Below are 57671 nucleotides of genomic sequence, written 5' to 3' on the forward strand. Positions count from 1 at the left end.
TCATGTTTAATTCTTTTCAATTAAGAAAAGCCCTATCACATTTACGAAACTTTGTTCAGTTTTCAAAGGACTACCTTGTCAAAAGACAACTTAGAAATCATATCATGTCATCGGCGATCTGTCAACAACATTTTTTATTTCTCACCAGCGGATAACCGCCGTGGCTGCCTCAACAACGTTTATAATAGTACCAAGGAAACCGCGGTGCGTCAACATTTTTCGTAACTTTTTTGGAAATGCGAACGGTGATTTTTCCGACATAACGAACGTTTGGGTTTTCACCATATTCTCTCAGACAAGCGGTGCGTGTCATTCGGTAATTTCTGGGTTTTCGGTTGAAGGAGACTTTGGAAAATCATTCAAAAAACATACAAACCATGAAAAAAAACGCCACTTCTTAAAAGAAGTGGCGCAATTTTTTTGAAATTATGGACGTAAAGTTGGGAACAACAGCACGTCGCGGATCGATGGGGCATCCGTCAACAACATGACCAAACGATCGATCCCGATCCCCAGGCCCCCTGTTGGTGGCATCCCGTATTCCAAAGCTTCGACATAATCGTTGTCGATGCCTTGGGCTTCATCATTACCGGCAGTTTTTTCAGCGGCTTGAGCTTCGAAGCGTTCCTTTTGATCGATAGGATCATTCAATTCCGTAAAGGCGTTGGCATATTCATTACCATGCATGAATAATTCAAAGCGATCCACAAAGCGAGGGTCTTTTTCAGACTTCTTAGCTAATGGGGAGATCTCAATTGGATGACCATATAAGAAGGTGGGTTGAACTAAGGTCTTTTCAACGAATTCTTCAAAGAAAGCGTTGATGATGTGACCAGTGGTCCAATAAGATTCATACTTCACATGGTGCTCATCGGCAACTTTGCGCGCTTCTTCAGTGGTCATTGGTTGCCAGAAGTCGACACCAGTCTTTTCTTTAATGGCGTCGACCATGTGTACCCGGGCAAATGGTTGATCTAAATCGAGGTCTTGGCCTTGATAAGTGATTTTGCCAGTGCCGAGGACTTTTTGGGCAGCATAGCGGAAAATGCCTTCAGTTTCATCCATCACATCAGACAGATCCCAATAAGCGGCGTAAGTTTCAAGCATGGTGAATTCAGGGTTATGCTTGGTATCGATCCCTTCATTCCGGAATACACGGCCGATTTCATAGACACGTTCCATGCCCCCAACGATCAAACGCTTGAGGTGTAATTCCAAGGCGATGCGTAAGTATAAGTCGATGTTTAACGCATTGTGATGGGTGATAAATGGACGAGCAGAGGCACCACCAGCTTGGTTGTGCAACACTGGCGTCTCAACTTCTAAGAACTGGTTGTTATCCAAGTATTCACGCACAGCGCTGACGATTTTCGAACGCTTAACAAAGCGATCAAAAGATTCAGGGTTGGCGATCAAGTCCAAGTAACGTTGACGATAGATCTGTTCGACGTTGGTCAAGCCATGATATTTATCAGGAAGTGGGCGCAATGCCTTGGCCAAATGGGTCACATGGTCAACGCGGATGGTCAATTCCCCAGCGTTAGTTTTCATCATGTCACCAGAAATGCCTAAGATATCGCCGAGGTCAGCTTTTTTGAAAATTTGATAGTTCTCTTCGCCGACCACGTCTTTGCGCACGTAAAGTTGGATCTTGCCTGAGCGGTCGCGAATATCAGCAAAGCCGACTTTCCCTTTACCACGCTTAGACATCATCCGCCCTGCAATTTTCACATGGGTTTCATCTGCTAAAACCGCGTCATGGTCCATTGCATCGAATTGATCATGCAATTCTTGCGCCAAATGGGTGCGTTCGAAGCGATGGCCGAATGGATCGATCCCAGCTTCACGCAAGGCGTCCATTTTTTCGCGACGGGCCTTCATTTGGTCATTTAATTCAGGTTGCTGTTCATTTGCCACCAATATGTCCTCCATTCATTAGTCCAATTTGAGTGTGCCTTAATTTCTGAAAAAATGCAACGGCAATTCTTTCAAAAAAACGCCGACACTGCATGCAGTGCCAGCGAAAAGGCATTATTCTGCCGCACGGGCATGTGCTTTGGCAATGCGCGCTTCAGTTTCTTCCACGAAGCGATCAAAGATATCATCGACTTCTTGTTCTGTATCCACGGAGTTGACTGCATTTTTAGTCCGGGCAGAACGTGGGATGCCTTTGAGGTAATATGCCGCCAGTTGCCGGAATTCTGGCACGGCGACTTTTTCACCTTTGAGTTCAACTAAGCGATGCAGCTGTAGTTTCGCCGTTTCCACTTTCTCACGAGGAGTCGGTTCGTCGATCAACTCACCAGTCCGCAAATAGGCTTCCACTTGGGTCAACAGCCATGGGTTGCCAAGGACACCGCGGCCGATCATCACAGCGTCTGCGCCAACATCTGTTAACATGCGCTTAGCGTCTTGTGGGGTGCGAACGTCGCCGTTACCCATGAAAGGAATGGTCAATTCATTGGCGACTTGTTTTAAAATGTCCCAATCTGCAGTGCCAGAGTAGCCTTGTTTACGCGTGCGACCGTGCATCGCTAAAGCTGAAGCGCCAGCCCGTTGTGCGGCTAAAGCATTTTCAATGGCGAAGACATGATCTTCATCCCAACCAGTCCGCATTTTCACTGTGACTGGCTTGTCGACAGCGTCAACAACTGCGGCGACCATTTCATAAACTTTGTTCGGGTCAAGCAACCAGTGGGCACCAGCATCAGTCTTAGTGACTTTCGGGACTGGGCAGCCCATGTTGATGTCGATAATGTCAGCAGCGGTGTTTTCCGCGACAAACTTCGCAGCGTTGACTAACGTTTCTTTGGTCCCACCAAAAATTTGAATCGAAACCGGATGTTCGCGAGGATCGACAAACATCATCTTTAAGGTCTTCTTATTGCCATACATAATGCCACGGTCAGAAATCATTTCACAAACCACCAGGCCGGCGCCAAATTCTTTGGCCGTCACCCGGAAACTTGCATTGGTGATCCCAGCCATCGGTGCCACCACAATGCGGTTAGGAATGGTAACATTGCCGATTTGCCAAGGGGTGTCTAATTGTGCCATTAATCTTCCTCCTGATCACGTAAGGTGATAAGTTCTTCTTCAGTATAGTGATATTTGTTCCCGCAGAATTTACATACTGCTTCGGCGCCATGGTCTTGATCGATCATTTGTTGGACGTCTTTGCGGGCTAATGTCGCGATCACATGGGCAAAATGCTCCTTAGAGCAAGTGCAAGCAAATTTCAACGGTTGTGACTTCAAGATCTTGATGCCAGTGTCACCCATGCCAAGCACACGTTTTGCGATTTGTGTTGCGGTCATACCAGATTTCAACATTTCAGACACTAACGGCAAGGTCTTGATGTTGGTTTCAAGCTTCGCTAAGGCATCATCTGTGGCACCAGGTAAAGCTTGCACCATGAACCCACCAGCATGGGCGATCGAGTTATCCGCATTCACAAATACTGACAAGCCGATCGCTGCTGGGATCTGTTCAGATTGTGACAAGTAATAAGCGAAGTCTTCCCCTAATTCACCAGAAACCAACGGCACTTGACCAGAAAATGGTTCCGCCCCATCAATGGACTTGGTGACTACCAGTAAGCCTTTTTTACCAACCGCTTTGGCAACGTCGATTTTCCCCACCAAATTCAGCGGTAAATTGACATGTGGGACTTGAATATAACCACGAACCGTACCGTCTGCGGTGCCATCAGCAATGATCGCACCGACTGGGCCATCACCTTTGATCCGAACCGTCAGCAAGTCGTCAGCGTTTTTTAACCCTGCGGCTGCAAGTAAACTGGTTGCCACTAAGGTCCGCCCTAGCGCAGCACTAGCGGCACTCCAAGTGTCATGGCGAGTTTGGGCTTCTTGAACGGTTGCCGTAGCGTCCACTGCAAACACCCGGAACAACCCATCGGCACTGATGCCGGTAATGATTTCATCTGCCATTTTATCTATTTGTCTCCCTTTATCCGTCGCTTTAATTAACGCAAATCATTCTAACAGAAACCACGCTCTTGCGCAAAAGTAAGTAACTGATCAGTATGAGGGACGCTAACGAATTTTTGAGTCACGAATTTAATCTGCCAGCACATCAGTCACTCATGCGACAAAAGAAACCGCCACAAGTCTCTTTGACTTGTGGCGGTTTCTCATTCAACTAAGCCTGATCGTTGTGATCGTCGTCAGTTGGTTGATCAGCAGGCTGGTCTGGATCATCAGACTTTGCCGCTGGTTGATCATCAGAAGGTGTCGCATCTGCTTGAGGTTCAGCATCAGTTTCAGCATCTGCTGTTTTAGCTTCTGCAGCTGAGGCTTCAGACTGATCCGCTGGTGCTTGTACATCAGTGGGTTCAGCTTCAGCATTGGCCGCATCGTCAGCTTGTTTTTCGGCATCTTTTTGTTCTAAGGCCTTCTTAGATTCTTCGAAGGTCGCTGCTTTTTCAGATGGGAATTCATCCGCTGGCTTTTCAGGCATCTTGCCAGTATTGAAAATGGACAAGATTTCCTTTTCGTTCAAGGTTTCGTGTTCCAACAAGGCCAAAGCAATGGCTTTGTGTTGTTCACGATGAGATTCGATGATGTCATGCGCACGTTTATGCGCTTCGTCGATGATCGCACGGACTTCATCGTCGATGGCGGCAGCAGTTGCTTGTGAATACATCACTTGACCGTATTCATTTTGTGCGCCGGCACCTTCTAAGGAAACTGTCCCTAACTTATCAGACATCCCATATTGGGTGACCATGGAACGGGCCATTTGAGTTGCTTGTTCAAAGTCGTTAGACGCGCCAGTGGCGATCACATGGAAAATGATCTCTTCAGCAGTCCGCCCACCCATTAACCCAGTGAGTTGTTCCATCATGTCTTTTTTCGTCAACATGAATTGATCTTCTTTAGGTAAGGTGATGGCATAACCGCCGGCACGACCACGAGGAATAATGGTCACTTTACGAACCACACGAGAATCAGATAAGACTAACCCGATCACCGCATGCCCAGCTTCGTGGTAAGCCACGATTTCGCGTTCTTTCTTAGAAATGACGCGATCTTTCTTCGCCGGACCTGCGATCACGCGGTCTTCAGCTTCATCAATATCAGTGGCATCGATTTGTTTCTTAGAGCGACGAGCAGCCACAAGGGCAGCTTCGTTGAGTAAGTTTTCCAAATCAGCCCCGACAAACCCTGGCGTGGTTTTGGCGAGTTCTTTTAAGTCCACATCGTCAGCCAATGGCTTGTTTTTGGCATGAACTTTCAAAATCGCTTCACGGCCTTTGACATCAGGACGACCGACTAAGATCTTCCGGTCAAAACGACCAGGACGCAGCAAAGCTGGATCTAAGACATCTGAACGGTTAGTGGCAGCCATCACAATGACGCCTTCGTTACCAGTAAACCCATCCATTTCAACCAGCAATTGGTTCAAGGTTTGTTCACGTTCATCATGACCGCCACCCATGCCGTTGCCACGTTGGCGACCAACGGCATCGATTTCATCAATAAAGATGATGGCTGGGGCGTTCTTTTTGGCTTGATCAAAAAGATCACGCACACGACTTGCCCCGACCCCAACGAACATTTCCACGAAGTCAGACCCAGAAATGGAGAAGAACGGCACGCCTGCTTCACCGGCTACGGCTTTAGCCAGCAAAGTTTTACCAGTACCAGGAGGTCCCTCAAGGAGCACACCGGCTGGGATACGAGCGCCTAAACCAGAGAATTTGCGGGGATCTTTTAAGAACTCCACGACTTCGACCAGTTCTTGTTTTTCTTCTTCGGCCCCAGCAACATCTGAGAAGCGGACCTTGTTGGCCTTCTTATCAGCTTGTTTGGCTTTGGACTTCCCGAAGTTCATCACGCGACCGTTGCCACCGCCTTGGCCGGCTTGGTTCATCATCATATAGAAGAATACCATGATGACCACCATTGGCACGATCGTTAAGATCAATGACAACCAGGTGCCAGATTGAGATTCTGTCAAGGTGTTAGACTTGACATTATTCTTCTCGGCAGCTTTAGTGATCGAGTTGATCGTGGCATCGTTAGCTGGAATGTATGCGGAGAACTTCTTAGTCTTTGCAGGCGCTTGGCTTAAAAAGCTAGTGCTTGAGGCAGAGTCGCCAGTGACTTTTTGTTCTTTGCGATATTCACCGCTGACTTTGTAAACCCCACCAGATGGTTGGATCTCAAAGGACTTGATGTCATTTTTCTTTAATTGGCTAATAAATTGACTGGTTTGCAATTCTTGGGTAGTGGAGCCACCACTATCGCGTAAGTAGTATGCAAAGCCCATCACCAGCAACACGAACAAGACAACATACATTGCCGTGCCGCCGAATAGCCCGTTTCTTGGTTTTTTATTCATACATAACCTCCAGCAACAATAGGTAAAAAGCGTGCTTAGTAGCTATAATACTACATCACACTGATTAATGGGCATAAACTTCAGGTTTCAATACGCCGATGTAAGGTAAATTGCGATAACGTTCCGCAAAATCTAACCCATAACCGACCACAAATTCATTAGGAACCGTAGTGCCAACGTAATCTGCGTGCACAGGCGCCACGCGACGTTCAGGCTTATCCATCAAGGTGCAGATCCGCACAGAGTTGGCATTGCGCGTTTTAAAGATCTGGGTGAGGTAATGTAAAGTGCGACCAGTATCGACAATGTCTTCAACGATCAACACGTCGCGATTAGCCACGCTTGTATCGAGATCTTTTAAGATCTTCACTTCACCGCTAGACTCTGTTTCATTGCCGTAGCTGGAAACATCCATAAAATCGATTTCCAAATAGTCATCGACTTCGCGCACCAAATCCGTCATAAACATGATCGCACCTTTTAAAATGCAGATCACTAACGGATTTTTGCCTGCATAATCATGTTTGATCTGCTTGGCCAAGCGCTTGGTAATTTCATGAATGTCTTCTTGGGAGTACAAGACCTTTAAGATATCATTTTCCATTATTATCCTCACTATCATTTGCCGGGTTTTTCAGTGCCAATACAGCCTGAATTATATCAGTTTGCCGCGTTTGAAACAATTCAAGGCGCGTCGGAATCTCCACCCAAACTAACTGATAGTCTTGATCAGCCACTAACAAATCGTTGCGCATAAATTGCGGGACTTTTTGGGCGATCAACCAAGGTTGCAGCTTTTTATGGTGACCGTTGGGCAACGCGACATAATCGCCGGCAACTTTTTGTCGAATGGTCAACGGCTTGGCAGGTACATAGGCCCAAGTGTCACAAACAGGTTGTTGATGAAACAACCCGATCATGCGACCATCCGCAAGTTCATGCCAAGTATCATCGACTTGTAGCGGCAATTCTGGTTGCCGCAGCACTTGTGGCGCATCAACATACAATTTCCCATATGCGGCATCTAAGTGATGGCGACTCACGTCAAAATGTTTATTCCCTTTGGCCTGACCCAAAGCTTGTAAGACTTGGGTGATCACTTGGGCAGGAATTTGAATATTGAAAGCTTGTAAGTATTGTTCCAGCACTAACCGCTGAACGCCAGATGTTTGGGTCAAAAGCGGTGTCCAATCCGTCATGACTGCAGGTGTTGGTACCAACGCTTGTAGCGCAGGCTCAGCAAGTTGGATCAACGCTTCAAGGCTTTCACTAAAGCGCTGCGTATGTTGCAAAACGCCGGCATTCAAGGCTTTGAGCACTGGTGTCACCTGATGTCTCACGCGATTGCGGGCAATGGTGTCGTCAGCATTGGTTTCATCATCGGTGAAAGGCACATGATGTTTGTCGGCGTAAGCGCGTAGATCTGCTTTGCTAAAGCGCAACAACGGCCGCAACACTTGCAAGTCTCCTAGTGGTCGCCTTGGCTGCATGCCACTCATCGCCATCACGTTACCAGAGCGTGCCAGCTGCATTAAAATGCCTTCCAGTTGATCATCACCGTGATGGGCTAAAACTAGAAAGTCGCTGTGATGAACATGGGCAGTTTCTGCGAGAAATTGATAACGCGCTGTCCGCGCTGTAGCTTCATTGACCGCTTGCGTCGATGAACGTTGCCATTCACCGACAACTGCAGGAATACCGAGTTGTTTGGCGTAGGCCACCACCATTTGCACATCATCCCCGCTAGTTTCGCGCATATGATGATCAAAAGTCGCGGCGATCAGCGGATGAGTGGTTTGTGATAGCAAGGTGAGTAATACCATGGAATCAACGCCACCTGACACCGCCACAACTAGCGGTGCTTTTGGGTCAAGGGCGAAATTCCTCAGTAAGTCATTCCCAGATAGCATAGGTACTCCTTTCTAAACGCCGTCATGTGAATGTGAATTCACTTTACCACTGCTAGAATTTGCTCGCGTGGGACTTTAGTCTGAATTATGACGTCGTGTCGTGAAAATTTGACCAATTTTTACCAAATAGGCAGGTCAAGTGATACAGGGCTTTCAAAATTGAAAAGAAAAAAGTCGCAACGCCTAAACATACAAACACCGCCACACCACGATTCAAAGTGCAAATCATGATGTGACGGCGCTTGTATGATAGGCTAAAACCGCTTTGGGTCACAGCCTTTGGTTTTAACTTCGGCGACCGCCACGGCCACCACGTTTGCCTTCGGTGTTGCGCTTCAAGCTGCTTAAACGATCTTCGCTTTCTTTCAAAAAGCCGGACATCATCGCATCAAACCCAGTTAATGCAGGTTTTTGTTGTTGCGCATGCTTATTTTGGGGGCGCGGAGAATGGGAAGCACCATGATTTTGAGGACGTGGCGCTTGATGATCGCGATCGTGATTGGCTGGACCATGCGCATGGCCGCCTTGATGATGACCATGATCAACGTGTTCTTTGCCATCAGCACGACGAATGGATAAACCCACTTTACCATCTTTGATCTGAGTCACCACGGCAGTCACTTCATCGCCAATGCTTAACACATCGTGAATATCTTTAACATACCCATCAGAGATCTCACTGATGTGGACTAAACCAGACTTACCTGCTCCCAGATCAACAAAGGCGCCAAAATTCGTGATCCCTGTGACCTTGCCAGAAACCTTTGCGCCGACTTCAACTGCCATATAAAAAATTGTCCTCCGTGTCTAATGTGATTCTTAGTATACCATGCCGCAGGTGGTGTGCAAGCAGGTCAGTTGCCGTTTAAGTTGAGTTTGCCGGCAGTGCCTGGCAATTCAAAAATCACTTCACCAGACTTAGACACCATATACTTTTGGCGGACAAGTTTAGCTAAATAATCGTCATTGTGCAACTGATCGACTTGTACTTTTAAAGCTTGCTTTTTATCCTCAACGGATTTCAGTTGGGCTTTTGCATGATCGACTTGTGCTTGGCTTTGTTGGATCTGTGTGTGGACGTGATACAACTGCCAACCGCCGAACGCTAAGATCACCACGAAAATGCCGAGCAAAATACGCAGGCGGATTTTGTGGAGATGCGATAATTTCGGTTTATCAGCACGCGGCGTCACCAAAGGACGCTGCGGCATACGCTTGATCTTAGATTGTTCCATCATGCGGCCACCTTTCGTCAATACCTTCAGTATACCAAAGTATCCGCTTGCGGCATATTACAGCCAGGTAAAATCAGTACTGTTCTTTGTAAGTTTCGGAAACGACGCTGAACATTTCCCCAGCATCTTGTTTCTTGGTGGATTCCACCAAGGCTTCAACTTTCACAGTTAAGGTTTTATTCCCGAAGGCGATCACCAACACATCCCCAACGGATACGTCAGTTGAAGACTTGGCAATCTTATCGTTAACGGTGATGCGGCCTTTATCCGCAATTTCTTTGGCGACTGTGCGCCGCTTAATGATCCGAGACACTTTCAAAAATTTATCTAAACGCATGTTATTTCCTTTCAATTGTTGCCAGTGAATTCAACGTCATTGTATTGATTGTAAAATTATTGACGCGATGTTAATGCTTATGCGTCATTTTAAGAAATCTGCGGCCTAATGGCAAGGCTAAGACTTCTCGCGCGGTGAATAAACGCGTCCATGATGCCCCAGCAACAAACACGATCACCCCGACGACGACTGCCGCCAAAGCAACGAGTATTGCTTGTCCGCGACTGCCAAATGGTAATACTTGCATCACGCCCCACACGATCGCCACCATCGCAGCCGTGATCACAGCGAGTTTCACATAGAAATGATCGCGGTTGGCAACTTGGCGAATGGTGCTTGGTACTTGCATCGCTAATAACGCGGTAATAACACCTAAAGCCAGCAAGGTCGCAATACTAGCCCCAAGGGTCCCAAAGCGTGTCACTAACCATTGATTGATCACGAGTTTCACCACAAAGCCGATCATTAAGGTTCGCGTGGTGCCACGATAACGATTCAAGCTTTGCAAAATCGCGTTATACGCATTGATCATCGCCACTAACACAATGGCGATCACATAAGTTTGCAGGGCTAATTGCCCGTCACGATCGCCGAACAACAACCAGTTGACTGCCGGCATCACCACCACCAAACCAGCAGTGGCAGCAGTGGATAACGCCAAGTTAAAGCGGATCAGTTGGGCTGCAGTTTGATCAAAGCGATGATGTTGCCCGCGCGCAAACGCCGTGGTCAAGCTCGGCAAAAGTGTCGCAGAAAGTGCCGTCGCCACAACTAAACCCAGTTGCACCAACGGTTGGCCGCGATCATAGATCCCTTTCAAGCTTTTGGCTAAGGCAAACGGGACGCCACTTGCTTGCAACCCGCGAGTCACCGTGAAGGAATCGACCAGCTGCAACATGATCAACATCGCCGCAAACAAGGCGATGCTGCCGCCTTCAACGACGAAGCGTTTCAACAAGTGCCAATAGCTGACAAACCCTGGCCAGGCAAAATGCTTTTTAGCAAAAACGCGATGAAACGCCGGCCACAAGGTCGCTGTCGCCGCAAGGCCGCCGAAGAAGGCCCCGCTCATCGCAATGGCACCCATTTTGTAAGGGTCCCAATGGGCTTTGGTCGCAACGGTTGCCGCGACTAAAATCACCGCCACCCGGATCACTTGCTCAACCACTTGACTGACTGCGGTTTTGGACATGTCAAAAGTCCCTTGGAAATAGCCGCGGCCAGTTGCTAAAATCGGCATCGTCAAAAACATGAACGCAACCGTTTGAATCAAACTCGCCAGCTGCGGATCTGCCATGGCGCGAGCAATCAACCCAGAGCAGCTGTACAACCCAATAAACATTGCGGCACTTAACCACATCAACAACACTTGCGCGCGATGCGTCACTTCTGCTTGGGCTTGCGGCTCACGGGCTTCAGCGACAAGTTTGGAGATAAACACTGGAAATCCTGACAACGCAAAGGTCATCCCGATGCCATACAGCGGGTAAACTTGTTGATAAACGTAAAAGCCGGTATCACCGACTAAATTTTGAAATGGGACGCGGTAGATCGCACTTAAAATTTTGGCGATCATCGCCGCTAAGCTCAAGGTCCACGCCCCTTGCAACAGGCGCTTCATTTGGGGATTTTGCATATCAAACCTCAATTGGCGTTGTGTTTGGTGCCACGATCGCTTGCATCGCCTGACAAAAGGCGATCAATTCATTTAACCAGTCAGCTGGCTTCATGCCTGTGGTGATCGTCAATGACACTTTCATTTTCGCTGAGTCTGCCGCCACCCGTGCTTTTAGTGTGGTGGCTTTCAACGCTTTGAAAATTTCGACGCCAGCGAGTTTCTCAGATGCTTGTGGCGACATCGTCAATACCAAGGTTTTGCCATTTTGAGTGATTTTCTCGACTAGTGCGGCATCAGCGAAGCGTTTCATATGGGTGATCGCCAACAAATTCTCGACAGGCTTTGGATAATCACCGAAGCGGTCGATCAAGTCATCTTGAATTTCATTGAGTTGATCATCATTGTTGGCTTCACGCAAACGTTTATATAATTCGATCTTTTGGCGAGAGTCGCTGACATAATCACTTGGCAAATAAGCTTCCAGATCCAAATCAACTTCTGTATCCAAACGCTTAGGCTTAGCGTTGCCTTGTTTGGCAGCGACTGCTTCATTGAGCATTTGGGTATACAAATCGTAACCGACGGAATCGATGAAGCCGTGTTGTTGCGAGCCGAGCAAGTTCCCAGCGCCGCGGATCGACAAATCGCGCATCGCAATTTTAAAGCCGGCACCAAGTTCGGTGAAATCGCGGATCGCTTGCAGCCGCTTTTCGGCGACTTCCGTCAACACTTTGTCTGGTTGGTACATGAAATAGGCATAAGCGACCCGGCTAGAACGACCGATGCGACCGCGGAGTTGATACAGCTGTGACAAGCCGTAGCGATCGGCATGCTCAATGATCAACGTATTGACGTTTGGCATGTCCACCCCAGTTTCAATGATGGTGGTAGTGACCAGCACATCATAAGCGCCGTGCAAAAAGTCGTAAATGACATTTTCCAGTTGCGTTTCCGTCATTTGGCCATGGGCATAAGCCACTGTGGCATTCGGGACAAGTTGTTCGATTTGGGCGACAGTTTGTTCAATGTCTTCCACCCGGTTATGCAAGTAAAAGACTTGTCCGCCGCGTTCGAGTTCCCGTTCGATCGCCGAGCGAATGGTGCCACCGTTTTGCTCCATGACAAAAGTTTGGATCGGGTAACGGTTCGTCGGTGGCGTTTCGATCACAGATAAGTCACGGACACCTAACATCGACATATTCAAGGTCCGTGGGATCGGAGTCGCCGTTAACGTCAGCACATCGACATTGGCTTTCAAGGCTTTGAGCTTTTCTTTGTGTTTAACGCCAAAGCGCTGTTCTTCATCGACGATCAACAACCCTAAGTCTTTGTAATGGACATCTTTTGACAACAAGCGATGCGTGCCCACCACAATATCGACTTCGCCTGAAGCTAAGCCTTTAAGGGTTTCTTTGCTTTGTGCCGGGGTGCGGAAGCGTGACAACATTGCTACGTTGATCGGGAAATCAGCAAAACGATCACTCATCGTGTCAAAATGTTGTTGCGCTAAAATCGTGGTCGGCACTAACAAGGCAACTTGTTTGCCATTTTCAACGGCTTTAAACGCCGCACGCAAGGCGACTTCGGTTTTCCCAAAGCCGACGTCGCCGACTAATAAGCGATCCATCGGCCGCGGTTTTTCCATATCTTGTTTGATTTCTTTGACGGAGCGCAATTGATCTGCAGTTTCAGGATAAGTGAATTCGCCTTCAAACTGCTTTTGTAAATCGTCATCTGGGGCAAACGCAAAACCTGGTTCGGCTTCACGCTCAGCATATAACTTGATCAAGTCGTCAGCGATATCTTCGATTTTAGCGGCGACGCGACGCTTAGTTTTTTGCCATTCGGCGCCACCAAGTTTGTTGATTTTCGGCTTTTTGCCGTCGGCGGCGACATATTTTTGCACCATGTTCAACTGGCTGACTGGAATAAACAGCTGATCGCCTTTTTGATAAACGATGGTGATGTAATCTTTATGAACGCCGTCGACCACTAACGTTTGCATCCCAGTGTATTGCCCGATTCCGTGATTGACATGGACCACATAATCACCTGGTACCAACTCGGTGTACGACCTTAGCCGTTCAGCGTTAGCTAAGGTTTGATGCCGCGCTTTGCGATGCGTTTTGGTGTTGAATAATTCATGGGCTGTGACGACGACTAACTTCAGATCTGGGAGTTCAAAGCCGTTTTGTAAGTTGCCGGAAACGAGCTGTTGCGTTTTTTCCAGCAAATCAGCTTTGGGACTGATCACCGTGTCGACTTCAAAATCTCGTAAATTGCCTGCTAATTTCTCCAAGCGACCTTGCTCAGGCACAAGATAAACCACGGTCATGCCTTGCTTGCGCCAACGGTCAGCTTCAGTTTTCAACAGCGGCATTTGACTGAAGAATTGTTGAATGTTGCGCGACACCACATTGGTGAGTGACGTCAGGCGCAAGTTCCCCATACCTTTTTGAAACAAGCTTAAATATAAATGCGGATGAAGATCTCCGCGGTCGAATTCTTGAATGGTAACGTTTGGTTGATCTGGCAGTAAGCGACCTTCTGATTGCAACCCACCATACCAAGCCGTGGTTTCTTCAACCAAATTCACGTCAGCATCTAACAGGCGGGTGTAATCATCAAATACCACTAAAGCATCAGCTTGCGCATAATCACACAAATACGCCGCATCAGGATACAAATACGGCATGTATAATGCGAGTTGATCGACAGATTCGCCTTGGGCTAATTGCTCAGCAGTGGCGATGATGCCATTGGTCAACGCTTGTTTGTTGACTTTTGACTTCGCAGATTTCTTGGCGGCTTTGGCTTGATCTAATAGGCGCTCGCCAGCAGCTTTTAACACGTCACGGCTAGCGATCAAATCGGTTGCTGGGGGAATATCGATTTCGTTAAGTTGCCGAATACTGCGTTGGGTTCGCATGTCAAAACGCCGGATCGAGTCGACATCAGTGTCGAACAATTCGATCCGGATCGGATCATCGGCATTAAGCGGATACACATCGATGATGCCACCGCGAATGGCAAATTGACCAGGAACGCCGACCAAGCTATCGCGGGTGTAGCCAGCATCGATCAATTGTTGGGTCAATTGTGGCAGATCCACTTGTGAATCCATGTCCAAATGAATGCCAGCTTGTTGCCACACAGTTTGCGGCGGCAACAGACGCTTTAATCCCGCTAAACTGGTGACGATAATGCCGGCTTCGCCTTTTTGTAACCAATTTAAGGTGTTGATGCGGGTGTTTTTCGTATCAGGAGACGATACCGCGACTTCAGCGGCGAGGACGTCTTCTACTGGAAAAGCCCACACCCGGTCTTCGCCGATCAAATCACTGAGATCAGCCACCAGTTCTTCAGCGTGATAGCGATTGTCTTCGATCACAACTAATTGCCGATCAAGCTGCCGCAAAGTCGTTGCCAACATCAAGGTTTTGGCACTACCGTTTAAGCCAGTGACCAAATGCCGCCCGGCTGTTAGTTGTGGCCACAGCTTTTGCAAAGCGGGCTCTTGGTTAAATAAATCGATCAGGTCCATGGATTCACCTCCGTTAACGTTTGTTTCTATATATATAGATTAATTTGTATGTGCATGACGATTTCGACCAAAAGCTTGACGGAAACTTCAACAATCAGTTGTACTGATTCATCAATTGATCAAAACTCTTGCCATGGATCCAATCGACTAATGCATCTTCCAATTTGTCGATGCCGTTAGCCACGGCAATGGCATCATCACCTTTAAACGGGGTGAGCACCCAGTCGACGACGCGTTGTTTAGCAGGATGTTGGATCCCGATTTTCGCGCGTTGAAAATCTGCGGTGCCAAGCACGGCGATGATCGACTTAATGCCGTTGTGCCCACCTGCGGAACCGCGGGGACGCAGGCGCAGCCGACCCATGGTCATATCCATATCATCTTGGATAATGAAAATTTCTGATTGTTCGAAGCGATAAAAAGCTTTGAGCTGGCCGACTGCGCGACCGGAGTCATTCATAAAAGTCACCGGTTTAACTAACATGACTTTTTCACCATCAACCATACCGGTGCCAGTCAAGGCATCAAATTCATGTTTGGTGACTGGGATATCCAACCGTTTGGATAATTCGTCAATAGCCATAAAGCCGATATTGTGTTTGGTTTTCGCATATTTGCTGCCTGGGTTACCCAGGCCAACGATCATTTTCAAAATGTTCCTCCATATTTAAACGCAAAAATGGCCGGAAAGATTTTTTTCCGACGTGCGCCTTGATTATAGCACAAAGGCCGATTTCACGGCTTGTACTACAGTTTTTAAGTTTTTGTTAGCACAGACCATGAAAAGGCATTCATTGTTTGTGAAAATAAGCACGTGAAATCCCTTACTTTCCCGCGTCGACAAAGCTAGCCATCTTCACAAAAAGGCGTAACGGCGGCGGCTGGCGGTTTTGTAAGAATCATATGAGAAATGAAAAAAGCCGCTGAAAAGTCGTGCACACAAGAATAATTGTGCTATACTAACAGATGAATTGCATGATTGCAAATAAGAAAGGATGGTATCACCGTGGCAAACACTCAAACAGATCACCAAAAAGTAATTCTTGTTGGTGATGGTGCCGTTGGTTCCAGTTACGCCTACGCAATGGTATTGCAAGGCATCGCCCAAGAAATCGGGATCGTTGACATTTTTAAGGACAAGACGAAAGGTGACGCGATCGATTTAAGCAACGCGCTCCCATTCACAACTCCTAAGACGATCTACTCCGCTGAATATTCTGACGCTAAGGATGCTGACCTTGTTGTCATCACCGCTGGCGCCCCACAAAAGCCTGGCGAAACTCGTCTCGACTTGGTTAACAAGAACTTGAAGATCTTGAAGTCCATCGTTGACCCAATCGTTGAATCTGGCTTTAACGGGATCTTCTTGGTCGCTGCTAACCCAGTTGACATTTTGACCTACGCTACTTGGAAGCTTTCTGGTTTCCCTAAGAACCGCGTTGTGGGTTCCGGTACTTCCTTGGATACTGCTCGTTTCCGTCAATCCATTGCTGAAATGGTTGGCGTTGACGCCCGTTCCGTCCATGCTTACATCATGGGTGAACATGGTGATACTGAATTCCCTGTTTGGTCTCACGCTAACATCGGCGGCATCAAGATCTCTGAATGGGTTAAGGCTCACCCAGAAATCGATGAATCCAAGCTTGTCGACATGTTCGAAAACGTTCGTGACGCCGCTTACGAAATCATCAAGCTCAAGGGCGCTACTTTCTACGGTATCGCCACTGCCTTGGCTCGTATTTCCAAAGCGATCCTCTCTGACGAAAACGCCGTATTGCCACTTTCCGTTTACATGGAAGGCCAATATGGTCAAAACGACATCTACATCGGTTCCCCTGCCGTGATCAACCGCAACGGTATCCAAAACATTTTGGAAATTCCTTTGACTGACCACGAACAAGAATCCATGGATGCCTCCGCTAAGCAATTGAAGAAGATCATCACTGATGCCTTCGCTGCTAACGACATCGAAACTCGTCAGTAATCTCTGACTGGTTAAACGCCTACTCCAAAGAGTAGGCGTTTTTGTTTTGCCTTCGTTCCTGCCTTTGGCACGAAAATCTGAAAGCTCCGGCGTGTTGGTTACACTGCGGTGGAAGGGACAAGTTGTCGTGCGGCCGGCTTCAGAAATCGGCAAAGTGCGCCGATGTTCTTACGCCTAAAAATTGAACCAGAGAAAACCACTCTGTTTCAATTTTTGCCGGTGAAATCTGCGCGAGCCGCCACAAACCGGCGTCTCACTTGATTTCACTTTCACGACAATTGTCCCTTCCACCTTCGTTTCACCAACACGCCTCCGCTTCCAGATTCTCTCGGTTGCAAGACACTCACCAACAAAATCACCTATGCTTCGAGGTCAATTAACCATGAATTTTACTTTTTCAAGTAATCGATTGTTGTGACAGGATACCACAATTTGAAATTGGGACGGAGGTTGACCAGCACACCTTAGTGAGAAGCCTGTTAGCGATTTTTGCTTACAGGCTTCCGCAGGGGGAAATCCGGCTGGTGGTGAGCGTAGCGAAACATCCAGGCTAGTTCCGCCGAGGACCCTCACTACGGTGTGGCGAGCCAGCCGGAGTCCTAATTTCAAATCGCAAATTCACCACAAAAAGCCGCGCACAATCATTGGTGTCGCCTAATGGATGTGGTATGATTACATTAGAAAGTTTTAATATTCCCAAAACGGCTTCATGGAGGTTACTATCATGTTAATCAAGTCCCTGGTACTCAAGAAGGAATTCCTGACCACCGTGAAAGAGACTGTCACCTTGGAAGAAGCGTTGAAGGTGCTGGAAGATTCCGGCTTCCGATGCGTCCCGATCCTCGATGAAAGCGGGCAGATCTTCCGCGGCAACATCTATAAGATGCATATTTATCGGCATAAGTCCCAAGGTGGCGACATGAGTTTACCTGTCACCTACTTGTTGAAGAATGCGACCAAGACGATTCCAGTCAACGCGCCTTTCTTCAAAGTCTTTTTCAACATCAAAGACTTGCCTTACATTTCAGTGCTGGATGAAAATGCGAACTTCTACGGCATTTTGACCCACTCAGCACTGCTTTCCATGTTGAGTGAATCTTGGCACATCGACGTCGGCTCTTATGTGTTGACGGTGATGTCTTCAGGTGGTCCTCAAGGTCGCGGCGACTTAGCCGCGATGAGCAAGATCTTGGCGAAGTATACTGACTTGGCCAGTGCCATCACCTTAGATGCCAAAGGCGGCGAATTCATTCGCCGCACGTTGTTCACTTTGCCTGCTGGCACCGATGAAAACACCTTGAACACTGTAGTCGCTAAGCTTGAAAAGAAAGGCTACCGCGTGGTTGAAATCGATGACTTGCAATCTGGTTTACCATTGCGAGTCGACGAAGAAGCTTAATCAATGAATCGCTAACTGCTGAGGTAGTTGGCGATTTTTTTGTCCTACAAATAAATTTCGACGTCTTCAAAGCTTGATGCACCATGCTTAAAGGCATGATTTCAGCTTATTTATAAAAAACATTCATAGGTTTTAGTCTTGTCACAGGTGAACACACGTGTTACACTGCTAGTGAATTCTATGAGGAGTGAGTGACTTAGCGCAGGTCACCCGTACCACTTCGCGACGGGTGGAAGTGCCCGCTAAACTCTCGGAGACCATCCCGTAGCATCTGGGCTTAACTGTCGAGCGCTGCTAGATCTCCAGTTCCAAAGTGCCGGTACTGAAGGGTCCCGTACGTGGACTCAAACCAGTTACAGCCGGGAGTAGTGCCCTCACGGTGACGTGAGACGCAAGGCGACGTCTGTTTGCCAAAGGCAGTGCAAAGCCGATTAGCGACGAACGTGGATGAGGTCTAAGAAGCCAAGGCCCGCAGCAACGTCCTTGAAATGCTTGATACTGTAGACACGTAATTGAATGGCATAAAAGCCGCAGATCCACGAAGCAGAATCTTGTTTCGTGGATTTGTTGTGCCTTTTACCTGAAATCGCGAAAAGCGCCGACAACTGCGAATCATTTCGCAAGCTGTCGACGTTTTTTACAATGGTTCAATTTCGTGAGTCGGATACTGATCCCAATATTTGAGAAATTGCCGTTGCTCGTTGCCGTCGCGATTCAATAGATACAATCGGAAGTGTACGGGGATGTTTTTAGGTTGCCACTGTTCCAAATACGTGTACTGATATTGCATCCCCAGCCGTTCCATCACGGCGCCGCTTTTAGGATTGTTGACATCATGCGTTGCCGTCAAAAACGGATAGTCTGCGATTGGCAACTGTTGGACCAACGCTTGTGCAGCTTCAGTCATGTAGCCATTTCCCCATACATCGCGCCGCATGCCGTAACCAAAGTCATGGCTGGCACTGGCTTCTGCGTGAACGTAGCCGATCGCTTGATCAGTCGACCTCAAGCAAATCGCCAACGCTTCACCATCTGGTTCATCGAGATATTGATCATGAAGCATTTGTAGTGCCTCAGCTTCATTTTTCGGCATGAACCACGGTAAAAAGCGATTGACTTGAGGATCTTGTTGGATTGCCATAAATTCTGGCAAGTCAGCTTCCGTAAACGGCCGCAAAAGCAGGCGCTCAGTCGTGATCGTGGTCATCATCTGACTCCTTATCGACTGGCGAATCCGTTGTTTGCACCTCATCTTCAGCGTCTGATGTTTGCGGCGCGAAGTCTGAATCGCTTGGTTCATCGTCTTCCTTGGCGCGAATAAAGAAGCGCACGAAGGCATTGTCGCTAGTCGTTAACATCGTGTCGCTTGGCAACACCGTCAACACGAAGAAGAACAAACTAAACGCCAATGACACCAACGACGACACCCACCCAATGCCACTCGGCAAACTGGCCACAGCTGTGGTGTTCATGTCGCGCAACGCTTCAAATTGATGAATGGTTTGCGTTGATTGGCCGATGTTGATCATCATGCCGATCAAATATTGCACGCCTAGTAGCACTGCAGCGCCGCGTCCGCGCAACCCAACATCACGATAGCGTCGCACCCGCAAGGCCAATCCTGGTAGGAACAACCCTAACGCGACAAGCACCATCACGACGATTGGTGCGATCAAAGGCGTCCAATTTACCGACTCAGGATCAGGCATAAATGCCGAAATGATGGCGAACAAGAGCCACCCAAATAAGAGCAACCACACGAAAAATAAAAGCAACTGCATCCACCAATACCCTGCCCGTGTTGTTTTCCCTAAGAATTCCACGTACCCACGAAAATAATCTTTAAACGCGCGGCCGAAGCTCACGTGTCCTGCTTTTTCATTGATCATGATATCGCCTCCTCTTTTGTTATTATCGCACGCCACTGGTTAAAAAGATATTTATGTGCTCGGCGATTTTTTGACAAAGTAGGCCACTGTTGGGTATGCTAAACCAATTGAAAGTGAGGTGAACGTGATGTCGACATATGTCAGCTTCATCACTTGCGCCACTGTAAATGGAAAAGGACGTTTTTCCGCAAACTAAAATTTTAGGAGAGTTATTGTGAAAAACGTCCAAAAACAAGTGCCATCTATTTTAATCTTGATCGCGTTGGTGGGATTCCCGCAAATCAGTGAATCGATTTTTACCCCAGTCCTTCCAGCTATCAGCCGCACACTGTCAGTCACGGCGCAAACGAGTCAGTTGACCATGGGGAGTTATTTTGTCGGCTTTGCCATCGGCGTCTTAGTTTGGGGGCGACTATCTGATGGCATCGGTCGTCGACCTGCGATGTTGTGGGGAATCGCTGTTTATCTATTCGGCAACTTCGCATTATGGTTGGCACCGAACTTCAAGGTGTTAATGTTCGCCCGCGTGTTACAAGCATTCGGTGCTGCTTCAGGTTCGGTGATCACGCAAACTATCATGCGTGAATCGTTTTCCGGTGTTGAAGGTGAACGCGTCTTTGCTAAAATCAGTGCCGCCATGGCGTTAGCGCCGGCACTTGGTCCATTGATTGGTGGTGCTTTAGCAACATATTTTGGCAATTATCGCTTTGTGTTTGTCGGGTTGATGGTGATGGCAGGGTCGTTGTGGTTTTATGTATTATGGCGATTGCCAGAAACACGCATCACCATGCCTGAAGTCTCCCCTTGGCCGCAAGTCGCAGTGCAGATGTTACGCAGTCCCCAAGTTTGGGGTTACGGGTTGTTGATCAGCGGCATCAACGGCATTTTGTTCAGTTACTACGCTGAAGCACCGTTTATTTTCGAACAGCATTTTGGCATGAGCACGGTGCAATATGGGTGGCTAGGGTTGTTGATCGCAGGATCGAGTATCCTCGGGGCCTTGATCACCAATTACACAGCGGGAAAGCTTGCGCCGAACAAGTTGATTTCTTACGGCTTGTTGATTGCAGTGCTTGGCGCCTGTGGTATGTGGCTTGCCGCTGAAAATCTCATCGCGTCGTTGCTCATGATTTTTATCATGTTTGGCGGCATCTACACCGCATTGCCATTAGTGCTTAATCGCGCCTTGATCGGCTTTGAGGCGGTGATTGGAACTGCTAGCGGCTTGCTGAGCTTCGGGTATTACTTGTTGATCAGCGCCTTAACACTGTTAATGAGTGCGATGCATGACGGTTCAGTACTCGCATTACCAAAGTATGTGTTACTCGTTGGCGTGTTGATGTTGATTGCCGATCGACTGCTAGTCAATCACGAATCACGCAGATAAATACAAAAGAACTGCTAAGCCTAGCCGCCTAGCAGTTCTTTTCATTATAAAATAATTATTTTCAGCTGACTCATGGCACAAAGTCCTTTCGCGCAATGATCGGTTTCTGGCGTTCGTTAGCACGATATTCAAAGGCCGCTTCCCACATTTTGCGACGAGCTGGATCAGGATCTTCAAGCATTAATTTTATCAGATCTAGGCTACTGATCTTCATGGCATCTTCCAGTACTTGTTCCGGATCGATCGAGGTTTCATCTGTCGGCATGCGACCGCGCCCTTCAAATTGATGATATCGCGTCCGATGACTTTCGCCAAAGCTCACTTTTTGACGGCGGCGTGAATCATCTGCCCTAGCGTCACGACGAAAAACAACCCAAATCCAATCAGAAAACTCGACTTAGCTTCTGCGAATGGCGCGTGTAAGATGAAGAAATCGAACAGAAAGTACCCCACCGGTAAAACCGCAGCAATCAACGCAGATAGTAAAATCATCACGATACCTTGTGTCAGTCGTTTCATCGTCTTCTCCTAATGTTTGCGATGCCGCAACCGCCAGTAAAAATACAACAACACCGCTGTCAGTGCAGTGATCAACAAGGCACTCATCAACCCTTGCAACCACGAATATTTCACCCCGTACCACACCAAGTTCACCACAAACACGATCCCTAAGCCTACAGTACAAGCAATCATCATTTGCCGTTTTTCACTCACGGTTTGTCCACTCCTCACGCAAGACGCCGTACTTCATTGAATCATAGTACTGTCCTTGCCAATAACGCACTTGACGAATACGGCCTTCTAATTGCATCCCCACTGACTCACCTAAGTGCATCATCCGCGGGTTACCAGACCAAGTGGTGAAGCCGATGTGTGGGAGATCATACGTCGCAAACAAATGTGTGACCCACTGAGTTAATGCTTGTCTGCCAACATGTTGCACCCATATGTCCGCTTTGTAAATCACGATCCCCACTTCCAGCCAGCGTTGCAACTTACCATCATCGAAATACGCTGACACAGATCCCACAAGTTCGTCATCTAAGTAGATCACCTGACGTAGCGGTTCATTCAACCATCGCGAGTCAGCGGTACGCATAAATTCAGTTTCAGTCGGCAGCACATCTTGAAAATATGGCCCATTGAATTTAGTCCATTCAGCGTGAGGATCACTGTAAGCTAATGTCCAGAAGCGATGAGCTTCAGCGCGGTTCAAAGGCCGGATCGTCACCGTCATTTTGCAAGCCTCCTTGCATCTTTACGCCCATTATAGCAACTGCGTTTGTCATTCACTACCAAGGCACGACGATGAGCTATAATAGTTTTTATATTCATATTGGAGGTTGCTGATGAAAACTCATCAAACTAGTGGCATCGTCTTAGGGAGCTTAGCGGCGTTAGGTTGCGAAGTGTTGTATGGACTCAGCTATATTTTCACCAAACAAGCGACGAATGTTGCAAGTCCCATCGCGTTGTTAGGGTGGCGGTTTTTCGTCGCGTTTGTGGTGATGAGTGTGTTGATTTTACTGCATGTGATCAAAGTCGATTTCAAAGGTAAAAAGTGGCGTCCGTTGTTGCTAGTCGCAATTTTTGATCCAGTGTTGTATTTTATCGGCGAAACTTTTGGTATTAGCAACACAACCGCTTCTGAAAGCGGCGTGTTTCTCGCTTGCATTCCAGTGGCCGCGTTGATCGCATCAGCTTTGATCTTGCACAAATACCCCACTCGCCAACAAGTACTAGGGATCGCCGTGACGTTGATCGGAGTCATCGTCACTGTGCTTGCCGCTGGTGCCAGTGCGAGTTTGTCATTGATCGGCTATTTATTCTTGGTGCTAGCTGTTGTCACTTACGCGTTGTATAGCGTTTATGTGGAAAAGGCAACGGCTTACACCGGCATTGAAATGACTTATATCATGTTAGCTGCTGGGGCTTTGGTTTTCGTACTGATGGCGTTAGGCGAAGCACTTCACCAAGGCACATTGCCAGCGTTGGTCAGCTTACCTGCCCACAATGTGAACTTTACCGTTGCGGTGTTGTATCAAGGCGTCGGTAGTTCCGTGTTAGCCTTGTTTTTATCAAACTTTGCCATTGCCAACATTGGCGTCAACAAAACTGCATCTTTCATCGGCGTGTCGACTGTGGTGTCGATCATTGCCGGGGTCTTGTGGTTAGGCGAAGCGTTCAGCGGGCTGCAATTGCTTGGCGCTTTGATCATTATCATCGGCGTGTACACTGCCAACGGTAACTTCCGTTTGAAAAAAGCAGTCTGACTCATTGTCAGGCTGCTTTTTTCAAACGTCAAGGTTGTCAGCTCTTTTACCGCATCCCGAACAACACGACTGCCAAACTCACCCAAATGCCTGCCATCACAATAAACGCCGCCAGCGTCCCCACTTTAAGTCTTGAACGTTGCGCCGGATCATCTAATGCAACTTGCAACGCATGAGTGCGCCGCAACGCCAGATAGGCGAGTAAGCCGATCCCGTTTTGCGTGCCTGCTGCTAAGAACCCGACTATTTGCGGCGCAGCAATGTTGCGTGCCTTCGCATCAAGGCGAATCAAGCGTTGCAGTTGCCAAAACACGAGCACGACTGCAATCACAAAAGCGACCAACAATAAACCGATCATCCACATTCTCATATCAGTCACCTCATATCAACCGTAGCAGCAAATAAAACGCCCCGCACACACAAACTACCATCGCCCCAAACAACAAGATCATAAGCCACGGCACCTGCACCACAAACATTAATGCAACTGCCAATACCACATTTAACGCCAACAAGAAGCCTAACCACTTGCCAATACGCACGACATTCGTCGCCGCCATCCAAGTTTTTACCATTTGCTGATCACCTCGCAGCAATTCGTCTAAGGAAAGGTGATAGATCTCGGCTAAGCGCATCATGCGTTCAATATCAGGATAACTGCGCGACGTCTCCCAATTAGAAATCGTCTGCCGACTCACGCCTAACAGTTCGGCGATTTGTTCTTGCGATAACTGATGTTGCTGTCTGGCGTCACGCAACTGTTCACCAATGATCATCATGCATCCCTCCTCAACTTGGAGATTACGAAATTCCTGCGAAAATGACTAGCAAATATTTTTGACAACGGCAATTTAAAAGACTTTTGCCTTATTTTCCTGCAATTATCGCGATCCTTCAACGCGTTTATCGATTTTCGCAATGAATCTCGCAATCGGCTTAGGTCAATTAACATTTCAGCAACATCTTGGCAACATTTCACCAATGCCGATCCGTTAAAATCATCAAGAAAAAACATTTGGAGGCACCGCAATTGCATTCACCGCTCACATCTTGGTACGCCAAGCTCAAACACGTCGTTAGCATCATGTTAGTGCTCATCTTTCCGGCCTTTGCCCAATGGCCGATCGAGTGACAATTTTGCAACAAATTAAGTTATACTGAATTCAAAATCTACCTCGGAGGTCCACATGCTTAACACGATCATCACTCGCCTACATTTGCCATTCAACGTCGATCATCGGCGCGATCGTGTCGCCTTGTACGCAGCCCTTAGCATTCCCATCGGCTTGATCATGGCGATGACCAAGCTCGTGATGGGATTGATGTTTTTCTCCAGTTGGTTATTGATCTTCGGGACTTACTACGTCGTGTTATTGGTGTTTAAGATCATCACGCTTTGGCGCTATCAGCACATCCGCGTACAAGATACGCCGGTAGATGCCAAGATTCATGCCGAACAAGCCTTCTTAACGCTAGGTGGCATCGGCTATTGTTTGATCGGCATCACTTTTGGGAGTTTTTGTTATGTGATGTATGCCCATGGCTATGATCAACAATTCAACCTCAATGCTGCGTTGATCGTCGCCATGATCGGCTTTACCAAACTGGTCAGCGCCATTGTTGGCTTGGTGCGTTCAAGGCATTTACTCAGCCCGTTGATCACCTTGCTGAAAGCTTATAGCGTCGCGGATGGGATGACAGCGATCGTTTTGACGCAATATGCGTTGTTGACCTATCAAAAAAGCCCACAAGCAAGTTCTGCCACTGGGTTGTTTGGCATCGCGATCAGCGTCGTTGTGGTGTTAGTGGGACTTTGGATCACGATATTTGCAGCCCATCGGAACTTGGCCTTACAAGAAAACGAGGAACAATAATGCAAAAAATCTTAGTCGTTGAAGATGATGAACAATTCAATGCCATTCTCACCCGCACCCTTGCGCAAGCTGGCTATCAAGTCCAAGGCGCAACCAGTGCCAATGACGCATACAACCTGATGTATGAGCACTCGTTTGATTTGATCTTGTCAGATATTATGATGCCTGACATCGACGGCTATACGTTTGCAGAAACGGTACGCCGCACTGATCCTGCAATTCCGATTCTCTTCATTACCGCGCGTGATGACATTGCCTCAAAAGAAAAAGGCTTCAATGTCGGGATCGACGATTATATGATCAAACCCGTCCAACTCGACGAAGTCAAATTACGCGTTCGCGCATTGTTGCGACGCGCAAACATTGGCAAAACCAATCAGTTAACTGCCGGCAATGTGACGCTTGATGCCGACAGTCGCGTGGCTACCTTAAATGGTGAAGAAGTCGCGCTAACAGTGCGCGAATTCGACTTATTGACTAAATTTCTCACTTATCCCAACCACGCCTTTTCTCGCGCTGAGTTGATCAACGAATTCTGGGATCTGGACAGTGACACGAGTTTGCGTTCCGTTGATGTTTATATCACCAAACTCCGCGATAAATTTTCGCAAGCGGATGGCTTTGCGATTAAAACCGTGCATGGGCTCGGGTATAAAGGGGTTTTGATCAATGGCTAAGGATAAAACGACTTTTATTGTCAAAACTAACCGCTTCTCATGGCTAGCGATGATCGGTTTGTTTCTCGGCTTCGGCTTGCTCGCCGCGGTTCCTGGGATCGCCTATAGCAAAGATTGGCAAAGTATCCTCTCGCCTTATGCCGGTTGGTATTTGCTTTACTGCTTGATCATCGCCGTGCTTTTAGCCAGCTTGACGTCTTGGGAAAAATATCGGACTTTTGATAAACCTTTGCGTGCGTTAAGTGCCGCTGCTGAAAAAGTCGCTGGTGGCGATTATTCAGTCTACTTACAGCCTGTGCATCGTCCGGAAAAATATGATTATCTCGATGCGATGTTTGCCAACTTCAATACCATGGTGGCAGAACTCAACTCCATTGAAACCTTACGCGGCGATTTCGTTGCGAATGTTTCGCACGAATTCAAACGCCCGCTGGCCATCATTAAAAGTTATACAGAAGTCTTACAACAAGGTGATCTCGATATGCAAACTCGTGCAGAATATCTGCAAACGATTGATACTGCGGCCACTGACTTAGCCGAGCTAGTTTCCAATATTTTGCGACTGAACAAATTGGAAACGCAAGTCAGCGAGCCTAAACACGTGGCTTTTGATTTGGTCGAACAATTGACGCAAGTGATTTTCGCCCATGACCCGATGCTTGAAGCGCATCAATTAGACCTTGATGTCAACATGCCCGACCAGTTAGCCATGATCGGTGATCCAGAACTGCTTAAAGTCGTCTGGAATAACTTGTTAGCCAACGCGATCAAATTCACCCCTGATCAAGGGCAAATCACTTTAAGTGTCGTCGAACACACCAAGCACGTCACCGTCAGTATCAAAGATTCTGGTGTCGGCATGGATGCGCAAACCAAAGCACACATGTTTCAAAAATTCTTTCAAGGCGACGCCTCACACAAAGCAATGGGCAATGGTTTAGGTCTGGCGATGGTCGCACAGATCTTAAAGCTCGTCCACGGTAACATCGATGTGACCAGCGCCATTGGGGAAGGTAGCACCTTTACCATTCTCCTGCCACGATAAAACTGATACTGGCTATTGCCAGTATTTTTTTGCCTTAAATTTCGTTTTAACATCTCAGCAACATCTCGTGAACAATTCACCAACATGCGCTAGATATACTGATCTTGTTAATTCGAACAAAGGAGAATTTAAACATGACTGAATCCAACTTCATCGCCTATGAATATCTAGAACAACGCATCCCCAAAGCCATGCAAAATGCTTATCTTGATGGTTACGCCAACTTCGGCTGGACGGTCACTGACACCACACCAGATATCGGGAAAAACACGGTCACCTTAAAACTCAAGCGTGATCGCAACTTGCCAGAAAAAGCTGCCTTAAATCGCCTGCAAAAACAATTTGAACAAGAAATGGCGTCTGCCGCTTCAATGGAAAGCAGTAAAACGTCGATCCCAACCATGATTGCTTTAGGAGTTGGGCTGCTAGGCACCGTCTTCATGGCAGGTTCCGTTTTTGCTTACATCGGTGGATTATTACTTTTATCGATCATCCTCGCAGTCCCAGGATTTATCGGCTGGGGCCTTGCCTATCTCAGTTTCAACTGGGCACAGACGCGACGCATTGCCAAACTTGGACCCGTGTTGCAACAGTCGTACGACACCGCAGCGGATTATTGCAAACAAGCTTTCGAGCTGATGCATTAAGGCGGCCGGTGATGAATTTACTTAAAGGCATCATGCTTCTCATCACCACTTGCGGGATCAGTGTATACGGTTATCAGCGTCTGCATCCCCGCCACACCATTAAAATGCCAACTCGTCACACAAATTAAAGGAGAATTTCACATGTTATCAATCATTACTGCAGTTATCGTCGGTTTAGTCATGGGCGCGATTGTTTATGGCGCTGATCGTTTGATCCACACCAAAAGCTTCGTCGTTTTAGGCTGCGACTTGGTATTCGGCGCATTAGGTGCCTACTCAGGCACTTATCTTGTCAACTATGGGCCACATTTACTCGGTGTTGATATCTTGCCAACCTTAGCTGGTGGGATCGTCCTCAGCTTTGTCGTCACTTATGCATTGCGTCGATTCGTTTTCAAAAAGGCGGTGGCTTAATATGTGGCTTGAAGAACAAGCTTTAGCGCCTAACATTTTCGTGGGCCGACACAATTTCTATGATGCCGAACCAAATGCGGACTTTGCGCATCAAAATGTACTTTACAATCGGCCAGGGCATAATCGTTTGATCATTGGCAGTTTTTGTAGTTTTGCGCAGAATGTCCGCTTCATCATGAGCGCTGCCAATCACCCAATGAATACTTTCTCAACGTTTATTTTTCCAGAACTGGATCGTGATTTCATCGAAGAACTCGGGATGACTAAAGCTGACATGCCGATTAAAGCCGATACAGTGATCGGAAATGATGTTTGGATCGGACGCCATGCAGTGATTATGCCAGGGGTCCACATCGGCGACGGGGCCGTGATCGGCGCTTATGCATTAGTCACCAAAGACGTCCCCGCTTATGCAATCGTCGGTGGCAATCCTGCAAAAATGATCCGTTCGCGCTTTGATCAAGCGACTATCGATTGGTTGGAAGCCTTTCAATGGTGGCAGTACCCAGACACCATGTTAGACCAGTTAGTGCCACTACTGACGAAGGTGGATACGCAAGCAGCTCGAAAGCAACTGGAGCAACTTGCCAAACAACAAGCGCTGGCCTCATAACCACACAAGGATATCCGTTCAAATTCAACATTCAACGATGACGGCCGAGACAAATTTCCCGGGAAATTTTCCCCGCAATAAACGCTTGCTAGTTGAATTCGTGCTTTTTCGTTGTGTTCTGAGCATAGCGCGCGTACGCTAAAAGTCGAGGTGAGGAATATGTTAAAAATGGGTGATGCCATTCGGCTACAACGCGAACACATCGGGCTTTCACAATCAGGACTAGCCGCGCAGCTTGCGTTAACGCGCCAAGCCGTGTCGAATTGGGAACGGGACTTAAGTTATCCAGATGCTGATATGTTAGTCCAACTATCTACCGTTTTAAATTGTGATGTCCGAGTGCTTTTGGGGATCAAACAACGCGTGGAGTGGCAAGGGTGGTTGCGAACACGCCTGCAAGACGTCCAAGAAATCATGGTCTTGCCTAAAGGCACCCCACAGCCAGACGTGGTAGCCGTGGCCAAACAATATATCAAAGAACTCTATGGCCTATTGCGCCATGAACCGAACCCAACGCCACAGCTGCTCGACATTACTGACGTTTTAGCCCAGGTTTATCGCAAACTTGATACAGCAAAGAATCCAGTGGCGTTGCTCAATCGCATGGTGAATTACATTCGCGTCAAAGCCAAAGCTGGCTATTATATCTTCCCCAAACCCCAAGAAAGTCTTTTGGGTGAACTTGCTTGGTTTGGTGCTAAAGCTGGGTGGAACGGCGCTTATATGTCTGATTTTTCCGATAAGCGCCAGTTTTACGGGTTGTTAGAGCGGATGCCGCGACGAGATTAAAGTAAAGGGAGCCTTGACGAATTTGTAGTCAAGGCTCCCTTTATATTATGTTTTAGCTGAGCTCGCAACGGTGTGAAGGTTAATTCCGGTTGCTAGAAATATTTACGCACAATTTTTGCGATATTTCTGCGTGGAATAAGCAAGGTTGATTCCTAATATCCCTAACAAAAACGGTGAGAACGCCCAAAAATTTTCTCCCCAATTAAACCGCCAGCCTACCAGTCCGCAAATCACAATGCCAACCCCCAAGCCAATTTGTGCCACCAGTAATTCAGTTTGCGCCATTGTCCCCAGTTTAGCTTCTGCATAACGTTTCCGCATTAATTCGGCAGTCTTTCCTTGGGCTAAAAAAACACCAAGTAACAACAGTTTGGTCCCACTGCCGAGGTGAAAACCAGATAATTGCAAAAAGCTCGCCACATAAATAGCCGAAAATAACATCATCATCACAATGCTGACCACAAACCCACGCCGGGCATCGCGCACGCCAGCTTCGCGATGTTTCAACACTTGCATGAGTTCGCTATCTGGTCGCATTAATTCGTCTAAAGAAAGATCTAAGAGATCCGCCAGTCGCACGATACTTTCGATATCCGGATATGTGCGTCCTGATTCCCAACTCGACACCGTTTGGCGGCTGACGTGGCACATATCTGCCACTTGTTGTTGGGTGAGATCCTGATTTTTTCTTGCTTGCATCAAACGTTGTCCAATAGTCATCTTCACTACCTCCAACGTCATTTTCTCACCAGACTCATCAGTTAGCGAGCAATATCCGTAAATCGTGAGCGCTACATTTTGTAGCATCCCCCCAAACCACGCAAAAACGCCTAGTCCCCCGACTAGACGTTCATTTAAATCACCCGTTAAAAAGCTTCCCCATCAGCGATTTTTCCTAATACACTCAGCGATGGAATGAAGAACACTTCACCACTGACTGGCGTGGAGAAATCTAGTAGTCGATCAGATTTGGTAAACATCCCTTCAAGCATTCGCTTGGTGACGGTCCAATGACGTGCATACCCAATGAAATACGTCCCGTTCAGTCCTTCTGTGGGATTGCTGAAAGGTACATTCATCCGCACGATCTTATGCTCAACGCCGCCTTCATTGTCTTGTGAGACCACGTTATGGGCGTTGTGGGCTTTTTCGTCGTCTTCCAATTCCACATCAGAGAACTTCTTGCGCCCAATAGCAGCTTCTTGCTGTTCGGTTTTCAACTTGTTCCAAGCATCCATGTTGTGATGATACATTTGGGCAAAGGCGTAAGAGCCGTTAATGAAGGTCGGATCTTCATCCCCGATCACCGCATAATCTGGTGTATCCAACGCACTCGGATTCTCCGTTCCGTCAACAAACCCAATGATCGCGCGCCCTTCAAAATACCGGAAGCCGTGAGTTTCATCGATCACTTTAACTTGTGATTTGATGCGATCCATCACATTGCTCATCAGTTCAAAAGGCACTGCTGAATTCTTCGCCCGAATATGGAAAAATAAATCTGCTGGTGTGGCCGGTGCCGTGTACTTCGGCCCGACCACTGGTTGAAATTCTTCTAATTCTGCCGGACGTGGGGCATCTGGGAACAAGTAATCCCAAGCCCGCCGTGACAACCCAAACGCCACAGCAAGTCCTGCTTCTGGATACCGCACATTCAATGACGATTCAAAGGCTGGTAAACGTTCCGCCAAGTCTTGGATCATTGCTAAGTCTGCGTCATGGTCTTCTCGCAACAAGTCCATCGTGGCAAAAATGATGTTATCCCCTGCATCTTTATAAACCGCTTGGACATCTCTTAAATCAATTGGCATTAGAACTCCTCCTTATTGAGACTGGTTCTAATATAGCATACTTTTTAACCGTTTACAAAATAATTGCTCTCGACATATCGTTAACTTCAAGATTACTTCAAACATCCGCTTGCCATAACTGACTATTTAGTTTATTATAAACTCTGTCTTCAAACAACATCGAAGATTAAATTCAAGCTGACGAGTATTCACTCGTCATTTTATTTAAGTTTTAAAAGACTAATTAGTCAGTTATAAGGAGAATTCATATGCACGCAAGTACCGTATTGATTGCTGACGCCGTAGTAGTCACAGGCTTAGCTGCCATTTTCGGCCACCGTCTGATCAAGAATTACCACCGTAAGGCAGAAACACCGAATGCATTTTTGATCAAGAATGTTCGCTCTGGTTTAGTGATCCGTCCGCAAAATGCGGAAATCGCTGATGGTGTGCCGATCATTCAATATACCCCGCAGAATTGGGAATGTTGCACTTGGCAAATGATTGAAATCGCTGAAAACACCTACCTACTTAAAGACCTTTACACGCAGAAATCTTTTGCCCCAGTTGGCGAACCAATTGCTGGTGCCTTGCTGCAACAGCGACCGATCGGCGGCGACGTCCATCAACACTGGCAATTCAACCAACTCGACGATGGCACTTATACGATTCAACTTGTTGGAACTGATTTATTCATCACCAGCTCATCAGACACCGTCGACGACCGCCTCACCTTGCAGCCTGCCAGCTCGGAAGCTGACCAACGCTGGACTTTAACGCAACAACACCCGATCATTTAATTTTTCTGGAGGAGCCCTATGTCAAAAATCATTTTAATCACCGGTGCCACTGATGGCATCGGCAAAGTCACCGCTCGAGAATTAGCAGCACTTGGCCATCACGTGATCATTCATGGCCGCAATCAGCAAAAAGCTGAACGGGTGGTCAACGAAATCAAAACTGCTACTGGCAATCAACACGTGAACTATTTGATTGCAGATCTGTTTTCTATGAAGGCAATCAAACATTTAGTCACTAACTTTAATGCCAAATACGATCACTTAGATGTGCTGATCAACAATGCCGGTGCCGTGCTTGATGCCAAGCGCTTTGAAACTGAAGACGGGATCGAAGGCACGATGGCGTTGAATGTGATGGCGCCGTTGCTACTTTCAGAATTACTACTACCTAAGTTGCGTCTGTCTAACGACGGTCGGATCATCAATATGTCGTCAGCGACTCACCGCATGGCACATCCCGATATGCAAGACCTCAACTTAAGCCGAGTTGCCTCTGGCCAAACCCGTTATGCCATCAGCAAGTTATTCGTGATTTGGAACACCCAACATTTTGCCGCCCGCTTGCAACAAGCTGGGATCACCAATGTCTCGGTCAATGTTTCCCACCCAGGTATGGCCACGACTAACTTCGGTCAAGATAGTAACAACGGATTTTTCAATAACTTGGTTTATAAAGTCGCCTTGTTTATCGGCAAAACACTACACGTCGCCACCCCTGAACAAGGCGCCGTCACCAATGTTTACCTCGCAACTAGCGACGCGGTCAAAGGCGTCAGCGGCAAATTCTTCGACAACAAGAAACATCAAGTTAAGCCGGCGACTGGTGAATACACACCGGCTAAAGAACTTGCCTTGTGGAACTACTGCATGGAAAAGATCCAACCTTGGATTGACGAAAACTGAATGATTAGTTAAGGTAAAGCCATGAGAACAAAAGACGAAAATAAAGTTAAAGCGATCAAAGAAGCGGTGATCGCTTTATGTCAAAAAGACGGCTTCACCAACTTAACTACCGCCAAAGTCGCCAAACGCGCAGGTGTCAGTCCAGCGACGATTTACCTGAACTATGAAGACAAAACTGATATGTTGAGCCGTTTATATGAAGAAGTCAAAGCTGACCTCCATAAAGGCTTGGCTGGCGTGATCGCTGCTGCCGGTGATTCTGTGGAAGCGCAGATCCGCGCCATGCTTCACTATTCAATCGAACAAGTGCAAGCCCATCCCCAAGAATCTCATTTCGTTTCCGCATTATGGACGAATCAAGAATTGTTGGATGACGCCGCTCGTGCTTATGGTCAAACTGCCGCTGGTCCTTTGGTGAAGTTATACCAACGCATTGAGGACTCCCCTGAATTTATCGATGCGCCAGAAGTGATCGTCGCGTCAATTGCGACATTACCGACATTGGTTTTACAAACCGCGACGACATCAGTCGATGATGCCACGATTGCACAAACTATTGATTTAGTCGTGAAAGCTTTGAAACGTTAACCGCTAAAAGCGTATGCCTTGCCAGACATACGCTTTTTATGTGGCGAAAATTCTTTTACTATGGCAACACGACCACTTTCCCTAGCCCCTTAGACTGGGCTAAGTACTCATGAGCCGCGCGGGTTTCTGGTAAGCGAAATACTTTCTCCGGCGTCACATCAACATGATGTTGTTCGATGTACGTGAATAATTCATTGATTTTCTTCGCGTCAACATCACCAGAATAAAAACCCGTTAAGTAGCGGTTATTGGGAATATCCATAATCGGGTCAAAGCCATCCAACGTCCAGATCCCACCGAGCTCACCGGTGGCACTTTCGATCCCAAATTCTGCTAAGTGTGACAATGAATCTCGAACGGCTGAAGGCCCGATCATGTCTACGATCTTGTCGAATTCCCCAACGCCTTCAGGTAAGTGATTCGCGTCAGGGGTATGAATGATAACGTCGATGCCCAATGCTTTAAGCGCATCATCTTTTTGATTTGAGCGGGTTGTACCGGTGACGGTTAATTGAATTCCCGAAGCCTTCATGAGTTTCAAGATAGCAACGCCAACGCCGCTTGTCGCCGCCCGGATCAAAACGCGATCACCTGCTTGCAAACGCAAACTTTTAAAAATCCCAAAGGCCGTGTAAAACGTTTCAGGAATTGCCGCCAGTTCTGCCCAATCTAAATTCGTCGTGACTGGATAAACTTGCGCGTTGGGCAATAACACATACTCAGCGTAACTCCCATCATAGGCCCGACCCATTTCACCCATCAACGACACCACAGTTTGACCCACTGTCAAGCTATCAGGCACGCTAGTTGCGACAATCGTCCCAACTACTTCAATACCCAGAATTCGAGGAAATTTCACTGAAGGCGATTGCCCATCGCGAGTGAAAATTTCTGAATGATTGATCCCAAATCCATGAACCTTCACCAATGTCCAACCGGGACGCACTTTGGGCGTTGGTACTTCGGTATATTCTAAGACCTCGGGACCTCCTGGCTGCTTGACGATCACTGCCTTCATTTGAATGACCTCCTTCTTCTTTGTCGTTGCTAGTCATTATAGGCGTACGCGGCTCATCAAAACAAGTTATTTAAAAAAATACTTGTAAAGTTTCAAATTGGTGTTAATATTAAAATTACAAGTTAATCATAAAACAACAAGAGGCGAACACCGTGATTGAATTTAAAGCCATTACCAAAGAATATGCCAACGAAACGGCACTTCAAGCCATCAACTTAAAAATCGACTCACGCGAATTATTTGTATTAGTCGGCCCATCAGGTAGCGGCAAAACAACTTTACTCAAAACCGTCAACCGCTTAGTCGTCCCAACCAAAGGCCAAGTCCTGATCGATGGCGCAGATGTCGCGGACACCGACCTCCAAACCTCACGCCAACACATCGGCTACGTTTTGCAATCTAGTGCCTTATTCCCCAACATGACTGTCATGCAAAACGCCGCCGTGCAACTTGAAGCTTTAGGCTGGTCCAAAACTAAAATCAAACCACGCATTGAACACCTACTCCAATTAGTCGATCTTGATCCCAAACTTTATGCAGATCGCAAACCGGCAGAACTTTCCGGTGGTGAAGCTCAGCGAGTTGGGATCGTGCGCGCCTTAGCAGCTGATCCGAAGCTGATTTTAATGGATGAACCTTTTTCAGCGTTAGATCCAGTATCCAAACGCCAACTACAAAATTTGATCTTAAAACTTCATCAACAGCTGGACACCACGATTTTGTTTGTCACCCATGATATGCAAGAAGCGTTGCGCTTAGCTGATCGCATGGCAGTCTTACATAATGGTCAACTGCAACAAGTTGGCGCCTCGCAAACGATCCTTGAACAACCTGCCAACGCCTTCGTCGCTGATTTCTTTAAAGAAGTGATGGCAACGCAACACACGCTAAACCAAGTCTTAGCCGCAGGATTTGGTCAACCATTGACTCAAGGGTCTAGTCAGACGATTGCGCCTAGCACGTCGATTTATACTTGGGCGGCAATACTTAAAACTGATCCACACCTAGTTGTACAAGTAGGCACCAAACAACTGAAGGCGAGTGATTTGATCAGTTACCTCGCCACCTTACAAAAGGAGGATCGCCAAGATGTTGAATGAAACCATTCATTACGCTCAAGCGAATAGTCACGAGATTCTCGTGGCATTAGGCCAACATATCGAAGTGGCTTTTATCGCCACGTTGCTCACTATCATCATTGCGATCCCATTGGCGGTCGCGTTGATGAATCACCGCCAGGCTGGTGAATTCGTCCTTCAAGTTGCCAGTGTCATTCAAACGATCCCAAGCCTTGCCATTCTCGGTTTGTTGATCCCATTTGTCGGTATCGGCACGGTACCCGCCATTATCGCTTTAGTGTTGTATGCCATCATGCCAGTTTTTCAAAATACATACGCTGGCTTGACTAATATCGACCCTTTACTCATCGAAGCTGCCGATGCGATGGGCGTTTCCCGGCGCTATAAACTGATGCGGGTGCAGATTCCTTTAGCAATGCCCATGATTTTATCCGGCATCCGCATCGGTGTGGTGATGATCATCGGTACCGCCACCTTAGCAGCGTTGATCGGTGGCGGTGGTTTAGGGACTTATATTTTGCTCGGTATTCAAAGCAACAATAATGCGGCACTTTTGATTGGCGCCTTGTTATCAGCGGCTTTAGCATTGATTGCCAGTTGGTTGATCAAATTGTTAGCTCATGCCAATTTCAAAAAACTCTTCATCGGCGTGGCAACCCTTGTGATCATCGGTGGTGGTGCTTTTGGTATTCACACCTTGATGACACCAAAAACTGAAACCATCACCATCGCCGGGAAAATGGGTGGTGAACCAGAAATTCTGATCAACATGTACAAAGATCTGATCAAAGCCGACGATCCCCACATCAACGTCACGCTTAAACGCAACTTCGGTGGGACTAGCTTTTTGTTCAAAGCGTTGAAAGCCAAGCAAATCGACATTTATCCTGAATTCACTGGCACCGTGTTACAATCGTTAGTCAAAACGACGCAACCCATCAGCCATGACCCGACGCAAGCTTATCATCAAGGTGAAACGGCGTTATCACAGCAGTTCAATATGACGCTTTTGCGCCCGATGGCTTATCAAAATGGTTACGGCATGACCGTTACCCAACAAACTGCCGACAAATATCATCTCAAAACTATCGCCGACTTGGCTAAACACCCAGAATTTCGCGCAGGTTTTGATCCAGATTTCTATCAACAAAGTGACGGCTACCCAGGTTTGAAACAAGCATACGGGTTGCATTTCAATAGCGTCAAAACCATGGAGCCATCGCTTCGCTATCAAGCCTTAGCCCAAGGCGACTTGGACGTGACTGATGCTTACACCACCGATCCGCAGATCAAAAAGTATCACTTAGTCTTGTTGCAGGATTCAAAGTCTTTCTTCCCGCCTTATCAAGGCTCTCCATTGATGTTGACCAGCTTTGCTAAAGCCCATCCCCAAGTGGTCAAAAGCCTCAACCGCATTGCTGGGAAGATTTCGACGCAAGATATGCAGCAGTTGAACTACCAAGTCACTGTGCAACATCAAAAAGCTTCAGTTGTTGCCAAACGTTACTTACAATCACACCATCTTTTATAGGAGGAATCATTCATGAAATATCTCATTACAGGCGCTACCGGCCATCTCGGCCAAAAAGTCCTTAATCAACTCCTCGCCTTAGTCGATGCACAATCAGTGACCGCCGCAGTCCACACACCATCTAAAGCCGCTCACCTCACTGAACAAGGCATCAATGTCGTCGCCTCTGATTATCTCAACGTCGACATCATGACGAAAGCTTTCGCCGATCAAGACGTCGTGATCTACATCCCCAGCAAAACCTACAACGTTTTACAGCGAATCACTGAATTTGAAAATTCGATCAAAGCGATGCAACTTGCCCAGGTCCCATCAGTGATTTTCGTTAGCTTCTACGCTGATCAAGAAAACAACCCCTTCACCATGTCGCCTTACTATGCCTATGCCCCACGCAAACTCGCCACAAGTGGTTTAAATTACGCCGTGGTTAAAAATTCACTTTACGCTGATCCTTTGGTGCCTTACTTACCTGAATTAATTGAGCGCCAAGCCTTGATCTATCCAGTAGGTGATCAAGCGATGAACTTCATCACTTTAGCTGACAGCGCCAAAGCGATCGCCAACTTAGCGGTCAAACCTGAATTACGTGATCAAGGCCAAGTTTACACATTGACACAAACTCATAGCCTGACGATGCCTGAGCTGGGACAGATCATGTCTACAGTCACTGGTCATCACATCGGCTACGCCCCAGTATCCAATCAAGAATTCGCACAGATCTACGCTGAAGAAGGCGACGGTGATGAACTTGCCAGTATGTATGCAGCAGGCGCTCTTGGGTTGTTCGATCAAACCACCACTGACTTTGAAACGATCACTGGGACGCAACCTGAAAGTATGGCTGATTTCTTAAAGCGAAGTTATCACGCAGAATAAATTGACTAGTCATGTCGGGTCAAATGGCTTACCCTGATAATAGATCACTTAAACGAGGTATCCCCATGAAATATTCCCATAAACTAAGCGACGCGGTTCACATTCTCGCTTTTGTCCACATTTACGCTGATGGCGACTTATCCAGCGCAGCCATCGCCGCTAGCGTTGAGGCCAATCAAAGTATGGTCCGACAATTGATGGCCAAATTAGTCAAAGCCGGCTTGCTCAATACTCGCCCTGGTAAAGTCGAGCCCAGCTTAGCGAAATCTCCAGAAGCGATCACGTTGCTTGACGTGTATCGCGCAGTTGAAGACAATCGCGATTTGTTGCATATCGACGAGAAAACTAACCCACTTTGTATTGTCGGTGGCAACATTCAAGACACATTGAATTCTGTTTACGCATCTGTGCAACAAGATGCCGAAGCCAGCATGGCCAAACATACATTAGCTGAGATCATTTCAGACATTTTGGTGCGGGAAAAAGCGAAAAATCGGTAATTAATCAATCAGGTGTTCACGCAATATGCAGTGTGAACACCTGATTTTGACTATCAACATCAAAGAAATCGTCACTTACGAGACACTTCCCCCAAGATATGTGTCTTTTGAACCATTTCGTCTCACATCAATTCTATTCAACCTTGCCTGCCACCCGTATGATGAAGCCATACTTAATTCGGAGGCAACATCATGACACAAGAAATCAAAATTCACGTTTTACACACTGGGCTGGTCAAAGTCGACAAAGCTTTGCCATTCCACGGTTTATATCGCAACCCCTTGGCTTTCACCGGATTATTCCGCTCTGAGAAGAATCAAGTCACTTTACCGGTATCCAGTTATTTGATCGAACATCCAAAAGGCTTGATTTTGATCGACACTGGTTGGAACAAGCAAGTGCGCACCAGCAACTTCAAAGAACTTGGTTTACAAGTCCAGATCAACACCGGCTATTTACCAACGGGTTAGGCGGTTGACGAGCGTTTGAACGCGCTAGGCTATCGTCCAGAAGATCTCGATTATGTGTTGCTCAGTCACTTGCACTGCGATCATGTCAGTGGCTTAAAGCATGTCGCCAACGCGAAAAAAATTCTCGTTTCTGAGCCTGAATGGCGTGTGGCGAATCACTTGCCACTGGTTTACTTACCAAGTGAATGGCGCGGCGTCCACGTGCAAACCTATCAATACGAAAACTCAGGCATCGGTCCCGTTGGTGAAAGTTATGATGTTTTCGGAGATGGCAGTGTATTACAAATTCACACTGCTGGTCACGCTAACGGGATGTCTGCGACGATGGTGCGCGGCAGTGACGGGCGATACGTTTTACTCGCCGCAGATGTCGGTTACGCGAACCGTTCTTGGGAAGACATGTTAACACCCGGCATTTGTACCAGCCGCAAAGCTGCCATCACGAGCCTTGGTTGGGTGCGCGACATGGCGCATGACCCCAATTGTATCGAAGCATTAGCGAATCACGATACGCATACCGATCCACACGTGATCACCCTTGCGTACTAAGCACGAACTTCACAAGCTGATTCATAAACCGAGAAATTGCTTCTGGTTCGCCATGGCGCAACGCCCAACTGATGGCAGTTAACGCTGTGGTGGCATACAGTTCCAACGCAAAATCTTCGGGTATGGTCAAGGTGACTTGTGGCAGCAAAGTCTGAGCATGTCGAGACAGGCTTTTGAGATAGCGATCACTGAGGTCGCCATTGGTTTCATGGAGCTTCAGCAACGCTGTGATCGTCTCCGCATCAGCTTCCAATTGTTGATATAACGCAACCAATGGTTCATCTTCTAACATCCCAGCGACGCGTTGATCAAGTAATTGATCGAACGTCGTCGCGCGTTGCTTGACCATTTCTTCAAGCAACGCGTATTTATCAGCATAATGATGGTAGAAGGTACTACGTCCAACCATTGCTTGCGTGCAAATATCATTGATCGTAATGGCGTTGAACGTTTTTGTTTTGAGACAAGCGATCAGTCCTGCTTGAATGTCGCGCTGGCTTTTAAATTGGCGTAAATCAGTCATTAATTGATCTCCAAACTCAGGCTTTCTGTTTATCTTACCACCGACTCATCACCTATGAAATCACCTCAATACCACAAAGTCCTCATCAGATGTGCGATCCGATGAGGGCTTTGCGGTACTGAGGAGATGAGTGTGATATTAAAAGGTGAATCATTTCACAGTAAACTGATCGACTACACGACAATCCCCAAGATAAGTCTTGCAACTATCAGCCACTGTCTTTTGAATTTGTGACGCATCGAATTCCCCAAACGCATAGACGACCACTAAAGCATGAGTCGTGTTTTCGGTGATCATCGCTCGCGTCGAATCTGCAGTTGGACTACCGAAGAATCCTTTTGCATCTTTTAAAACCAAACCATTAGCAAGATCGATGGCCGCTTTCCCGATGCCGGGATAAGTCGCACCAGCTGGCGCTACCGTATAAGTGAGAGGCGTTTCAAGTTGGTCGAGATCATAACTCCCCAGTGGCAAATGCAATCGCAGCGATAACTCATTATTCAAATCCACCAAATTATTAACTGCATACAGTCCTTTGCCTTTGATCACTCGCCGCCATAAGCTGTCACTCGAAGGTCGATAGCGACTAGGATCTTTGCCAACATGTTTATAACCAGCTTTAGTCGCTTAAATTTCTGGATCATCCCGTAACGTCTCCAATGTATCCTTGTTGGCAATCGCATCGATCAATGGGTCGAGGCGTTCACGCCAAAGCTTATCGCTATGAGCGGTGTTCTTGAAGGTAATTTCACTGACGAGTAATGCCCCGTCAATCGCTGGATCAATTGAAAATTGCATTTGAATGCTTCCTTTTGAGTTTTTGAATTCGACCACTCTGATTTTCCACCATTATTTTTGGAGAAGCAACCTTGCAGAAAAAATCTATCTGGTCAATTAATTAGTCTCTGCATGACAATTCCAGCATTTTCACAAAAAATACCTAGCAGCTATCATACTGCTAGATTAATACACCACCCGATTTACTCATTGAGATCTGATGCGCTTAAAAAAATCGATGGCAGCTTTCAGTTTATCGATACCACCGCGGCGCCGGTCCTTCAGTATGAGGCTTACTGATGCCAACAGATTCGCCGATCAATTGTTCAGGATCATGGATCAGTTTTTCAACCAGATCAGCGACACTTTGACGTGAAATTTCGGTACCTTTGAACGCTTCGCCTTTAAAGGTCATTTCATAATCCACTTCTGGTTCATCTTGAAACCATGCCGGTCGAATCAACGTGTAATCTAATTGACTTGCTTCCACGACTTGAGTGGCATCTGCATATGCCGTTAACGTACTGCCTAACATCGCTTGATTCCAGCGTCCATATGCACCTGGAATTTCACCATAAACACCATTAGCAGAGATCCAGATCAAACGACGCACTTGTGCTTGATGCATCGCTTTGACCACAGAAGCCGCCTGTTGACCAAGATCAGCGCCATACAAGTTCCCGTAAACCAAGGATTGACCAGCCATGATCGTCGCCAAATGGTCGGTGTCCAACACATCTGCTTGAACAACTTGCACGCCAGGATCGGATAAATCAAGTCCTGCCAGCTTTTGGGGATGTCGTACCAATAGCGTTAATTTAGTGATGTCTTTGCCGACTTGCGCCAACAGATCTTGCACCACAATGCGTGCAATCGAGCCACTGGCACCTATGATCAAAACATTTTTAGTCATTCATATTCTCCTTTTAAACGAAGTGGATCTCGACGACACTGACAAACATTACGATCAAACCGATGATTTTTTCCCGCTCGATCGGTGATTCAAATGAGTCAAACATCCCGAAGTGTTCAACCACGGCGCTAAATAGCAATTGCCCAAACAACGCCAAAATCACAACTTGTCCGGTACCTAGTAACGGTGCTAACCAAGCACTACACAAGATGTATGCCCCACCGATCGCACCGCCACACCACAACCACCAATAACGTTTAGTCGCGATCACCGCCTCACGAATGGGGCTAAAACTAGTATGCGTGAAACAAAGCACCAAAAATAATAGAAGCGTGCCGATTGCAAACGAAATCGTCGCAGCTTGAATACTTGAGCCTAACTTCACCCCTAAATGGCCATTGATCGCTGTTTGTGAAGCCATCAGCATCCCTGCCGCCACGCCAAAAATTTGATAAACCAACTGATATTTCACATGCATTTTCGATAATGTTCGCTTCGTCAGCGGATCAGTGGGTCCGATCACGCCGATCGTGATCAACACACCGATCACTAAGATCACGACGCCGAGGCCTTTCAACCAAGTCATCCCTTGGGTTGGCGACCCAAATAACCCGAATTGATCGATCACCACGCCCATGATGATCTGGCCTAAAATCGGCAATACTGACGCTTGAATACTGCCCAAGGTGCTAAACAACACAATATTGCCAGTTAATCCGATCACACCAAAAACTCCACCAAGCCAGATCCACCAAGGTTGTGTCGTCACAAAACTGGCAGTTGGCAACATGGGTTGATGCAAAAATCGACCTAAAATGAACAAAAACAACAGCCCGATCATAAACGAAATGCCTGAAGCCAAATAAGGTGAGCCCACAAACTGACGCAATTTTGAATTGATCGCCGTTTGCGTCGCTAATCCCGCACCCATGATAATAGGCACCAACGCTAAAAATACCACGCTATCCCTCCAATATTTTGATTTTCACTTTTTGCAGTGCAAGCACTACGATACAGCCTATAGTGAACTAGAGGTCAAGCAAATTTTAAAAAAAATCCCGCTGATGATCAGCGAGATTTAAGCGCAACTCAATAGCGTTGACTGGGATCTGGATTGTTCCCTGAAAATAAGGTGATCTGCTGACCAATATATTGATGACTCTCAACGATATCGATCATCCCTTTGGCATAATCTGAATAACTGATGTAATCATTTTGACCATCACTGGGATCAGGGGTGGGGAAATATTCATCCCCAGTCACTTGATAGTGGCCCGTCGCCCGACCTTCAGGATCAAAATTATATGGCGGCGTCACATAAGTCCACATGACGCCTTGACTATCTTTGAGTTGTTGCCAGCCGATGCTATGCGCTAAACAGAGATCTTGCATATAGCGCGGGTAATATCGCTTATCTTCTTGGAGTTGATGGCGATGTTCAGGATCGGTATACAGCGTATTGGCGCCACCGACTTTCAAATAGCGCGTCTTGGTATCTTGCAATAACGCGATCACATGGGCCAACCCTAATGTATGCACAACTTGAGTTTGCGGCGACCAACCCCCGACGGCGTCGATCACTGCATCAAACCCTTTCACGTCGTCTTTGCTCAACGCTTGGATATCTTTGAGGATCAACTGATCCACCACAGGATGTTTGTGGCGACGAGGGGCGACGCCGACGACATCGTGTCCACGTCGCTTAGCTTCTCGATAAATCGCCCGCCCAGCGCGACCGAACACCCCAATGATCATAATTTTCATGCCATGACCTCCTCAGATCATAGCATAGTCCCTATAGTCGACTAGAGGTCAAGCGGCGAATCGTTGTGCAATTTGGCATAATCGTCAAAAGTGGCTTGTTTGATTTCTTTGGTATCGCCAACCAAATGGATCTGCTCTGTGCCAGCTTGCAACGCAGTTTGATAATACCATTGTTTAAAATGCAAATGCGCCATTGACGCGTTGAGACTATCAATGCGCGACTGCAGTTCATGTTCATGGGCATCTAAAAAATCAGCGCGAGCTTGCAGCGTTTGATCTCCTTGTAAGCGCCAGTTTTCAAACTGCGCACTATCTTTGATTGACACGCCAGCATCGCGTAAGTCTAAAATCATTTGCAAAGTCCGGATATCATCTTCAGTAAACACGCGCCTGCCACCAGCATCGCGTTTCAACAATGGCAACAAGCCTTCTGCATCATAATAACGAATCGCTTGAACTGTCAGGCCTAAGCGTTTGGCAACGTCGCCGATGCTGTATGTGATCGTATTATCCATGTGCGTCTCACCTTTCTTCAATGTGTGAATGAGAAAATTCGCCCACAATTGCTTTACCCGTTTAAATCAACGATATCGACGTCATTGCCATGTGCTTTAATGATCCGAATAAGGGCATCAGCACTCAACCATACTGTAGCCGTATTGTCGTTAGGATGGACCCCAATGACATTGCCTAAAAATTCGGTATCCAGATAGAAATGTACTTTGCAATCTGCATCATTCAAAAGTCCAAGTGGCGTCACAGATCCCGGGGTCAACCTCATGATCGTCAACAAATCATGCAGTGATGCAAACGAAAGTGGCCGCAATCCCTGTTGCTTGCGGAAGGCTTTGAGATCAACTCTTTTGTCACCTTTAACTGAAACCAGATAGTAATGCCGTTTTTTGTCATCTCGCAGAAAGAGATTTTTGGCATCCCATTCAGGATAAGCCAAGTTTACAGCACTTAACTCTCCCATATTAAAAACTGCTTTGTGCTCATTAACTTCAAATTCGACGCCATGAGCCTTTAGATATTGGTAGGTTGCTGCTTTATTCATGACGCCTCCGTTGAGATTTAGATCACTGGTATCCGAACGACAGAATTATAACTCATTAGTTTCGTTTATATCGAGAACCGCATCACTTATGATACGGGCTAGCGTATCATTCATCCCGGCGGTTTCCCACGCCCTTTTTAGCAAACCATCATACGCATGTCATGTTCCAACCACCCTGTCATGATACAATATTCAGGCAGAAAGTTGAAAAACGGTTGGTAAATCTGATCCAATGCGAGGTGGTGCTTATGCACAATGACCAAACTTTATGGAAAGGAGGCGCCTTTTAGTAACAATTGCAGATGCATTGACTCTCATGCTGATGTTTGGTGGATTCGTTCTGACACTCATCGGTTTGGTAGTCGTTATCATTCAAGCAATCGTTGGCAATCAAAAAGACCGTCAGTAAACTTCGTGGCTGAGGTTTAACGGTCTCATTTGCTATTAATTAATGCCAACCGTCTTTAACGGTCTGCTCGGACGCCATGTTGTCGCATGACGTCTTTTTCTATGGCTTCATTATATCATGCGTGTTCCGCAAAAGGAACGGTCAATGTCATGTCAGCACCAGAAGAAATCTCAACTTCTGCGTCTTTCACCGACATCTCTATTCAGTGACGATGAGAGTTCTCATCTGTTCAGGTGTTACTCATGTCCAACTCGGTGAACCATTATTTTGATACGGCAAAAGATACGGCGTATTGGCCGCCAGTTTTTCAAAATCACTTTTAGACAACTGTCGCCAATCGATGGTATCACGATGCGCAGCCAATTGCATCGGATCACTAAAGTGCTGTGCGTGCGCCAACAACCAATCGCCTAACTCAGGTACCACCAGCAAGGAGTAGATCAACAATCGATACGTATCCGTTCCGACATGAACACTGAGCAAGACTTGATAACGCGTATTCATCCGCATCGAACGCAGTAAAGCAACCGTCAAATGCGCCTCATTAGGATCGATTGCCGCCAGTTGTTGCCCTTGTTCATCCTTCAAGATCAATTGTTGACCGAACTCTGCCTCGCCAACTACAAACCGAGTTTGATCGATTTGTTTAAGCCACTGCTTTCCCCATTGCACAGCTTGAGGGTATTCACGACCATTAAGCTGCGCACGCACGTAAAATGGTCGCAAGGTGGCGACTGGTTTAATTGCTGTGATTGCTGGTGCGGCAAGCAACTCATCTGCGCTACCATCATTGAGTTGAGACGTCTTCAATAATTTACCAACATCCAAATGGAGTAGCCGGCACAACAACGCTAAATCATCAAGATCTGGTTGGCTTTTATCTAATTCCCACTTTGATATCGTCTGCCGCGTGACAAATAATTTATCTGCCAACTCTTGCTGCGTCCAATCCAATTTAATCCGTTGCGCCGCAAGCTTTTCACCGATCAACATTTCAATCACCTCCAAGCTCATTATGCCACGACAAGTTCCCGATAATATCGATTTCATGCCGCAATGTAGCGTTGCGCGGTATTTCCCGGGAACAATGGCGCATCTCGCACCCGTCCCGTGGTATCGATGTTTCTAGCACCACCGATTTTACGGTGGCACAGTTTTGACCCTTTTCAAATTATTTTGGCTCATCGGGCACCTCCTTGGAGAATATCCCGTTGAGCTTTTTTGCGACTTCAAAGTTACTGTTGGGGTAAAGATGACCGTAAGTGCCGAGCGTCGTTTCGATGTCCTCATGTCCCAGACGTTCTTTAATCTGGAGCGGGTTTTCACCGAGACTGATCAACAGCGACACATGCGAGTGGCGGAGGCCATGCACGGTAATCCGCTGAACTTTGGCGAGTGTACTGTACGCGTCCACAATATCCAAAAATTGCCCGTCAGAGCACGGAATCCCATCACGTGAGAATACCCACTCGGACGTCACCATCGCCGCTTGTGCGACCTGCCACGCATCTAAGCACGCAATGGTATCATCATCAAGCGCCACGGTACGGCGACTGGCGGCAGTCTTTGGCGCTGGAGTTTCAAACCAGTTGCGGTTGTGATAGTCCATGGTCTTATTGATGTTCACCGTCTTAGCTTCAAGATCAACGTCTGTCCACTTTAACGCCCGTGCTTCACCGCTACGCAAGCCAGACATGAACATGAACCACAACATCGTGTAATCAAAGCGGCCAGTGTACGTGTTGGTGTTCGTCTTGGCGAGTACCTTTTGGAAGTCGGCTTGCGTCCAGAAATTGATCTTCGCTTTCTTCTTTTTGATGAGGCCAACGACCCGTACTGGATTCTCGTTGATGATACCAAGCGCCTTAGCACGTTCAAGCACTTGGCCTAACATAATGTTGATGGTACGCGCATAGGATTGCTTACAGTCTTTGAGTACGCTGACTTGCCAATGTTGCACATCAATCGGCCGAATTTGGTCAATGATGATGTCGTTGAACCTAGTCAGATACTCACTGTTCATCAAGACTAGCCGCTGACGGTAGGTGCGTGGCTTTACTTGGGTTTTGTACCAAGGCTTGAACACGTCTTCCATAAAGTCGCCAAACTTAGTCTGCTTGATGTCCTCATCATCGGCGATCCCCGCCGCCAACATTGCAACTCTTGCTTTTTTCGCCTCCGTTTTCGTTTTGAAGCCGCTGGCACGTTTTTGAATTCGTTTGCCAGTTCGTTTGTCAGTTCCTAAGCTTACGCGGAAGCTAAAAGTGCCGTCCGCCTGTTTGGTAATATGGTCTTTCGTAGTCAAGATAGTTCCTCCTTAACTGCGGAAAGGCCACTTGGTGCACCCTCAAGTTGGCTTAGTTTCAAGCCTAATACTGCGTCTACTGCTTCCACTGGAACACGGTCTACGCCTTTCTTACCGTACCATCCAAGGCCACGTTTGAGCAACAACTCTTTTGCCATTTTGATGATACGGCTTGCTTGCGATTGACTGTACCCCAGCTTGATAAGGTCAGCTCTAGTCATCGTCAGGAAGACTGGCTGTGCTGGTACGTTAATATTCAATCAAATCACTTCCTAAAGTTTGGTGGGAGTGAGATAATCAAACCAGATAGAACCCATATTTTATCTGTGAAGGGTGACTACTTGCTTTGGTCGGCGTAGTCGCTCTTTTTTGATTTCTCACGTTGCTTTGAATCGGTCATAACACCGTTGCGTTGGTGCTGAAAATGGTGGATCACGTCCCAGTGGCGTTGCGTCAACTTACCACTGTCGATGATGGCTTTGAGTTCGTTTGTGTTATTGTACTGGTCAATCAACTGCAACATCTTGAGTGAGGGTGCGACTTGCTTTCTCAACCACCGCGTAATATGGTCATAGTTTAACGGTTCTGGATTAGTGGAAAGTCGCAGCTTATCCCGATTGTTACCGATGAACGCCGCCCAACGAGGATCTAACACCCACTCACTTCTGGGTTTATGACTTGGCGTCAAGAAACGCAGATACTGATTGATGATGCCGAACACGACTTGTTCGGGATCGCGCGTCGCCAATAGATGTTCAACCGCTGTGGCGGCACGTTCGCGGCGTAGCCGCACTTCAAAGCGAGTACGGATCGGTTGATCTTCAATGGCGATTTCTGGGTGTTTCTGATGTTGCTCAAATGCCTTGTCGTAGATACAGAAATTGACTTCGCTTTGTGGCGAACCAAGGTACAAGGTGCGCCCAGAGGCGTGCCACTGTTTGGTGCGGTTGTCCCTGAACCCGCGAAAGCGTGAGCTGAATTCATCATGGTCGCACTTCTCAATTAGTGTTGGCACATCTAGTAATCCGTTGCGGTCGTTGATGGCTAAATCAAGTCGGGTGAAGTGGCAATCCAGTTTGAGACAAGTTTCGAGAAAATCGTACCAAGTTCGATGTTGCGATTGCAGATACGATTCGACGTAGCGACAACCTTGACCTTTCAGCTCAATCATTGTGCCACTGTCGTCTTTCGGGTTGTAATCTTCGGCATCCACATCTTGGTAAGGTGATAACATCATCTTGATCTCACCGCATGTTAAGGTTGCTGAATAGCCGTAGTGAGCGCCGTCGTGGAGATTGAAATGGATCGGGCTGATTTGGAACAGTTCGTTAATCAACTCTTCGTAGTCGTGCGTCTTGAAGGTGACGCTGAGATAGTCGATACAGACGTCCAGATTATTCTGACCGGTCAACGCACGCAACGCCAACGTCAGGTCTAATCGGGCTTTATCGTTGAGCGGCTTCTTGCGACCCAGCAGTTGATTCAGGTGTGACCGGCTGTAATTAGCCATGTCTGCGAGCTGACCTTGAGTAATATTGTTATCGCGCATTTCGTCGTGTACTTGATCAAGCCAATCTTTGTTGGTCATGCCGCCAATTAAGTTTAAGTCTTTGAGCATGTTAGCTCCTTTCCAAGCGTCCTAACAGCAATTCGGCGTTTTACCTATACGGTAAGGCCGTGCCACAGGCGCTTTATGCCTACCGTCGGATTTCTTGTTACTTGTATTTGCCCCCCTATTAGATACTGGGGGCTGATGGCGGCCGGCTAACGCCGACCGCCGCCGCTCGTGCTAGCGGCTTTCGCGCTGCACGCCGCGCGCGGCGGCGAGGGTTCCTCCTTTCATCACTAATCGCATTGACGATCTATACGTTACCGCAATAATACCAAGGCTTTCAACGGATTTCCTTAGCCTTATTATAGCTATAAAACTTTCAAACATAGTTGCGTAGCTTGAAACAGATATTGTCGTTTGGTAATCTGGTGGTGAGGTGATCGACATGACAGAAGTACACTATTTTGGTCCAAATCTAAAACGGCTCCGACTTCAAAACAGATTATCACAAGCAGAACTTGGCGCCGCTTTAGATAATCCGGTTAACGGACAGGCCATTTCTAATTGGGAACGTGAGATCAATCATCCAACATATGAAAATCTAATTGGCATTGCTAAATTCTTCAACGTTATGCCGTCAGAACTTTTGAGAACAGAAAAAGAGGCAGCAGTTGGGGAAACTACGGCCGTTCTTGATCGAATTGATGAGTATATGCCAAAGGTTGCGGAGATTCGCAGAGTGATGCACATGATGGGTGACTTCTCACCACGACAATTAGACGGATTATCGGAACAGCTTGAACAAATCATGCAGTACTTTCTCCCATACACGCCGGTTGATGAAGATGGTGAACCTAGCACTGATCAAAATGGACGAAAGATAATATTGCAGTCGAGATACTCAAAAATACCTGTCAAAGAGATAAATATAATTTTTGACCAAATACAAGCAATAGAAAAATTCAACGGTAATCAATGAAAACGAGCCTAACCTGTAGCGACTGGCTGAGGGCTAGGATCGTTATGATAATACTGAATTCCAGGCTCACAAAAATTGAGTTACATTCAATTGAGACACGTTGCTAATAAAATTCCCGGGTTTAAAATCGAAGTGCAACACCTGATAAAGCAGACCAATTTGCACAAAAAGGTCATGAAGACCTATTCTTGTTAGCGTCCAAACCATACAAGAAAGCAGGAATCTTCATGACCCACTCTCAGAGTACCACCACTTGCTCTTATCACCAACTAACTTTCGATGAACGAGGCAAAATTGAAGTGATGTGCGCCCAGGGCAAAACCTTAAGTGTCATTGCCAGAGACCTGAACCGCAGTAAGAGCACGATTAGTCGTGAGTTACAACGAGGTGTCGTTGATCAGCTGGATTCACACCACCGAATCCATCCTGTGTATTTTGCAGATGCTGCTCAACGCAAGCACGAAGAGGCCAGAGTCAATAGTCATGCCAAGAGATTGCTAGAGCGGGGTGACTATTTCTTTAAGGAGCTGGTCGAAGCGTTAAAGCAGCGTCCGCGCATTCACAGCATTGATAGTTTTGTCCATGACTTTCAGATGCGCTTCCCACACCTGAAGTGTCCATCAACCCCAACGGTCTATCGGTACATTGACGCGGGTCTTCTCCCACTTACCAACTTAGACTTACCCGTCAAATTAAGGCGTCGCGTCAAACGACCAGGATTGCGCCACGCTCGAATGAATAAGCACAACTTCGGAGAGTCGATTGAGAATCGGCCAATGGCCGTTGCCGCCCGGCTAGGAGTCGGTCACTGGGAAGGTGATCTGGTCAAAGGAAAGCGAGTTGAAAGCGAACCAGCATTAATGACACTCACGGAGCGATACTCCCGAACCGAAATTATCGTCAAGCTGCCTGACTATCACGCGGAAACCTACCGTCGCGCCCTTCAAGCAACGATAGATGATTATGGTGCCAAGGAGTTCGACTCCATCACGTTTGACAATGGTTCAGAGTTCTCATCGTTAGCCAGCGTGACAGGAACGAAGATTTACTTTGCCCATCCGTACTCGCCTTGGGAGCGCGGATCAAATGAGAATGCCAATGGCCTTTTGCGAGAGTATTTCCCTAAAGGCAAGTCATTTAAGCACGTGACCTTGGAGGAAATTCAGGCGGTCCAGTAAGCGTTGAATCACCGCCCAAGACGTTCACTAGGCTGGCTACGACCATGTGATTACTATCCCAACATGGCATGACCTATACCGCTAACAAGAATCGGTTTAAAAGTGTTGCACTTGATTTGACAATTGAGGAAATTTATTCGTGCGGATAGTGGGTTATTTCTTTCAGCCGGGACTGTATATCGCGGTAATGGTCACCATTTTCTTCGACTCAATGTGGCTTGTCCACGGGCGACGGTTGAGGATGGCTTAAACCGGCTGGCGCAAAGCCTTGACCATTGGCGTACGCAAGGAGGAATGCAAGGATGATTGTGTATTTTTCGCGGCGGGGGCAGAATCTCTATCGTGGCCCGCAGCCGTACTTGAATGTTGGCAACACCGAGCTGATCGCAAAAGCAGTCGTCAATCGCTTCCCACAACCAGTTTTGGCTGAAATTGTGCCGGTGCACCCCTATCCGAACGATTACCAGGAAGCGCTAGCGGTGGCGAAGCAGGAGCTGGCGGACCGAACGTTGCCGGCAATCAAGCCGCTCACGGCTGATATCGCCGGTAGTCAGCACATCATCTTGGCTTTTCCTAAATGGTGGAATCACCTTCCACGGCCGGTGGTGACATTCATGAAACAATTCCAGTGGCAAAATAAGACGATTTACCCGGTATGTACCCATGAAGAGAATCGGTTCGGGGACATTCTGAATGAGTTGGCCGAGTTAGCACAAGGATCCACGATTGAACGCGGGTTGGCGATTCGCGGTGTGTGTGCCTCTGATGCTGATCGCGCCGTTGAAAATTGGCTGAATAATTATGATCAAGATGCCGCTGAGCAGCCTTTGGGAATGACTGCTTATTGGCAAACGCAACCAGGAAAGTGAGCATTAATATGACGATTTTTGATGAAACCTATTTATTAAATAATGGGGTCACAATGCCGAGGTTAGGTTTTGGGACCTGGTTTGTGAACAATCAAGATGCCGCTGAGGTCGTGCGCTCCTCAGTCAAAGTGGGCTATCGCTTGTTTGATACTGTCCAAGCGTATGGTAATGAAGCTGGTGTCGGCGAAGGTATTCGCACTTGTGGCGTCCCGCGCGAGGAACTATTTGTCACCAGCAAAATTTCCGCTGAAGCCAAAAGCTATGAAAGCGCCAAGCAGGCAATTGCGGATATTCTGAGTAAACCGGCTTAGATTACCTCGATTTAGTCATCATTCATGCCCCACAACCTTGGCGGCAATGGCGCAACAACAAGCACCGTTATTTTGAAGAAAATAAAGCGGTTTGGCGGGCGCTGGAAGAAGCTTATCAAGCTAGCCAACTGCGGGCAATCGGGGTGTCCAACTTCCTACAAGATGACCTAGAGAACATCCTCAGCGACTGCCAAGTCAAACCAATGGTCAACCAAGTGCTGTGCCATATCAGCAATACCCCCACAGGCTTTGATCGATTATTGTCAGCAACATGATATTTTTGTCGAAGCCTATGCACCAATCGCACATGGGAAAGTGCTTAAAAACCAGATCGTCGTTGACATGGCGACCGCCTATCACGTGACACCAGCCCAGCTATGTATCCGCAACGACTTGCATATCGGGACGATGCCGCTGCCTAAGACGGGGGACCCTGAGCACATGCAGGAAAACACCGCAGTCGATTTTGCCATTAGTGACGCAGACATGCAGACACTTAAACAGGTTGCGCCAATCAAGAACTACGGTATGATGCGCGTCATGCCTGTACTTCGCAATAAATGATTCTGATCGACAAGGCCATTTGACGTTGAGCTGATTTTCCAGTAATCTAGAAAACAACAATAATTTAATAGAACATTCGGTTGGCGTAAGCTCAAGGTTTTGCTCTTTCAGGGGTGTGGAAGGGCAATCTTGGCTTACGTTTTTTTGTTTGAGGAGGTTTTTATTTGGAATTTTTAGGCGTTCTTGTGCTTATTTTGATTACTACCAGCATCGTCGGGCATCTGGCCGCGCGAATTGGCGTTCCGGCAGTGATCGGTCAGCTCTTGGTGGGCATCGTGTTAGGACCGGCCATTTTGAACTGGGTGCAACCCAACGAGTTTATTCATATTTTCTCAGAAATTGGGGTCATTATCTTAATGTTCATTGCAGGGTTGGAAAGTGATTTGACCTTGCTTAAAAAGTACTTACGCCCAAGTGTCATCGTCGCAGTATTAGGTGTGTTAGTTCCGATGGCGTTGATCTATCCGGTGGGGCTGTGGTTTGGTTTGACCCAGTTTGAAAGTGTGTTCCTCAGCGTGATCTTTGCGGCGACGTCGGTTTCAATCTCGGTTGCGGTGATGAAGGAGCTGAACTTATTGGACAGCAAAAGTGGTGCCACAGTGCTTGGCGCTGCGGTAGTCGATGATGTCCTCGCTGTTGTCTTGCTGAGTATCATGGTGTCGGTGATGGGCACGGCAACAAGCACTGGGACGCAATTACCGCTGGTGGTGACTTTTATTGAACAGCTTATCTACTTTGTCGCGATTTATTTTGTGGTGCGGTTTATCGCGCCAATTATGGCCAAGCTGGGTACCAAACTATTGATTCCGGTGGGACCGACACTCATGGCGATGATTTTGTGCTTTGGGATGGCGTATATCGCCGATTTGATTGGTCTGAGTGCGGTCATTGGGGCGTTTTTCGCTGGGATTGCGATCGCCCAGACACATGTTGCCCGCGAAGTTGACCAGAGCATTGAGCCAATCGGCTATGCCATCTTTATCCCGGTGTTTTTCGTTTCGATTGGGCTCAATATGTCGTTGGCAGGCATTGAGCATGACTTGCTCTTGATTGTGGTGCTGACGGTCGTGGCAACGCTCACGAAATTGCTTGGTGCTGGTGGCGGGGCCAAATGGTCTGGTTTTTCGCTGGACGAATCCTACTTGGTGGGTGCCGGGATGGTTTCGCGCGGGGAAATGGCCCTAATTATTGCTCAAATCGGCTATCAAGCCAAGTTAATCAGTGGAGATTACTACTCAGCAATCATCACGGCCATTATTTTGACTACACTATTGGCGCCGTTCCTGCTCAAACACGCCGCGCGGCGCGTCAATCATTAGACAAAGAACGCCCGCTGGCGACTAGAGAAATCGCTAGTGGGCATTTTCATTTGGAGCGGGCGTGAGTGATTCAGTTATGATTGTTGTGCTAGAACGCGATAGCACAGCCACAGAGTGTCCTCATCGAGACCGGTGGCAGCTTGCAACTTAAAGCCAATTGGCCGAGTGTGCTTGTCAAACTGGGAATTGAACAAGCGGGCGGTGTCCAGTCTGCCGTCAACGGCGGGGGCCACGACTAAGCTGAGGTTATCGAGATAGCCCTGCTCAAGGAAACTCCAGTTCAAAATCCCACCACCGCCGAGCATCAGGTGGTTTAAGCCAAACAATTGCTTCAACTTTGAAAGGGCGACGCCGATATCAATCTGGCTTTCACCACATAATAGTTAGGGAATGTTCAGCCGCCGCAGATAATCTTTATAGGCGTTGCTGGCTTGATCCGTTAGTAATTCAATGACACTAGCTTGATAGCCTTCATAAGCGGTGATGGGATCGGTCCACCCTAATAACGCCCCGCCGGACAAACGCAATGTAGTATTTATCTGCGCCTAAGCCGGTCACGAGGTCCCCCGCAGGCACCGGTGCAGCATCTGGATTCAGTGCTGGCTTGTGACCTTTAGTAAAGTAGCCTTCTGAAGTCACGCGGCCGTATAGCCAGCCATCAAAATGCCAACCTTGAGGATCATCATCGTTAAAGCCTAACCGTCGAAACGTCTCGCCAGCTTGTTTGGCCGCTGGCAACTGGCCGAAGTCACCGGTGATCCGGCTATCTAGTGAGGTCGAAATGTGTAGGGTAATTCTAGGTCTTGGCATTGAAGCTATATTGTAAGTTTGCAAGTGTGCCCATTAAAATGCCATAGATAAGGCCGCCACAAGTATTAGTCAGCCGCTGGCAAAGCGACTAAACTAAACAGCCACTACTTAGTGGCTGGTGAATAATTTGTCCAAGTTATCTGTAACAGTTCTTTAAACCGTTATCGTTGTATAATAGATGCACAGGTTTTCTGGCATATCCGTGATTTCCCGTGCAGTTATCACAACCCTATCGGAGGCATTATCCATGGTTTATCGTCAAACAGTCACGCAACTCTCAATTGAATCCTTTGGCACCGCTTTGAGCACACCACTTAGCGCAGACAATAAGTGGGTCCAACTGGCAGATCAAATTCCTTGGGAGAAGTTGAACGAAGCATACCAATTAGCCTTTCCGTCAAAACTTGGTCGCGCCGGTAAACCATTTCGACTGCTTTACGGCGCCGAACTGATTAAACAGCGGACTGGATTGTCAGATCGTGACGTGGTCGATGCGATTCGCGATACACCAGCTTTTCAGTACTTCATCGGTATTCCGCAGTATCAGCTCAAAGCACCATTCGATCACACGGCATTGGCATACTTTCGGCGGCGTATCGCGCCGATTTCGGAACTGATTCGCAATATCAATACTGATGCCGTTCGAGAACGACTTCAACGGCACTTGCCCACGAAGTCTGTAATGATCACGGATGCCACCTGCACACCAGTAAACATCAAGATCCCACAAGACACGCATTTGCTCAATCAGGCGAGAACCACGCTTGAAGACGATATTAAGGTCATGGCAAAACAGCTTCAAATTGCGCCTCCACGGACATACAAGCGCGAAGCCCATGCGAAGTGGACTGCGTTTTCTCGCAAACTACGGCGTTGGGGAAAGCTCACGCAAAAGCAGATCAAAGCGCAACTTCAATACATTCGGCGTGACTTGCGCTATGTCGATGAAATGATCGACCAAGGGGCAACCTTAACCACAGCGCGAGCTAAGCGGCTTGGTGTGATTCGGTTGGTATTCGACCAACAAGATTACATGCATCGCAACCACACGCATCGCGTTGAAAACCGGATTGTGAGTTTGAGCCAGCCGGAAATTCGTCCGATCATGCGGGGTAAGTCCAAGGCTCCTGTGGACTTTGGCCCGAAAATCGATGTGTCGATCATGGATGGTGTCATCGACATTGAACGGTTCTCATTCAATGCTTTCAACGAAAGCGGCGACCTTGCGGCGACGCTAGATCACTACTACGACGTTCACGGCGAATATCCAGATGAGGTGCTGTTGGACACGCTGTATCGCACGCGTGAAAACCTTGGCATGTGCGCGAATCTTGGCATCCGAGTCAGTGGACCTCGGCTTGGTCGCAAACCAAAACATGTCGATCCAGCGCAGCGCCGCCAGGATCAAGACGCAGAAAATCGTCGTGGCGAGATTGAACGTCGATTCTCGTTTGTGAAAGGCAATCTTGGGCTGGATCTGATCAAGGAGAAGACCGCAGAGACAATCGCGGTTGCCGTGGATACTGGTGTGGTCATGGCAAACTTAGAAAATCTTCTTGCCATCTTAGGTGGACCAATTTCGGTCACGGCTCAAAAGAATCAAACAGCGGTGAAGATTGACTATAAAGTTATCACTGATTCAGCTGAAATTGAGGGCTAATTTACCATGCACTAATTAGAATCGGATTTTGCTCGATCAAAAAAAATTGCTTAGAATTTAATCAAGGGTTTAAAATACTTTCTGTCTTGGAGCAAACAGAAATTGAGAATGGTATGAAAGAGGAGGCTGAAATTTTCCTACAAGCATGAGTATTTATGAACCGAATTTTCGTAAAAAAGCAGAACAGGATACACCGATTGCCGGTGAATCTTGTTCTGCTTTTTTATCTAGGGTGGCACACCTGTGGCACATTCCATCAGTAGATTATATGCTGTTGATACGGCAACACGGCACAATAAGTGTGTTATACCGCGATTCTGTGTTTTACTCGTTCGACTTATTTATTTCCTGGGAAATATCAGCTTAAAGTGTTATCAACAAGCTTGATTGATTGTCTTGGACGGAGACACCATTCGGAAGCCTGCTTTACGACAACAAGGAGCCATCAATGAACCATCCTAAGCCCGAAAAGTCCTCTCTTAACAACTGCCACGTTATGCTGTAATTTATATAAACTCTGCCCATTTGAAATGGCAGTTTGAATTGCGTGCAATTCCTCTTCAGCATCAGTGCGA

General features: G+C 47.3%; 62 protein-coding genes and 4 pseudogenes (1 of these 66 running past the window's edge). 28 read left to right on the forward strand and 38 right to left on the reverse strand.

Features of this window, described 5'->3' with window-relative positions:
- Positions 1-426 precede the first annotated feature (426 nt).
- From lysS to pth, 12 genes are all read right to left on the reverse strand, one after another.
- A complete protein-coding gene (gene lysS, locus EKM92_RS09910) occupies positions 427-1932 on the reverse strand; it encodes a lysine--tRNA ligase (RefSeq protein WP_164509964.1) in 1506 nt (501 codons plus the stop codon).
- 99 nt (positions 1933-2031) lie between these two features.
- Positions 2032-3057 carry a tRNA dihydrouridine synthase DusB gene (gene dusB / locus EKM92_RS09915; RefSeq protein WP_125710355.1) on the reverse strand — a complete coding sequence of 342 codons (1026 nt, stop codon included), beginning with the start codon at positions 3055-3057 and terminating at the stop codon, positions 2032-2034.
- Positions 3057-3950 (reverse strand): Hsp33 family molecular chaperone HslO, encoded by an 894-nt coding sequence (hslO, locus tag EKM92_RS09920; RefSeq protein ID WP_125710357.1) that lies wholly within the window; start codon positions 3948-3950, stop codon positions 3057-3059. The genes dusB and hslO overlap by 1 nt, the downstream gene beginning before the upstream one ends.
- Before the next feature lie 211 nt (positions 3951-4161).
- A complete protein-coding gene (gene ftsH, locus EKM92_RS09925; protein WP_125710359.1) occupies positions 4162-6366 on the reverse strand; it encodes an ATP-dependent zinc metalloprotease FtsH in 2205 nt (734 codons plus the stop codon).
- Positions 6367-6430: 64 nt separating this feature from the next.
- Entirely contained in the window at positions 6431-6970 is a 540-nt protein-coding gene (gene hpt / locus EKM92_RS09930; RefSeq protein WP_125710361.1) for a hypoxanthine phosphoribosyltransferase, read from the reverse strand.
- The gene (tilS, locus tag EKM92_RS09935; RefSeq protein WP_125710363.1) at positions 6960-8276 is read right to left on the reverse strand and encodes a tRNA lysidine(34) synthetase TilS; all 1317 of its coding nucleotides are present in this window, start codon (positions 8274-8276) and stop codon (positions 6960-6962) included. Before tilS ends, hpt begins: the two co-directional genes overlap by 11 nt.
- A 285-nt stretch (positions 8277-8561) precedes the next feature.
- Positions 8562-9062, reverse strand: a complete 501-nt coding sequence (locus tag EKM92_RS09940; RefSeq protein WP_125710365.1) for a S1 domain-containing RNA-binding protein — start codon at positions 9060-9062, stop codon at positions 8562-8564.
- A 68-nt stretch (positions 9063-9130) separates the two neighbouring features.
- Positions 9131-9514 carry an FtsB family cell division protein gene (locus EKM92_RS09945; protein WP_125710367.1) on the reverse strand — a complete coding sequence of 128 codons (384 nt, stop codon included), beginning with the start codon at positions 9512-9514 and terminating at the stop codon, positions 9131-9133.
- A gap of 70 nt (positions 9515-9584) precedes the next feature.
- Positions 9585-9848 carry an RNA-binding S4 domain-containing protein gene (locus EKM92_RS09950; RefSeq protein WP_125710369.1) on the reverse strand — a complete coding sequence of 88 codons (264 nt, stop codon included), beginning with the start codon at positions 9846-9848 and terminating at the stop codon, positions 9585-9587.
- A gap of 70 nt (positions 9849-9918) precedes the next feature.
- Positions 9919-11484, reverse strand: a complete 1566-nt coding sequence (locus EKM92_RS09955; protein ID WP_125710371.1) for a putative polysaccharide biosynthesis protein — start codon at positions 11482-11484, stop codon at positions 9919-9921.
- Between the two features lies 1 nt (position 11485).
- Complete coding sequence (gene mfd / locus EKM92_RS09960) at positions 11486-15010, reverse strand: transcription-repair coupling factor (RefSeq protein ID WP_125710373.1); 3525 nt, start codon at positions 15008-15010, stop codon at positions 11486-11488.
- A gap of 94 nt (positions 15011-15104) precedes the next feature.
- Positions 15105-15662, reverse strand: a complete 558-nt coding sequence (pth, locus tag EKM92_RS09965) for an aminoacyl-tRNA hydrolase (RefSeq protein ID WP_125710375.1) — start codon at positions 15660-15662, stop codon at positions 15105-15107.
- A 354-nt stretch (positions 15663-16016) separates the two neighbouring features.
- Between pth and EKM92_RS09970 the strand changes: the two genes are divergently transcribed.
- The gene (locus EKM92_RS09970; protein ID WP_125710377.1) at positions 16017-16994 is read left to right on the forward strand and encodes an L-lactate dehydrogenase; all 978 of its coding nucleotides are present in this window, start codon (positions 16017-16019) and stop codon (positions 16992-16994) included.
- Positions 16995-17718: 724 nt separating this feature from the next.
- Positions 17719-18393 carry a cyclic di-AMP binding protein CbpA gene (gene cbpA / locus EKM92_RS09975; RefSeq protein WP_125710379.1) on the forward strand — a complete coding sequence of 225 codons (675 nt, stop codon included), beginning with the start codon at positions 17719-17721 and terminating at the stop codon, positions 18391-18393.
- Positions 18394-19030: 637 nt separating this feature from the next.
- On the opposite strand, the gene EKM92_RS09980 is transcribed toward cbpA, so the two are convergent.
- Positions 19031-19603, reverse strand: a complete 573-nt coding sequence (locus tag EKM92_RS09980; RefSeq protein ID WP_225420775.1) for a GNAT family N-acetyltransferase — start codon at positions 19601-19603, stop codon at positions 19031-19033.
- Entirely contained in the window at positions 19581-20282 is a 702-nt protein-coding gene (locus EKM92_RS09985) for a DUF805 domain-containing protein (RefSeq protein WP_125710382.1), read from the reverse strand. The genes EKM92_RS09980 and EKM92_RS09985 overlap by 23 nt, the downstream gene beginning before the upstream one ends.
- Positions 20283-20496: 214 nt before the next feature.
- On the opposite strand from EKM92_RS09985, the gene EKM92_RS09990 reads away from it, so the two are divergent.
- Positions 20497-21669 (forward strand): multidrug effflux MFS transporter, encoded by a 1173-nt coding sequence (locus tag EKM92_RS09990; protein WP_125710384.1) that lies wholly within the window; start codon positions 20497-20499, stop codon positions 21667-21669.
- 70 nt (positions 21670-21739) lie between these two features.
- Here the strand turns inward: EKM92_RS09990 and EKM92_RS09995 are convergent, their stop codons facing one another.
- From EKM92_RS09995 to EKM92_RS10010, 4 genes are read right to left on the reverse strand one after another with little or no spacing between them, the layout of a single operon-like run.
- Positions 21740-21934: a hypothetical protein gene (locus EKM92_RS09995; protein ID WP_125710386.1), complete on the reverse strand. Its 195-nt coding sequence runs from the start codon at positions 21932-21934 to the stop codon at positions 21740-21742.
- 53 nt (positions 21935-21987) lie between these two features.
- Positions 21988-22188, reverse strand: a complete 201-nt coding sequence (locus EKM92_RS10000; protein WP_125710388.1) for a hypothetical protein — start codon at positions 22186-22188, stop codon at positions 21988-21990.
- 9 nt (positions 22189-22197) lie between these two features.
- Positions 22198-22383 carry a hypothetical protein gene (locus tag EKM92_RS10005; protein WP_125710390.1) on the reverse strand — a complete coding sequence of 62 codons (186 nt, stop codon included), beginning with the start codon at positions 22381-22383 and terminating at the stop codon, positions 22198-22200.
- Entirely contained in the window at positions 22376-22906 is a 531-nt protein-coding gene (locus EKM92_RS10010; protein WP_125710392.1) for a GNAT family N-acetyltransferase, read from the reverse strand. Before EKM92_RS10010 ends, EKM92_RS10005 begins: the two co-directional genes overlap by 8 nt.
- A 112-nt stretch (positions 22907-23018) precedes the next feature.
- Here EKM92_RS10010 and EKM92_RS10015 point away from each other — a divergent pair, with 112 nt between their 5' ends.
- A complete protein-coding gene (locus tag EKM92_RS10015) occupies positions 23019-23942 on the forward strand; it encodes a DMT family transporter (protein ID WP_125710394.1) in 924 nt (307 codons plus the stop codon).
- Positions 23943-23988: 46 nt separating this feature from the next.
- On the opposite strand, the gene EKM92_RS10020 is transcribed toward EKM92_RS10015, so the two are convergent.
- Positions 23989-24312, reverse strand: a complete 324-nt coding sequence (locus tag EKM92_RS10020) for a hypothetical protein (RefSeq protein ID WP_125710396.1) — start codon at positions 24310-24312, stop codon at positions 23989-23991.
- A gap of 10 nt (positions 24313-24322) precedes the next feature.
- Positions 24323-24721 (reverse strand): helix-turn-helix domain-containing protein, encoded by a 399-nt coding sequence (locus EKM92_RS10025; RefSeq protein WP_225420776.1) that lies wholly within the window; start codon positions 24719-24721, stop codon positions 24323-24325.
- Between the two features lie 408 nt (positions 24722-25129).
- Between EKM92_RS10025 and EKM92_RS10030 the strand changes: the two genes are divergently transcribed.
- The 7 genes and pseudogenes from EKM92_RS10030 to EKM92_RS10060 all read left to right on the forward strand — a co-directional run bounded on the left by EKM92_RS10030 (position 25130) and on the right by EKM92_RS10060 (position 30001).
- On the forward strand, positions 25130-25816 hold the full coding sequence (locus tag EKM92_RS10030) for a hypothetical protein (RefSeq protein WP_125710397.1): 687 nt from the start codon (positions 25130-25132) through the stop codon (positions 25814-25816).
- Positions 25816-26493 (forward strand): response regulator transcription factor, encoded by a 678-nt coding sequence (locus EKM92_RS10035; RefSeq protein WP_125710399.1) that lies wholly within the window; start codon positions 25816-25818, stop codon positions 26491-26493. The genes EKM92_RS10030 and EKM92_RS10035 overlap by 1 nt, the downstream gene beginning before the upstream one ends.
- Positions 26486-27538 carry a HAMP domain-containing sensor histidine kinase gene (locus tag EKM92_RS10040; protein ID WP_125710401.1) on the forward strand — a complete coding sequence of 351 codons (1053 nt, stop codon included), beginning with the start codon at positions 26486-26488 and terminating at the stop codon, positions 27536-27538. Before EKM92_RS10035 ends, EKM92_RS10040 begins: the two co-directional genes overlap by 8 nt.
- A 134-nt stretch (positions 27539-27672) precedes the next feature.
- Positions 27673-28185, forward strand: a complete 513-nt coding sequence (locus tag EKM92_RS10045) for a hypothetical protein (protein WP_125710403.1) — start codon at positions 27673-27675, stop codon at positions 28183-28185.
- A gap of 84 nt (positions 28186-28269) precedes the next feature.
- Positions 28270-28599, forward strand: a complete 330-nt coding sequence (locus EKM92_RS10050; RefSeq protein WP_263853895.1) for a hypothetical protein — start codon at positions 28270-28272, stop codon at positions 28597-28599.
- A gap of 286 nt (positions 28600-28885) precedes the next feature.
- Positions 28886-29057: pseudogene (locus EKM92_RS13885) on the forward strand (DapH/DapD/GlmU-related protein); the annotation flags it as partial.
- Between the two features lie 314 nt (positions 29058-29371).
- On the forward strand, positions 29372-30001 hold the full coding sequence (locus tag EKM92_RS10060; protein WP_125710410.1) for a helix-turn-helix domain-containing protein: 630 nt from the start codon (positions 29372-29374) through the stop codon (positions 29999-30001).
- Between the two features lie 102 nt (positions 30002-30103).
- On the opposite strand, the gene EKM92_RS10065 is transcribed toward EKM92_RS10060, so the two are convergent.
- On the reverse strand, positions 30104-30721 hold the full coding sequence (locus EKM92_RS10065; protein WP_164509967.1) for a helix-turn-helix domain-containing protein: 618 nt from the start codon (positions 30719-30721) through the stop codon (positions 30104-30106).
- A gap of 146 nt (positions 30722-30867) precedes the next feature.
- On the reverse strand, positions 30868-31812 hold the full coding sequence (locus EKM92_RS10070) for a Dyp-type peroxidase (RefSeq protein WP_125710414.1): 945 nt from the start codon (positions 31810-31812) through the stop codon (positions 30868-30870).
- Positions 31813-32060: 248 nt separating this feature from the next.
- On the opposite strand from EKM92_RS10070, the gene EKM92_RS10075 reads away from it, so the two are divergent.
- Genes EKM92_RS10075 through EKM92_RS10085 form a run of 3 tightly spaced genes read left to right on the forward strand, consistent with a single transcriptional unit; the run spans position 32061 to position 34082 of the window.
- Positions 32061-32591, forward strand: coding sequence for an RICIN domain-containing protein (locus EKM92_RS10075; RefSeq protein WP_125710416.1), 531 nt, complete (start codon positions 32061-32063; stop codon positions 32589-32591).
- Between the two features lie 18 nt (positions 32592-32609).
- Entirely contained in the window at positions 32610-33494 is an 885-nt protein-coding gene (locus EKM92_RS10080; RefSeq protein ID WP_125710418.1) for an SDR family NAD(P)-dependent oxidoreductase, read from the forward strand.
- Positions 33495-33515: 21 nt separating this feature from the next.
- Complete coding sequence (locus EKM92_RS10085) at positions 33516-34082, forward strand: TetR/AcrR family transcriptional regulator (RefSeq protein ID WP_125710420.1); 567 nt, start codon at positions 33516-33518, stop codon at positions 34080-34082.
- Positions 34083-34140: 58 nt separating this feature from the next.
- Here the strand turns inward: EKM92_RS10085 and EKM92_RS10090 are convergent, their stop codons facing one another.
- Entirely contained in the window at positions 34141-35100 is a 960-nt protein-coding gene (locus tag EKM92_RS10090; RefSeq protein ID WP_125710422.1) for an alcohol dehydrogenase catalytic domain-containing protein, read from the reverse strand.
- A gap of 152 nt (positions 35101-35252) precedes the next feature.
- Here EKM92_RS10090 and EKM92_RS10095 point away from each other — a divergent pair, with 152 nt between their 5' ends.
- The 6 genes from EKM92_RS10095 (at position 35253) to EKM92_RS13755 (ending at position 40106) form a co-directional block, all read left to right on the forward strand.
- Entirely contained in the window at positions 35253-36200 is a 948-nt protein-coding gene (locus EKM92_RS10095; RefSeq protein WP_125710424.1) for an ATP-binding cassette domain-containing protein, read from the forward strand.
- The gene (locus EKM92_RS10100; protein ID WP_125710426.1) at positions 36190-37710 is read left to right on the forward strand and encodes an ABC transporter permease/substrate-binding protein; all 1521 of its coding nucleotides are present in this window, start codon (positions 36190-36192) and stop codon (positions 37708-37710) included. Before EKM92_RS10095 ends, EKM92_RS10100 begins: the two co-directional genes overlap by 11 nt.
- A 12-nt stretch (positions 37711-37722) precedes the next feature.
- Positions 37723-38586, forward strand: coding sequence for an NAD(P)H-binding protein (locus EKM92_RS10105; RefSeq protein WP_125710428.1), 864 nt, complete (start codon positions 37723-37725; stop codon positions 38584-38586).
- Positions 38587-38651: 65 nt separating this feature from the next.
- Complete coding sequence (locus EKM92_RS10110; protein ID WP_125710430.1) at positions 38652-39086, forward strand: Rrf2 family transcriptional regulator; 435 nt, start codon at positions 38652-38654, stop codon at positions 39084-39086.
- Between the two features lie 192 nt (positions 39087-39278).
- Positions 39279-39557, forward strand: a complete 279-nt coding sequence (locus EKM92_RS13750) for an MBL fold metallo-hydrolase (RefSeq protein WP_225420777.1) — start codon at positions 39279-39281, stop codon at positions 39555-39557.
- Positions 39558-39572: 15 nt separating this feature from the next.
- The gene (locus EKM92_RS13755) at positions 39573-40106 is read left to right on the forward strand and encodes an MBL fold metallo-hydrolase (RefSeq protein ID WP_225420778.1); all 534 of its coding nucleotides are present in this window, start codon (positions 39573-39575) and stop codon (positions 40104-40106) included.
- Here EKM92_RS13755 and EKM92_RS10120 read toward each other — a convergent pair.
- The 8 genes and pseudogenes from EKM92_RS10120 to EKM92_RS10150 form a co-directional block, all read right to left on the reverse strand.
- A complete protein-coding gene (locus EKM92_RS10120) occupies positions 40090-40629 on the reverse strand; it encodes a TetR/AcrR family transcriptional regulator (protein ID WP_125710432.1) in 540 nt (179 codons plus the stop codon). The genes EKM92_RS13755 and EKM92_RS10120 overlap by 17 nt on opposite strands.
- A gap of 150 nt (positions 40630-40779) precedes the next feature.
- Positions 40780-41229: pseudogene (locus EKM92_RS13760) on the reverse strand (B3/B4 domain-containing protein); the annotation flags it as partial.
- 27 nt (positions 41230-41256) lie between these two features.
- Entirely contained in the window at positions 41257-41427 is a 171-nt protein-coding gene (locus EKM92_RS13765) for a hypothetical protein (protein ID WP_225420781.1), read from the reverse strand.
- A 232-nt stretch (positions 41428-41659) separates the two neighbouring features.
- Positions 41660-42319 carry an NAD(P)H-binding protein gene (locus EKM92_RS10130; protein WP_125710434.1) on the reverse strand — a complete coding sequence of 220 codons (660 nt, stop codon included), beginning with the start codon at positions 42317-42319 and terminating at the stop codon, positions 41660-41662.
- A gap of 13 nt (positions 42320-42332) precedes the next feature.
- Positions 42333-43280: a DMT family transporter gene (locus tag EKM92_RS10135; protein ID WP_125710436.1), complete on the reverse strand. Its 948-nt coding sequence runs from the start codon at positions 43278-43280 to the stop codon at positions 42333-42335.
- A 128-nt stretch (positions 43281-43408) separates the two neighbouring features.
- Positions 43409-44083 carry an NAD(P)-dependent oxidoreductase gene (locus EKM92_RS10140; protein ID WP_125710438.1) on the reverse strand — a complete coding sequence of 225 codons (675 nt, stop codon included), beginning with the start codon at positions 44081-44083 and terminating at the stop codon, positions 43409-43411.
- 41 nt (positions 44084-44124) lie between these two features.
- Positions 44125-44598 (reverse strand): MerR family transcriptional regulator, encoded by a 474-nt coding sequence (locus EKM92_RS10145; protein ID WP_125710440.1) that lies wholly within the window; start codon positions 44596-44598, stop codon positions 44125-44127.
- Positions 44599-44651: 53 nt separating this feature from the next.
- The gene (locus tag EKM92_RS10150; RefSeq protein ID WP_125710441.1) at positions 44652-45140 is read right to left on the reverse strand and encodes a prolyl-tRNA synthetase associated domain-containing protein; all 489 of its coding nucleotides are present in this window, start codon (positions 45138-45140) and stop codon (positions 44652-44654) included.
- A gap of 268 nt (positions 45141-45408) precedes the next feature.
- On the opposite strand from EKM92_RS10150, the gene EKM92_RS10155 reads away from it, so the two are divergent.
- Complete coding sequence (locus tag EKM92_RS10155) at positions 45409-45549, forward strand: putative holin-like toxin (RefSeq protein WP_125710443.1); 141 nt, start codon at positions 45409-45411, stop codon at positions 45547-45549.
- A 240-nt stretch (positions 45550-45789) separates the two neighbouring features.
- On the opposite strand, the gene EKM92_RS10160 is transcribed toward EKM92_RS10155, so the two are convergent.
- The 4 genes from EKM92_RS10160 to EKM92_RS10175 form a co-directional block, all read right to left on the reverse strand.
- A complete protein-coding gene (locus EKM92_RS10160) occupies positions 45790-46542 on the reverse strand; it encodes a helix-turn-helix transcriptional regulator (protein ID WP_125710445.1) in 753 nt (250 codons plus the stop codon).
- Positions 46543-46720: 178 nt separating this feature from the next.
- Positions 46721-47854: a site-specific integrase gene (locus EKM92_RS10165; protein WP_125572178.1), complete on the reverse strand. Its 1134-nt coding sequence runs from the start codon at positions 47852-47854 to the stop codon at positions 46721-46723.
- Positions 47851-48114 (reverse strand): DUF3173 family protein, encoded by a 264-nt coding sequence (locus EKM92_RS10170; protein ID WP_225419259.1) that lies wholly within the window; start codon positions 48112-48114, stop codon positions 47851-47853. Before EKM92_RS10170 ends, EKM92_RS10165 begins: the two co-directional genes overlap by 4 nt.
- 77 nt (positions 48115-48191) lie before the next feature.
- A complete protein-coding gene (locus EKM92_RS10175) occupies positions 48192-49472 on the reverse strand; it encodes a replication initiation factor domain-containing protein (RefSeq protein ID WP_124974709.1) in 1281 nt (426 codons plus the stop codon).
- Positions 49473-49851: 379 nt separating this feature from the next.
- Between EKM92_RS10175 and EKM92_RS10180 the strand changes: the two genes are divergently transcribed.
- The 6 genes and pseudogenes from EKM92_RS10180 to EKM92_RS10205 all read left to right on the forward strand — a co-directional run bounded on the left by EKM92_RS10180 (position 49852) and on the right by EKM92_RS10205 (position 54626).
- A complete protein-coding gene (locus tag EKM92_RS10180) occupies positions 49852-50385 on the forward strand; it encodes a helix-turn-helix domain-containing protein (protein ID WP_125710447.1) in 534 nt (177 codons plus the stop codon).
- 227 nt (positions 50386-50612) lie between these two features.
- Positions 50613-51560: pseudogene (locus EKM92_RS10185) on the forward strand (IS30 family transposase); the annotation flags it as partial.
- 305 nt (positions 51561-51865) lie between these two features.
- Positions 51866-52432: a flavodoxin gene (locus EKM92_RS13660; protein WP_125710451.1), complete on the forward strand. Its 567-nt coding sequence runs from the start codon at positions 51866-51868 to the stop codon at positions 52430-52432.
- Between the two features lie 8 nt (positions 52433-52440).
- Positions 52441-52743 (forward strand): aldo/keto reductase, encoded by a 303-nt coding sequence (locus EKM92_RS13860; protein WP_338035120.1) that lies wholly within the window; start codon positions 52441-52443, stop codon positions 52741-52743.
- Between the two features lie 20 nt (positions 52744-52763).
- Positions 52764-53307: pseudogene (locus EKM92_RS13865) on the forward strand (aldo/keto reductase).
- 164 nt (positions 53308-53471) lie between these two features.
- A complete protein-coding gene (locus tag EKM92_RS10205; protein ID WP_125710453.1) occupies positions 53472-54626 on the forward strand; it encodes a cation:proton antiporter in 1155 nt (384 codons plus the stop codon).
- A gap of 74 nt (positions 54627-54700) precedes the next feature.
- Here EKM92_RS10205 and EKM92_RS13890 read toward each other — a convergent pair whose 3' ends face one another.
- Both EKM92_RS13890 and EKM92_RS10215 read right to left on the reverse strand, forming a co-directional pair.
- Entirely contained in the window at positions 54701-54988 is a 288-nt protein-coding gene (locus tag EKM92_RS13890; protein WP_125710482.1) for a dihydrofolate reductase family protein, read from the reverse strand.
- 109 nt (positions 54989-55097) lie between these two features.
- Entirely contained in the window at positions 55098-55436 is a 339-nt protein-coding gene (locus EKM92_RS10215; RefSeq protein WP_125710455.1) for a hypothetical protein, read from the reverse strand.
- 247 nt (positions 55437-55683) lie between these two features.
- Here EKM92_RS10215 and EKM92_RS10220 point away from each other — a divergent pair, with 247 nt between their 5' ends.
- Positions 55684-57096 (forward strand): IS5 family transposase, encoded by a 1413-nt coding sequence (locus tag EKM92_RS10220; RefSeq protein ID WP_125710457.1) that lies wholly within the window; start codon positions 55684-55686, stop codon positions 57094-57096.
- A 445-nt stretch (positions 57097-57541) separates the two neighbouring features.
- Here EKM92_RS10220 and EKM92_RS10225 read toward each other — a convergent pair whose 3' ends face one another.
- Positions 57542-57671: the 3' portion of a helix-turn-helix domain-containing protein gene (locus EKM92_RS10225; RefSeq protein ID WP_164509969.1), read on the reverse strand. 404 nt of this gene lie beyond the right edge of the window; the window shows 130 of its 534 coding nt (coding positions 405-534); its start codon lies beyond the right edge, outside the window — the gene reads right to left on this strand; the stop codon is at positions 57542-57544.

The organism is Lacticaseibacillus porcinae (assembly GCF_003946305.1).
Taxonomy (GTDB): Bacteria; Bacillota; Bacilli; order Lactobacillales; family Lactobacillaceae; genus Lacticaseibacillus; species Lacticaseibacillus porcinae.

Excerpts from the sequence above, each read along its gene's own strand:
- EKM92_RS13660 (WP_125710451.1), top strand. The coding sequence starts at position 51,866 with ATGATTGTGTATTTTTCGCGGCGGGGGCAGAATCTCTATCGTGGCCCG.
- EKM92_RS09995 (WP_125710386.1), bottom strand. The coding sequence starts at position 21,934 with ATGCCGACAGATGAAACCTCGATCGATCCGGAACAAGTACTGGAAGAT.
- ftsH (WP_125710359.1), bottom strand. The coding sequence starts at position 6,366 with ATGAATAAAAAACCAAGAAACGGGCTATTCGGCGGCACGGCAATGTAT.
- EKM92_RS09955 (WP_125710371.1), bottom strand. The coding sequence starts at position 11,484 with ATGCAAAATCCCCAAATGAAGCGCCTGTTGCAAGGGGCGTGGACCTTG.
- EKM92_RS10085 (WP_125710420.1), top strand. The coding sequence starts at position 33,516 with ATGAGAACAAAAGACGAAAATAAAGTTAAAGCGATCAAAGAAGCGGTG.
- EKM92_RS10180 (WP_125710447.1), top strand. The coding sequence starts at position 49,852 with ATGACAGAAGTACACTATTTTGGTCCAAATCTAAAACGGCTCCGACTT.
- EKM92_RS09950 (WP_125710369.1), bottom strand. The coding sequence starts at position 9,848 with ATGCGTTTAGATAAATTTTTGAAAGTGTCTCGGATCATTAAGCGGCGC.
- EKM92_RS13765 (WP_225420781.1), bottom strand. The coding sequence starts at position 41,427 with ATGCAATTTTCAATTGATCCAGCGATTGACGGGGCATTACTCGTCAGT.
- EKM92_RS10010 (WP_125710392.1), bottom strand. The coding sequence starts at position 22,906 with ATGACGGTGACGATCCGGCCTTTGAACCGCGCTGAAGCTCATCGCTTC.
- EKM92_RS10020 (WP_125710396.1), bottom strand. The coding sequence starts at position 24,312 with ATGAGAATGTGGATGATCGGTTTATTGTTGGTCGCTTTTGTGATTGCA.
- EKM92_RS10075 (WP_125710416.1), top strand. The coding sequence starts at position 32,061 with ATGCACGCAAGTACCGTATTGATTGCTGACGCCGTAGTAGTCACAGGC.
- EKM92_RS10000 (WP_125710388.1), bottom strand. The coding sequence starts at position 22,188 with ATGAAACGACTGACACAAGGTATCGTGATGATTTTACTATCTGCGTTG.
- EKM92_RS09940 (WP_125710365.1), bottom strand. The coding sequence starts at position 9,062 with ATGGCAGTTGAAGTCGGCGCAAAGGTTTCTGGCAAGGTCACAGGGATC.
- EKM92_RS10060 (WP_125710410.1), top strand. The coding sequence starts at position 29,372 with ATGTTAAAAATGGGTGATGCCATTCGGCTACAACGCGAACACATCGGG.
- EKM92_RS10110 (WP_125710430.1), top strand. The coding sequence starts at position 38,652 with ATGAAATATTCCCATAAACTAAGCGACGCGGTTCACATTCTCGCTTTT.
- EKM92_RS10065 (WP_164509967.1), bottom strand. The coding sequence starts at position 30,721 with ATGACTATTGGACAACGTTTGATGCAAGCAAGAAAAAATCAGGATCTC.
- EKM92_RS10160 (WP_125710445.1), bottom strand. The coding sequence starts at position 46,542 with ATGTTGATCGGTGAAAAGCTTGCGGCGCAACGGATTAAATTGGATTGG.
- EKM92_RS10015 (WP_125710394.1), top strand. The coding sequence starts at position 23,019 with ATGAAAACTCATCAAACTAGTGGCATCGTCTTAGGGAGCTTAGCGGCG.
- EKM92_RS13860 (WP_338035120.1), top strand. The coding sequence starts at position 52,441 with ATGACGATTTTTGATGAAACCTATTTATTAAATAATGGGGTCACAATG.
- EKM92_RS10175 (WP_124974709.1), bottom strand. The coding sequence starts at position 49,472 with ATGCTCAAAGACTTAAACTTAATTGGCGGCATGACCAACAAAGATTGG.
- EKM92_RS10150 (WP_125710441.1), bottom strand. The coding sequence starts at position 45,140 with ATGAATAAAGCAGCAACCTACCAATATCTAAAGGCTCATGGCGTCGAA.
- lysS (WP_164509964.1), bottom strand. The coding sequence starts at position 1,932 with ATGGAGGACATATTGGTGGCAAATGAACAGCAACCTGAATTAAATGAC.
- EKM92_RS10070 (WP_125710414.1), bottom strand. The coding sequence starts at position 31,812 with ATGCCAATTGATTTAAGAGATGTCCAAGCGGTTTATAAAGATGCAGGG.
- EKM92_RS10080 (WP_125710418.1), top strand. The coding sequence starts at position 32,610 with ATGTCAAAAATCATTTTAATCACCGGTGCCACTGATGGCATCGGCAAA.
- tilS (WP_125710363.1), bottom strand. The coding sequence starts at position 8,276 with ATGCTATCTGGGAATGACTTACTGAGGAATTTCGCCCTTGACCCAAAA.
- EKM92_RS10140 (WP_125710438.1), bottom strand. The coding sequence starts at position 44,083 with ATGAAAATTATGATCATTGGGGTGTTCGGTCGCGCTGGGCGGGCGATT.
- EKM92_RS10120 (WP_125710432.1), bottom strand. The coding sequence starts at position 40,629 with ATGACTGATTTACGCCAATTTAAAAGCCAGCGCGACATTCAAGCAGGA.
- EKM92_RS13750 (WP_225420777.1), top strand. The coding sequence starts at position 39,279 with ATGACACAAGAAATCAAAATTCACGTTTTACACACTGGGCTGGTCAAA.
- EKM92_RS10030 (WP_125710397.1), top strand. The coding sequence starts at position 25,130 with ATGCTTAACACGATCATCACTCGCCTACATTTGCCATTCAACGTCGAT.
- EKM92_RS10145 (WP_125710440.1), bottom strand. The coding sequence starts at position 44,598 with ATGGATAATACGATCACATACAGCATCGGCGACGTTGCCAAACGCTTA.
- EKM92_RS09945 (WP_125710367.1), bottom strand. The coding sequence starts at position 9,514 with ATGATGGAACAATCTAAGATCAAGCGTATGCCGCAGCGTCCTTTGGTG.
- EKM92_RS10045 (WP_125710403.1), top strand. The coding sequence starts at position 27,673 with ATGACTGAATCCAACTTCATCGCCTATGAATATCTAGAACAACGCATC.
- EKM92_RS10130 (WP_125710434.1), bottom strand. The coding sequence starts at position 42,319 with ATGACTAAAAATGTTTTGATCATAGGTGCCAGTGGCTCGATTGCACGC.
- hpt (WP_125710361.1), bottom strand. The coding sequence starts at position 6,970 with ATGGAAAATGATATCTTAAAGGTCTTGTACTCCCAAGAAGACATTCAT.
- dusB (WP_125710355.1), bottom strand. The coding sequence starts at position 3,057 with ATGGCACAATTAGACACCCCTTGGCAAATCGGCAATGTTACCATTCCT.
- EKM92_RS10040 (WP_125710401.1), top strand. The coding sequence starts at position 26,486 with ATGGCTAAGGATAAAACGACTTTTATTGTCAAAACTAACCGCTTCTCA.
- EKM92_RS10215 (WP_125710455.1), bottom strand. The coding sequence starts at position 55,436 with ATGCCAAGACCTAGAATTACCCTACACATTTCGACCTCACTAGATAGC.
- EKM92_RS09980 (WP_225420775.1), bottom strand. The coding sequence starts at position 19,603 with ATGATGACCACGATCACGACTGAGCGCCTGCTTTTGCGGCCGTTTACG.
- EKM92_RS10100 (WP_125710426.1), top strand. The coding sequence starts at position 36,190 with ATGTTGAATGAAACCATTCATTACGCTCAAGCGAATAGTCACGAGATT.
- EKM92_RS09985 (WP_125710382.1), bottom strand. The coding sequence starts at position 20,282 with ATGATCAATGAAAAAGCAGGACACGTGAGCTTCGGCCGCGCGTTTAAA.
- EKM92_RS10220 (WP_125710457.1), top strand. The coding sequence starts at position 55,684 with ATGGTTTATCGTCAAACAGTCACGCAACTCTCAATTGAATCCTTTGGC.
- mfd (WP_125710373.1), bottom strand. The coding sequence starts at position 15,010 with ATGGACCTGATCGATTTATTTAACCAAGAGCCCGCTTTGCAAAAGCTG.
- EKM92_RS10155 (WP_125710443.1), top strand. The coding sequence starts at position 45,409 with ATGGAAAGGAGGCGCCTTTTAGTAACAATTGCAGATGCATTGACTCTC.
- hslO (WP_125710357.1), bottom strand. The coding sequence starts at position 3,950 with ATGGCAGATGAAATCATTACCGGCATCAGTGCCGATGGGTTGTTCCGG.
- EKM92_RS10035 (WP_125710399.1), top strand. The coding sequence starts at position 25,816 with ATGCAAAAAATCTTAGTCGTTGAAGATGATGAACAATTCAATGCCATT.
- cbpA (WP_125710379.1), top strand. The coding sequence starts at position 17,719 with ATGTTAATCAAGTCCCTGGTACTCAAGAAGGAATTCCTGACCACCGTG.
- EKM92_RS10090 (WP_125710422.1), bottom strand. The coding sequence starts at position 35,100 with ATGAAGGCAGTGATCGTCAAGCAGCCAGGAGGTCCCGAGGTCTTAGAA.
- EKM92_RS10105 (WP_125710428.1), top strand. The coding sequence starts at position 37,723 with ATGAAATATCTCATTACAGGCGCTACCGGCCATCTCGGCCAAAAAGTC.
- EKM92_RS10025 (WP_225420776.1), bottom strand. The coding sequence starts at position 24,721 with ATGATGATCATTGGTGAACAGTTGCGTGACGCCAGACAGCAACATCAG.